This is a genomic window from Bradyrhizobium sp. RD5-C2 (assembly GCF_019972155.1).
Classification (GTDB): domain Bacteria; phylum Pseudomonadota; class Alphaproteobacteria; order Rhizobiales; family Xanthobacteraceae; genus Bradyrhizobium.
Map to the genome: position 1 here is coordinate 140,057 of NZ_BOVL01000011.1, position 53,118 is coordinate 193,174.

The 53,118-nt window shown below is 62.2% G+C and carries 63 protein-coding genes (2 of these 63 only partly in view); 39 read left to right on the forward strand and 24 right to left on the reverse strand.

The features are described from left to right. Positions 1 to 181: the final stretch of a glycoside hydrolase family 3 N-terminal domain-containing protein gene (locus BraRD5C2_RS13390; RefSeq protein WP_223969298.1), read on the forward strand. It extends 1,124 nt beyond the left edge of the window; the window shows 181 of its 1,305 coding nt (coding positions 1,125–1,305); the start codon falls outside the window, past its left edge; it ends in the stop codon at positions 179 to 181. Positions 182 to 191: 10 nt separating this feature from the next. Here the strand turns inward: BraRD5C2_RS13390 and BraRD5C2_RS13395 are convergent, their stop codons facing one another. From BraRD5C2_RS13395 to BraRD5C2_RS13405, 3 genes are all read right to left on the reverse strand, one after another. Beyond that, positions 192 to 1,346, reverse strand: coding sequence for an OpgC domain-containing protein (locus BraRD5C2_RS13395; protein WP_223969026.1), 1,155 nt, complete (start codon positions 1,344 to 1,346; stop codon positions 192 to 194). A gap of 164 nt (positions 1,347 to 1,510) precedes the next feature. Then, a complete protein-coding gene (locus tag BraRD5C2_RS13400) occupies positions 1,511 to 1,786 on the reverse strand; it encodes a hypothetical protein (protein WP_223969028.1) in 276 nt (91 codons plus the stop codon). Positions 1,787 to 1,946: 160 nt separating this feature from the next. Further along, positions 1,947 to 2,585, reverse strand: a complete 639-nt coding sequence (locus BraRD5C2_RS13405; protein WP_223969030.1) for a LexA family transcriptional regulator — start codon at positions 2,583 to 2,585, stop codon at positions 1,947 to 1,949. 127 nt (positions 2,586 to 2,712) lie between these two features. Between BraRD5C2_RS13405 and BraRD5C2_RS13410 the strand changes: the two genes are divergently transcribed. The 4 genes from BraRD5C2_RS13410 to BraRD5C2_RS13425 all read left to right on the forward strand — a co-directional run bounded on the left by BraRD5C2_RS13410 (position 2,713) and on the right by BraRD5C2_RS13425 (position 6,297). After that, the gene (locus tag BraRD5C2_RS13410; protein ID WP_223969032.1) at positions 2,713 to 3,273 is read left to right on the forward strand and encodes a GcrA family cell cycle regulator; all 561 of its coding nucleotides are present in this window, start codon (positions 2,713 to 2,715) and stop codon (positions 3,271 to 3,273) included. Between the two features lie 96 nt (positions 3,274 to 3,369). Continuing rightward, positions 3,370 to 3,945, forward strand: coding sequence for a DUF6456 domain-containing protein (locus BraRD5C2_RS13415; RefSeq protein ID WP_223969033.1), 576 nt, complete (start codon positions 3,370 to 3,372; stop codon positions 3,943 to 3,945). A gap of 362 nt (positions 3,946 to 4,307) precedes the next feature. After that, positions 4,308 to 4,730: a GFA family protein gene (locus BraRD5C2_RS13420; protein WP_223969035.1), complete on the forward strand. Its 423-nt coding sequence runs from the start codon at positions 4,308 to 4,310 to the stop codon at positions 4,728 to 4,730. Between the two features lie 304 nt (positions 4,731 to 5,034). Then, the gene (locus tag BraRD5C2_RS13425; protein WP_223969299.1) at positions 5,035 to 6,297 is read left to right on the forward strand and encodes a CaiB/BaiF CoA transferase family protein; all 1,263 of its coding nucleotides are present in this window, start codon (positions 5,035 to 5,037) and stop codon (positions 6,295 to 6,297) included. Between the two features lie 150 nt (positions 6,298 to 6,447). Here BraRD5C2_RS13425 and BraRD5C2_RS13430 read toward each other — a convergent pair whose 3' ends face one another. After that, positions 6,448 to 6,633, reverse strand: coding sequence for a hypothetical protein (locus BraRD5C2_RS13430; protein WP_016847356.1), 186 nt, complete (start codon positions 6,631 to 6,633; stop codon positions 6,448 to 6,450). A 25-nt stretch (positions 6,634 to 6,658) separates the two neighbouring features. Here BraRD5C2_RS13430 and BraRD5C2_RS13435 point away from each other — a divergent pair, with 25 nt between their 5' ends. After that, positions 6,659 to 6,841 (forward strand): hypothetical protein, encoded by a 183-nt coding sequence (locus BraRD5C2_RS13435; RefSeq protein ID WP_223969037.1) that lies wholly within the window; start codon positions 6,659 to 6,661, stop codon positions 6,839 to 6,841. 23 nt (positions 6,842 to 6,864) lie between these two features. Here BraRD5C2_RS13435 and BraRD5C2_RS13440 read toward each other — a convergent pair whose 3' ends face one another. The 4 genes from BraRD5C2_RS13440 to BraRD5C2_RS13455 form a co-directional block, all read right to left on the reverse strand. Then, complete coding sequence (locus BraRD5C2_RS13440; RefSeq protein ID WP_223969039.1) at positions 6,865 to 7,185, reverse strand: cupin domain-containing protein; 321 nt, start codon at positions 7,183 to 7,185, stop codon at positions 6,865 to 6,867. After that, entirely contained in the window at positions 7,182 to 7,844 is a 663-nt protein-coding gene (locus BraRD5C2_RS13445) for a YqcI/YcgG family protein (protein ID WP_249788334.1), read from the reverse strand. The genes BraRD5C2_RS13440 and BraRD5C2_RS13445 overlap by 4 nt, the downstream gene beginning before the upstream one ends. Before the next feature lie 118 nt (positions 7,845 to 7,962). Then, positions 7,963 to 9,255 (reverse strand): MFS transporter, encoded by a 1,293-nt coding sequence (locus BraRD5C2_RS13450; protein WP_223969044.1) that lies wholly within the window; start codon positions 9,253 to 9,255, stop codon positions 7,963 to 7,965. Next, positions 9,255 to 9,989, reverse strand: a complete 735-nt coding sequence (locus BraRD5C2_RS13455) for a hypothetical protein (RefSeq protein ID WP_223969045.1) — start codon at positions 9,987 to 9,989, stop codon at positions 9,255 to 9,257. Before BraRD5C2_RS13455 ends, BraRD5C2_RS13450 begins: the two co-directional genes overlap by 1 nt. 42 nt (positions 9,990 to 10,031) lie before the next feature. On the opposite strand from BraRD5C2_RS13455, the gene BraRD5C2_RS13460 reads away from it, so the two are divergent. The 3 genes from BraRD5C2_RS13460 to BraRD5C2_RS13470 all read left to right on the forward strand — a co-directional run bounded on the left by BraRD5C2_RS13460 (position 10,032) and on the right by BraRD5C2_RS13470 (position 12,685). Further along, complete coding sequence (locus BraRD5C2_RS13460) at positions 10,032 to 11,051, forward strand: GlxA family transcriptional regulator (protein WP_223969047.1); 1,020 nt, start codon at positions 10,032 to 10,034, stop codon at positions 11,049 to 11,051. A 154-nt stretch (positions 11,052 to 11,205) separates the two neighbouring features. Further along, positions 11,206 to 12,339, forward strand: a complete 1,134-nt coding sequence (locus tag BraRD5C2_RS13465) for an alpha-hydroxy acid oxidase (RefSeq protein WP_223969049.1) — start codon at positions 11,206 to 11,208, stop codon at positions 12,337 to 12,339. A 142-nt stretch (positions 12,340 to 12,481) separates the two neighbouring features. Then, positions 12,482 to 12,685: a hypothetical protein gene (locus BraRD5C2_RS13470; RefSeq protein ID WP_223969051.1), complete on the forward strand. Its 204-nt coding sequence runs from the start codon at positions 12,482 to 12,484 to the stop codon at positions 12,683 to 12,685. 13 nt (positions 12,686 to 12,698) lie between these two features. On the opposite strand, the gene BraRD5C2_RS13475 is transcribed toward BraRD5C2_RS13470, so the two are convergent. After that, positions 12,699 to 12,884 carry a hypothetical protein gene (locus BraRD5C2_RS13475; RefSeq protein WP_223969053.1) on the reverse strand — a complete coding sequence of 62 codons (186 nt, stop codon included), beginning with the start codon at positions 12,882 to 12,884 and terminating at the stop codon, positions 12,699 to 12,701. Between the two features lie 230 nt (positions 12,885 to 13,114). Here BraRD5C2_RS13475 and BraRD5C2_RS13480 point away from each other — a divergent pair, with 230 nt between their 5' ends. Beyond that, positions 13,115 to 13,468, forward strand: a complete 354-nt coding sequence (locus BraRD5C2_RS13480) for a phasin (protein WP_163158000.1) — start codon at positions 13,115 to 13,117, stop codon at positions 13,466 to 13,468. Between the two features lie 29 nt (positions 13,469 to 13,497). Here BraRD5C2_RS13480 and BraRD5C2_RS13485 read toward each other — a convergent pair whose 3' ends face one another. Next, complete coding sequence (locus BraRD5C2_RS13485; protein WP_176530039.1) at positions 13,498 to 13,758, reverse strand: hypothetical protein; 261 nt, start codon at positions 13,756 to 13,758, stop codon at positions 13,498 to 13,500. Between the two features lie 193 nt (positions 13,759 to 13,951). Here BraRD5C2_RS13485 and BraRD5C2_RS13490 point away from each other — a divergent pair, with 193 nt between their 5' ends. Next, on the forward strand, positions 13,952 to 14,254 hold the full coding sequence (locus BraRD5C2_RS13490) for a hypothetical protein (RefSeq protein WP_223969300.1): 303 nt from the start codon (positions 13,952 to 13,954) through the stop codon (positions 14,252 to 14,254). Between the two features lie 100 nt (positions 14,255 to 14,354). Here the strand turns inward: BraRD5C2_RS13490 and BraRD5C2_RS13495 are convergent, their stop codons facing one another. After that, positions 14,355 to 14,540, reverse strand: a complete 186-nt coding sequence (locus BraRD5C2_RS13495; protein ID WP_173637755.1) for a hypothetical protein — start codon at positions 14,538 to 14,540, stop codon at positions 14,355 to 14,357. A gap of 707 nt (positions 14,541 to 15,247) precedes the next feature. Between BraRD5C2_RS13495 and BraRD5C2_RS13500 the strand changes: the two genes are divergently transcribed. The 9 genes from BraRD5C2_RS13500 to BraRD5C2_RS13540 all read left to right on the forward strand — a co-directional run bounded on the left by BraRD5C2_RS13500 (position 15,248) and on the right by BraRD5C2_RS13540 (position 21,002). Then, positions 15,248 to 15,406 carry a hypothetical protein gene (locus BraRD5C2_RS13500; RefSeq protein ID WP_223969055.1) on the forward strand — a complete coding sequence of 53 codons (159 nt, stop codon included), beginning with the start codon at positions 15,248 to 15,250 and terminating at the stop codon, positions 15,404 to 15,406. After that, on the forward strand, positions 15,407 to 15,661 hold the full coding sequence (locus BraRD5C2_RS13505) for a hypothetical protein (RefSeq protein WP_223969056.1): 255 nt from the start codon (positions 15,407 to 15,409) through the stop codon (positions 15,659 to 15,661). It abuts the gene before it with no gap. A 677-nt stretch (positions 15,662 to 16,338) separates the two neighbouring features. Next, a complete protein-coding gene (locus BraRD5C2_RS13510; RefSeq protein ID WP_223969058.1) occupies positions 16,339 to 16,803 on the forward strand; it encodes a hypothetical protein in 465 nt (154 codons plus the stop codon). A 72-nt stretch (positions 16,804 to 16,875) separates the two neighbouring features. Next, positions 16,876 to 17,316 carry a phage terminase large subunit gene (locus tag BraRD5C2_RS13515; RefSeq protein WP_223969060.1) on the forward strand — a complete coding sequence of 147 codons (441 nt, stop codon included), beginning with the start codon at positions 16,876 to 16,878 and terminating at the stop codon, positions 17,314 to 17,316. A gap of 32 nt (positions 17,317 to 17,348) precedes the next feature. Further along, entirely contained in the window at positions 17,349 to 17,642 is a 294-nt protein-coding gene (locus BraRD5C2_RS13520; RefSeq protein WP_223969062.1) for a hypothetical protein, read from the forward strand. A gap of 88 nt (positions 17,643 to 17,730) precedes the next feature. Continuing rightward, positions 17,731 to 18,159 carry a GNAT family N-acetyltransferase gene (locus tag BraRD5C2_RS13525; RefSeq protein WP_223969064.1) on the forward strand — a complete coding sequence of 143 codons (429 nt, stop codon included), beginning with the start codon at positions 17,731 to 17,733 and terminating at the stop codon, positions 18,157 to 18,159. Between the two features lie 401 nt (positions 18,160 to 18,560). Then, positions 18,561 to 19,754: an acyl-CoA dehydrogenase family protein gene (locus BraRD5C2_RS13530; RefSeq protein ID WP_374707993.1), complete on the forward strand. Its 1,194-nt coding sequence runs from the start codon at positions 18,561 to 18,563 to the stop codon at positions 19,752 to 19,754. 10 nt (positions 19,755 to 19,764) lie between these two features. After that, positions 19,765 to 20,319: a flavin reductase family protein gene (locus BraRD5C2_RS13535; RefSeq protein ID WP_223969067.1), complete on the forward strand. Its 555-nt coding sequence runs from the start codon at positions 19,765 to 19,767 to the stop codon at positions 20,317 to 20,319. After that, positions 20,316 to 21,002 (forward strand): TetR/AcrR family transcriptional regulator, encoded by a 687-nt coding sequence (locus BraRD5C2_RS13540; RefSeq protein WP_223969069.1) that lies wholly within the window; start codon positions 20,316 to 20,318, stop codon positions 21,000 to 21,002. The genes BraRD5C2_RS13535 and BraRD5C2_RS13540 overlap by 4 nt, the downstream gene beginning before the upstream one ends. 6 nt (positions 21,003 to 21,008) lie before the next feature. On the opposite strand, the gene BraRD5C2_RS13545 is transcribed toward BraRD5C2_RS13540, so the two are convergent. Both BraRD5C2_RS13545 and BraRD5C2_RS13550 read right to left on the reverse strand, forming a co-directional pair. Then, positions 21,009 to 21,884, reverse strand: coding sequence for a polysaccharide deacetylase family protein (locus BraRD5C2_RS13545; RefSeq protein WP_223969071.1), 876 nt, complete (start codon positions 21,882 to 21,884; stop codon positions 21,009 to 21,011). 16 nt (positions 21,885 to 21,900) lie between these two features. Next, positions 21,901 to 22,995: an LLM class flavin-dependent oxidoreductase gene (locus BraRD5C2_RS13550; protein WP_223969073.1), complete on the reverse strand. Its 1,095-nt coding sequence runs from the start codon at positions 22,993 to 22,995 to the stop codon at positions 21,901 to 21,903. Between the two features lie 168 nt (positions 22,996 to 23,163). On the opposite strand from BraRD5C2_RS13550, the gene BraRD5C2_RS13555 reads away from it, so the two are divergent. From BraRD5C2_RS13555 to BraRD5C2_RS13590, 8 genes are all read left to right on the forward strand, one after another. Then, entirely contained in the window at positions 23,164 to 24,045 is an 882-nt protein-coding gene (locus tag BraRD5C2_RS13555) for an FAD binding domain-containing protein (protein WP_223969074.1), read from the forward strand. Continuing rightward, positions 24,042 to 24,527, forward strand: a complete 486-nt coding sequence (locus tag BraRD5C2_RS13560) for a (2Fe-2S)-binding protein (protein WP_223969076.1) — start codon at positions 24,042 to 24,044, stop codon at positions 24,525 to 24,527. Before BraRD5C2_RS13555 ends, BraRD5C2_RS13560 begins: the two co-directional genes overlap by 4 nt. Continuing rightward, positions 24,524 to 26,914, forward strand: coding sequence for a xanthine dehydrogenase family protein molybdopterin-binding subunit (locus BraRD5C2_RS13565; RefSeq protein ID WP_223969078.1), 2,391 nt, complete (start codon positions 24,524 to 24,526; stop codon positions 26,912 to 26,914). The genes BraRD5C2_RS13560 and BraRD5C2_RS13565 overlap by 4 nt, the downstream gene beginning before the upstream one ends. A gap of 68 nt (positions 26,915 to 26,982) precedes the next feature. Further along, positions 26,983 to 28,236 (forward strand): ABC transporter substrate-binding protein, encoded by a 1,254-nt coding sequence (locus BraRD5C2_RS13570; RefSeq protein ID WP_223969080.1) that lies wholly within the window; start codon positions 26,983 to 26,985, stop codon positions 28,234 to 28,236. Positions 28,237 to 28,286: 50 nt separating this feature from the next. Continuing rightward, positions 28,287 to 29,171 carry a branched-chain amino acid ABC transporter permease gene (locus BraRD5C2_RS13575; RefSeq protein ID WP_223969082.1) on the forward strand — a complete coding sequence of 295 codons (885 nt, stop codon included), beginning with the start codon at positions 28,287 to 28,289 and terminating at the stop codon, positions 29,169 to 29,171. Positions 29,172 to 29,178: 7 nt separating this feature from the next. After that, positions 29,179 to 30,165 (forward strand): branched-chain amino acid ABC transporter permease, encoded by a 987-nt coding sequence (locus BraRD5C2_RS13580; protein WP_223969083.1) that lies wholly within the window; start codon positions 29,179 to 29,181, stop codon positions 30,163 to 30,165. After that, positions 30,162 to 30,932, forward strand: coding sequence for an ABC transporter ATP-binding protein (locus BraRD5C2_RS13585; RefSeq protein ID WP_223969085.1), 771 nt, complete (start codon positions 30,162 to 30,164; stop codon positions 30,930 to 30,932). The genes BraRD5C2_RS13580 and BraRD5C2_RS13585 overlap by 4 nt, the downstream gene beginning before the upstream one ends. A 4-nt stretch (positions 30,933 to 30,936) precedes the next feature. Next, positions 30,937 to 31,641 carry an ABC transporter ATP-binding protein gene (locus BraRD5C2_RS13590; protein WP_223969087.1) on the forward strand — a complete coding sequence of 235 codons (705 nt, stop codon included), beginning with the start codon at positions 30,937 to 30,939 and terminating at the stop codon, positions 31,639 to 31,641. 44 nt (positions 31,642 to 31,685) lie between these two features. Here the strand turns inward: BraRD5C2_RS13590 and BraRD5C2_RS13595 are convergent, their stop codons facing one another. After that, positions 31,686 to 32,837: a zinc-dependent alcohol dehydrogenase gene (locus tag BraRD5C2_RS13595; RefSeq protein WP_223969089.1), complete on the reverse strand. Its 1,152-nt coding sequence runs from the start codon at positions 32,835 to 32,837 to the stop codon at positions 31,686 to 31,688. 193 nt (positions 32,838 to 33,030) lie between these two features. Here BraRD5C2_RS13595 and BraRD5C2_RS13600 point away from each other — a divergent pair, with 193 nt between their 5' ends. The 7 genes from BraRD5C2_RS13600 (at position 33,031) to BraRD5C2_RS13630 (ending at position 39,042) form a co-directional block, all read left to right on the forward strand. Then, on the forward strand, positions 33,031 to 34,035 hold the full coding sequence (locus tag BraRD5C2_RS13600; protein ID WP_223969091.1) for an ABC transporter substrate-binding protein: 1,005 nt from the start codon (positions 33,031 to 33,033) through the stop codon (positions 34,033 to 34,035). 37 nt (positions 34,036 to 34,072) lie between these two features. Beyond that, on the forward strand, positions 34,073 to 34,888 hold the full coding sequence (locus BraRD5C2_RS13605; protein ID WP_223969093.1) for an ABC transporter permease: 816 nt from the start codon (positions 34,073 to 34,075) through the stop codon (positions 34,886 to 34,888). 4 nt (positions 34,889 to 34,892) lie between these two features. Continuing rightward, positions 34,893 to 35,678 carry an ABC transporter permease gene (locus BraRD5C2_RS13610; protein ID WP_223969095.1) on the forward strand — a complete coding sequence of 262 codons (786 nt, stop codon included), beginning with the start codon at positions 34,893 to 34,895 and terminating at the stop codon, positions 35,676 to 35,678. After that, positions 35,675 to 36,733 (forward strand): ABC transporter ATP-binding protein, encoded by a 1,059-nt coding sequence (locus tag BraRD5C2_RS13615; protein ID WP_223969097.1) that lies wholly within the window; start codon positions 35,675 to 35,677, stop codon positions 36,731 to 36,733. Before BraRD5C2_RS13610 ends, BraRD5C2_RS13615 begins: the two co-directional genes overlap by 4 nt. Before the next feature lie 9 nt (positions 36,734 to 36,742). After that, positions 36,743 to 37,582 carry a phosphodiesterase gene (locus tag BraRD5C2_RS13620; protein ID WP_223969099.1) on the forward strand — a complete coding sequence of 280 codons (840 nt, stop codon included), beginning with the start codon at positions 36,743 to 36,745 and terminating at the stop codon, positions 37,580 to 37,582. 296 nt (positions 37,583 to 37,878) lie between these two features. Beyond that, entirely contained in the window at positions 37,879 to 38,616 is a 738-nt protein-coding gene (locus BraRD5C2_RS13625) for a Crp/Fnr family transcriptional regulator (RefSeq protein WP_223969101.1), read from the forward strand. A gap of 141 nt (positions 38,617 to 38,757) precedes the next feature. Then, entirely contained in the window at positions 38,758 to 39,042 is a 285-nt protein-coding gene (locus tag BraRD5C2_RS13630; protein ID WP_223969103.1) for a hypothetical protein, read from the forward strand. A 15-nt stretch (positions 39,043 to 39,057) separates the two neighbouring features. Here the strand turns inward: BraRD5C2_RS13630 and BraRD5C2_RS13635 are convergent, their stop codons facing one another. The 7 genes from BraRD5C2_RS13635 to BraRD5C2_RS13665 form a co-directional block, all read right to left on the reverse strand. Then, a complete protein-coding gene (locus BraRD5C2_RS13635; protein WP_223969105.1) occupies positions 39,058 to 40,152 on the reverse strand; it encodes an amidohydrolase family protein in 1,095 nt (364 codons plus the stop codon). Between the two features lie 105 nt (positions 40,153 to 40,257). Then, entirely contained in the window at positions 40,258 to 41,253 is a 996-nt protein-coding gene (locus tag BraRD5C2_RS13640) for a Bug family tripartite tricarboxylate transporter substrate binding protein (RefSeq protein ID WP_223969107.1), read from the reverse strand. A gap of 27 nt (positions 41,254 to 41,280) precedes the next feature. After that, on the reverse strand, positions 41,281 to 41,967 hold the full coding sequence (locus BraRD5C2_RS13645; RefSeq protein WP_223969109.1) for a cyclase family protein: 687 nt from the start codon (positions 41,965 to 41,967) through the stop codon (positions 41,281 to 41,283). 93 nt (positions 41,968 to 42,060) lie between these two features. Beyond that, positions 42,061 to 43,356, reverse strand: coding sequence for a TRAP transporter large permease (locus BraRD5C2_RS13650; protein WP_223969111.1), 1,296 nt, complete (start codon positions 43,354 to 43,356; stop codon positions 42,061 to 42,063). A 15-nt stretch (positions 43,357 to 43,371) separates the two neighbouring features. Continuing rightward, on the reverse strand, positions 43,372 to 43,884 hold the full coding sequence (locus BraRD5C2_RS13655) for a TRAP transporter small permease (RefSeq protein ID WP_223969112.1): 513 nt from the start codon (positions 43,882 to 43,884) through the stop codon (positions 43,372 to 43,374). Between the two features lie 42 nt (positions 43,885 to 43,926). Beyond that, on the reverse strand, positions 43,927 to 44,958 hold the full coding sequence (locus tag BraRD5C2_RS13660; protein WP_223969114.1) for a TRAP transporter substrate-binding protein: 1,032 nt from the start codon (positions 44,956 to 44,958) through the stop codon (positions 43,927 to 43,929). Positions 44,959 to 45,008: 50 nt separating this feature from the next. Next, positions 45,009 to 45,743: a GntR family transcriptional regulator gene (locus BraRD5C2_RS13665; RefSeq protein WP_223969116.1), complete on the reverse strand. Its 735-nt coding sequence runs from the start codon at positions 45,741 to 45,743 to the stop codon at positions 45,009 to 45,011. A 70-nt stretch (positions 45,744 to 45,813) separates the two neighbouring features. On the opposite strand from BraRD5C2_RS13665, the gene BraRD5C2_RS13670 reads away from it, so the two are divergent. Beyond that, complete coding sequence (locus tag BraRD5C2_RS13670) at positions 45,814 to 46,620, forward strand: SDR family NAD(P)-dependent oxidoreductase (protein WP_223969118.1); 807 nt, start codon at positions 45,814 to 45,816, stop codon at positions 46,618 to 46,620. Between the two features lie 43 nt (positions 46,621 to 46,663). Here BraRD5C2_RS13670 and BraRD5C2_RS13675 read toward each other — a convergent pair whose 3' ends face one another. The 3 genes from BraRD5C2_RS13675 to BraRD5C2_RS13685 form a co-directional block, all read right to left on the reverse strand. After that, complete coding sequence (locus tag BraRD5C2_RS13675; RefSeq protein ID WP_223969120.1) at positions 46,664 to 47,638, reverse strand: 2-dehydropantoate 2-reductase; 975 nt, start codon at positions 47,636 to 47,638, stop codon at positions 46,664 to 46,666. Positions 47,639 to 47,732: 94 nt separating this feature from the next. Then, positions 47,733 to 48,443: a molybdate ABC transporter substrate-binding protein gene (locus tag BraRD5C2_RS13680; protein WP_223969121.1), complete on the reverse strand. Its 711-nt coding sequence runs from the start codon at positions 48,441 to 48,443 to the stop codon at positions 47,733 to 47,735. A 40-nt stretch (positions 48,444 to 48,483) separates the two neighbouring features. Continuing rightward, positions 48,484 to 49,434, reverse strand: coding sequence for a Bug family tripartite tricarboxylate transporter substrate binding protein (locus BraRD5C2_RS13685; protein WP_223969302.1), 951 nt, complete (start codon positions 49,432 to 49,434; stop codon positions 48,484 to 48,486). 174 nt (positions 49,435 to 49,608) lie between these two features. Here BraRD5C2_RS13685 and BraRD5C2_RS13690 point away from each other — a divergent pair, with 174 nt between their 5' ends. From BraRD5C2_RS13690 to BraRD5C2_RS13700, 3 genes are all read left to right on the forward strand, one after another. Beyond that, entirely contained in the window at positions 49,609 to 50,679 is a 1,071-nt protein-coding gene (locus BraRD5C2_RS13690; RefSeq protein ID WP_223969122.1) for an ABC transporter substrate-binding protein, read from the forward strand. 123 nt (positions 50,680 to 50,802) lie between these two features. Next, entirely contained in the window at positions 50,803 to 52,902 is a 2,100-nt protein-coding gene (locus BraRD5C2_RS13695) for a molybdopterin oxidoreductase family protein (protein ID WP_223969124.1), read from the forward strand. Between the two features lie 77 nt (positions 52,903 to 52,979). Continuing rightward, positions 52,980 to 53,118: the start of an enoyl-CoA hydratase/isomerase family protein gene (locus tag BraRD5C2_RS13700; protein WP_223969125.1), read on the forward strand. It continues 641 nt past the right edge of the window; 139 of the gene's 780 nt are visible here — the first part of the coding sequence; the start codon lies at positions 52,980 to 52,982; its stop codon lies beyond the right edge, outside the window.

Here is a 53,118-nt window from a genome sequence, read left to right on the forward strand (position 1 = left end):
CTGCACCGCGGTCGTGGAGGCGTTGAACGCGGGTGTCGATCTGTTGCTGGTCGCCTATGACGGGTTGCAGTTCTACCGCCTGTTCGCTTGCGCTGCGGATGCAGCTGCGCGAGGGGGCCTCGACACCGCAATGTTGCATGACAGTGAGACACGGCTGAGGCGCGCGACGCTGGTCGACTAGACCGCCGAGTTCAGGAATGAGCACCGACGGTCGATTTGTTGTCCTGCTGCTTCGACCACGAGACGTAGTAGGCAACGGCGATCATCGCCGCGATGCCGACGATGCTGACCGCGACCTGCCTGACCGCCGAGTTCGGGCCTGTAATCAGGATCAGGTGCGCGGCAAAGGAGAGGAAAACGCCCGCACAGAATACGGCGAGCCATTCCTCGCCGCACTTGATGATCGGTTGCAAGGCGTAAGATCGCAAATGTTCCCAATTGCACGGCACCAGCAGGGTGAACAGGAATGTCAGGGCCAGGAAATGCAGGATGCGGTGCGGCGCGATGTCCTCCCGGTCGGTTGGCAAGAGCATATCGCTCAATCCGCTCGGTATCATCTGGGCAAGTGCCGGAATGTCGGTGCTGGAGACGATCGCGAGAGCGAACACCAGATACAACAGGGCCGCAGCGCGCAGCGCTGGCGTGGCCTGCAGCGCGCGAATCTCAGGCGCGAACCGCTTGCCGACGAGCGCAAGCCAGCCACCCATCACGAACAGCAATTGCCAGCAGAGCGGGTTAAGGTACCAGCGTCCATCCGGGTATGACGTCAGGTTCCAGTCGAGCATGCGAGCGGTCGCATAAAGGGCCGTCGAGCCTGCGAGCGTCGCGTTCGGAGCATAGAACAACCCGCACACGACAATGGGCTGGAACGCCATCAGAACGATAATGAGTTGCAGGACATCGAGATTGAGTGGCTTGGCCTGCAGAAACAGACCGTAGATCAGCGTGCGGATCCCGTGGTCGATGAACCCGGTGATGTTGAACTCGCTGATGATCTCGGGTGCCGCAGTCCGGGCCGCAACATAGCTGATCAATTCGACATAGATGACGAAAAGAACGATGTAGGCGGCGTAAAGTTGCCACACGCGCCTGAAGATGCGGGTGGCCGCCACCAGCATTCCACGCTCGACCGCCATCCTTGTGTAGATCAGCGTCGTCGCGTAACCGCCGACGAATACGAACAGGTCGGTCGCGCCGCTAAAGCCGAAATTGCGCATGGTCAGCGCGTTGACGACATTATGCGGAACGTGATCCAGGAACAGAAACCAGTTTGCGATGCCAAGCAGCAGCGCGACCCTGAGATCGCCATCGGCCTTCGCGATCTCGGCGTTTGTTGTCGAAGTCATCTGAAGCTGAAATCTGCCGGCCCGGGAAAACGATCGCTAATCTAGTGGGAACCCACGCCCGGTCCGAATAGACTCTGCGTGAACCCTATCTAGTCTGTTTCGGGTTCCGGCCAAGTGGCCGGCTCAAGAAAGATCACGTTTTCGCAATCACCGTGTGAGCGCCGTCAGACCGGCTCGTGTTTGCGCAGGTCGCGGGCGTGATCCAGTATATCGGCTTGCAGATTTGCGCCGGTCAGGGCGACTTCCGGCAGGGCAGCCTCCGCGAGGATATCGTCCGTGATATCCTCGACCGAGCACTCGGCAACCTCGTGGATGAAGCTGATGTTGGCGTATTCCCCTGACGCGACCCGCGAGACGACCTCGCGCCGCGTCATTTCGGGATCGACGATCGCCTCGCGGCCACGGCGGCCATAGTCGATCATCACAACAAAATACTGCATTGCCTGGCGGTTCGATGCGTTGACGTTCGTTGGCTATTATTTCCGATAATCGGAATTATGTCAAGGGAAATTGACGATAATCGGAACCCAGGCGCAGACGCTCCGACCGGTTCGGGCCGAAGGCACCCGAATCGGTCAAGCCGGCCCCGAAGCCACGCTGCTATTTCTCGGACGACCGTCCGCCCTGCGACCGGGCGGATTTGCGGCCCTTCGCCGCCGTCTTGCCGCGCAGCCTTTCGATCTGGCCGCGGGGCAGGGTGACGCAGATCTCGCCGATCCATTCGAGCTTGACGCCATTGATCGGCTTGGCATTGAAGCTCTTGAGGTTGACCGTGCCGGACGAGCTGCCGCGCTCGATCGTCTTCAGATAGCGCTCGCCGCTCTTCAGCCGGACCGCAGCTTCCTCTCCGTAGAAGCTCGACAGCGGATAGCGCTGCTCGCGATACACCACGATGACATCGCCGTTCTCGTATTTCGGCAGCATCGAATCGCCCGAAACCTCGAAAGCGACGGTTTCCTCCGTCATCGGGAAGGGGAGCTCGATCTCGCCGAGACCCTCCGGCGGGACCTGCTCAAGCTCCGGCTGGATCGAGGCGCCGGCGCCGACCCGGCCCACGATCGGCACCGAATTCAGCTCCAGGTATTCCATGATCGGGGCGATCTCCGATGCCTTGATCAAGCGGATCCCCGACAGGATTTCGGACACCGCTCCGGCCCGAACGCCCATTGCTCGGGCAAGCCCGCCCTTGCTCTTTCCCGTCTTTTCCAGTGCCCGTTCGATAAGTGCCGCGTCCAGCATGTTGCATCCTCTCCAAAGCTGGATGCATTATTAGCGTTACGATTATCAGAATTCAAGCTTGACTTTTTCTTCGGAATATCGGAAGGTGTGCGAGGCGCCGGCGGAATGAAAAAAATGGGAATTTGGAATGGATATGATGAACTGGCTGCCGGAGCATTCGGCTGCCTTGCAGGACCTGCGCGCCCGCGGCTTGTCCTATTCGGAAATCGCTGACACGATCAACGCAACCTTCAGCACGGCCTATACACGCAACGCGGCCCTCAGCCGGGCGCAACGCATGGGACTGGCGGGCCTCGATCGGCCCGAGCCGTCCCTGCCGGGGCAGCTCGATCCAGCCAAGCCGGCCTTGCCGGAGCCACCGAGGGTGGGGCGCCTGCGTGAAGGGCCGGCCGAGCTGAAGTTCGATCTGCTTCGTTGGCCGAAAGGCTTCACCGAAACGGTGGAGATGCCCCAACTTCGTTGCGCGGCGGTCGCGCCACGGCACCTTTCACTGTTCGACCTCAAGCGCGGAGACTGCCGGTATCCCTATGGCGGGGATGCCGACGGCGAAACCATGACCTTCTGTGGTCACCCGCGCCGGCCGGGCTCGAGCTATTGCACTCCGCATTTTCACCTGAGCCGCGATCCCGAGGCGTCGGCGAGGCCGGTACTGAACGACGCTTGGCTTCAGGCCATCGGGACCATCTGAGGTCCCTCATCTGCCGACCGATCGATGTCGATCCACACAACCGCGATCGCGCGGAGGACGCCGCGCGCATTCATGACACACTATCGGAGGTCTCCAATGCCGCGCGCAAAACGCCGGAAACCGTACGATCCCGCTGGAACACATGATCGGCGCTCCCAGGATCTGCCCTTCAACGCCGAGGTGGCGACCGTCGAGATCGACGATCCCCTCGCACTCGAACTGGGCGAGAAGATCGTTGCCTTTCGCTCGATACGCAACGACCCGCTCGGCCGGTTGCATGCACACCGGCAGATCGACAACACACAGTACCGAAGCGGTCGGGCCTTCCAGAACGATTGGGAGAAGGCCGAGCGCGGCCCTCGCGCGGTGGATACGACGCGTGAATACGTTGACGGCGGTCAGCAACGTGAGCCGATCACGGAGGGGCAGCGCCAGGCGACCTTGCGCCTGAATCGCGCCGAGCATGAGCTTGGTGCCGACGGTTCGGCGCTGGTTCACGACGTCCTGATCCTCGGTATGACCATGGAGCAGGTGGGGCAACGGCGCGGATTGCGTACGCAGCGCTGGCAGGACTATTTCGCGCGGCGCCTCAAGGAATGCCTCGACCGGCTGGCGCTGATGTACGGACTTGCCACGCTGAACAAGGTTCCGGTGAAGGACCGTCAATGCTGACTTGAGGTGATGTGCTATTGTGCCGGTTGCCGCGCAGGCATCCGGCGCGGCAGCGATTCATCACCTTGCGGCACTGTGCTTGGCCTCACACTGAGCTCATCCTGATCTGCGTCGAAGACGGTCGACAGCAGCGCGGACTCTCATGTAACTTCGCTCGCGTCGACGACCTGCCCGCATTGGAGCGCAGTGTGATTGCTTCTTGTGCGAGGAATGGTCCGGTACGTCCACAAGGGAGTTCGCGGCGGTGACACCCGCCTTGATCTTATTCTGCATCGCGAACACCACGAGTAACGTGGGTCGATGCCGGCGCGGAGTCCGATTTATTCACCCTCCGATCAATTCACCCACGGGAGAACCGAGCGATGAATCACACTGGAAACTGCTTTTGCGGCGCCGTCGAGCTCAAGGTCACTGGGGAGCCGGAGGCGATGGGTTACTGCCACTGCCGTTCATGCCGCTCTTGGTCCGGCGGCCCGGTGAATGCGTTCAGTCTCTGGAAGCCCGAGGCGGTCGAAGTCACCAAGGGCGCCGATCATCTCGGGACGTTCGAGAAGACCGGGATGAGCCAGCGCAAATACTGCACCAGGTGCGGTGGTCACCTGATGACGAACCACCCGACGCTTGGTCTGGTCGACGTGTTCACGGCAACGATCCCGACTCTGAAGTTCAGCCCCGGCGTTCACGTCAACTATTCCGAGGCGGTGCTGCCGATACGCGATGGCCTGCCGAAGCTGAAGGACTTTCCGGCCGAGTTCGGCGGCTCCGGCGAAATGATCGCCGAATAGCGCGACATTTTTTGAGCGGGTGGCGACGGCGCGTCGCTACCCGCCAATGTCCATTCTTCCGCTGGCCGGACGCGCTGACAGATCCGGTATCCGGTGGGCTTGTTCGATATTTGAATCGTTTGACTGTGTCGGCGATGCCGGCACTGCGGGCCCCCCTTTGCCGGTGACAGCCATGTCAGGCGAAGGTCCCGCCCTGCAAAATCCGGGTTTGGTCTTGGTGACGCCCTTCCGCTAAAAGCAGGCAGTGCCGGTCCTGGCAGGGACAGTCGTATTTCGCCTGACAAAATAACAGAGGAAGCGTCAGATCATGACCAAACCAGAATTGCCAGGGCGCGCGCCGCGCGGGGAGGGGATTCCGACGGCGCTCGATGGTCTGCTGGTGGTCGACTTCACCCGCGTCGTTGCCGGCCCGGCCTGTACGCAAACGCTGGCCGACTTTGGGGCCGAGGTCATCAAGATCGAGAATCCGGACGGTGGGGACGATACGCGCGCCTATGAGCACGCCGAAATTGGCGGGGAAAGCGCAGCGTATCTGAGCCTCAACCGCAACAAGCGCGGCATTGCGCTCGATTTCAACAATCCGGCCGCGCTTGAAGTCGCGCGCGCATTGATTGCCAAGGCAGACGTCGTGGTGGAGAATTTCTCCGGCGGCGTGATGAAGAAATTTGGCCTCGACTATGCGTCGGTGGCGCCGACCAATCCGCGGCTGATCTATTGCTCGATCTCCGCCTATGGCCGCAAGGGCGATTTCGCGCTGCGCCCGGGCTTCGACCCGATCACGCAGGCCGAAAGCGGCTTCATGTCGCTCAACGGCTTTCCGGATGGCGAACCGGTGCGCACCGGGCCGCCGATCGTGGACATGGCAACGGGCATGTCGGCCTGCAATGCTATCCTGCTGGCTTTGATTGCACGCGATCGGCTCGGTCGCGGGCAGCAGGTCGAGGTCGCGTTGATCGACACCGCAGTGTCGATGACCGGCTTTTACGGTATGGCCTATCTCATCAACGGCAACAACCCCGGCCGTTTCGGCAACTCGCCGAACGGTTCGCCGACCGTCGGCGTCTACCGGGCGTCGGATGGGCCGCTCTATATGGCCTGCGCCAACGACCGGCTCTATCGTCGGCTCGTGACCGACGTGCTCGAGCGCCCGGATCTCGTCACCGACCCCGAGTTTGCTCACCGCAAGGCACGGACCGCCAACAAGGAGAAGCTGCGCGCCATCATCGCCAGCGTGTTTGCAAGCGACACGCTCGAGCACTGGATGGCAAAGATGAAGAAGGCCAATATTCCGGTTGGCTATCTGCGTACGGTCGAGGAAGGGTTCAACGCACCCGAGGTGCGCGATCGTCATCGCCTGAGCAAGATCGCGCATCCGACCGCCGGCTCGGTTCCGAACATCGAGTCGCCGGTCCATATGAGCCTGACGCCGACGGTCGATCCCGTTGCGGCTCCACTGCTCGGTCAGCACACCCGGGATGTGTTGAGCAAGACGCTTGGCTACGACGACCGGCGCATCGCCGCGCTGGCCGAGGCAGGCGCATTCGGCAAGCCAGGCAACACCGGCTAGCCGTTCGGCCTGAACCAATGATCAGATACGCGCTGGCCACCTGACCTGAGGCGAGAGGGAAGCCTCTCGCCTCGCAAGATGTCGTTCAGACGTCACGGGCCCGCACCGCGTGCCGGCGGCCTTCCACCCGGAACTGGCCCGTTCAGGACCTCAGTTCGGCTTGCTGCGCAAGTTGTTCCTTGGCATACTTTCAACTTCCTCGGGTTCCGCCCGGTCGATCTCGAGACGGGCCATCCGGAGTATGAGGGTTGCCGTGGTCAGGCCGAGGCGTTCGGCCTCTTGCGCTGCGGTGTCGACCTTCTGGGCCAAGCCTTCACGTTTACCTGGGTATGCCATTCGTAATCCTCACTTAAGGTGCGAGATGAAAAATCCCACATACGTTACGGAGCTGCAGAACAAGCTCGGAGCTCCATCGAGCGAAACACTGGAAAGCCTGCGACTGTTGAAGGCCTTCCTTCGACTTGCGCCCGACCAGCGTTCCGAGGTCATCGAGCTGCTCGAACGTTTGGCGGTTGAGCCGCCGCGCGGTCCCTCACTGTCCTGAGGTGCTCGCGTTTCTCCTGGATGTCAGTTGTTCATTGGCTTAGCGGGCGGCTGGGTCGCGATCACGTAGATTGCACCACCCTCGAGCGCTTCGGATTGATGGCGGGTGCCCGCAGGCAGCATGATGGTGTCGCCAGCGCCGACCACCCGCTCACCGCCGTCCCAGATGAAGTTCAACCGGCCGCTGATGATCATCAGGATTTCATCGGCCGGATGGGTATGGAAGTGATGCACCTTGCCGGCCGCATCATGCTGCAGCTCGACGGAGCCCTGGGCCGGGAGCAGGCTCAGGATCTCCGGATCGATGGCAAATTCGGTCTTCGTGCCCGCGATGATCTGGGTCATGCTGCCTGTTCCTTGTTCGCGATAGCGGCCGTCTTGTTCTGCGCGAGCTTGGCAAAAGGGCAGCCTCCGCTCGCATTGTTGTCGTCGTGCAGGAAGTACTGCAGATATTCGCGGCCATCAGTCGCGCCGTAGCGTCCAAGCAGCGGAGACGGGCTCGCGCTGTCGTACGGGATCAGGCGCTTGCGTACCTCGGCGAACGCAGCGGTCGCGGCCTTTTCCGTCCCGAGGATTTTGTCGAACACCCAGCGCGGCTGGAACGTGAGCATGAAGGCGCTGGATCGGCGGCTCTGGCGCATCACATGGGCTGGCGTCGTGCACACGACGAAGATCGGCTCGCCCGCGAACGAGAACTCCCACATCGGATGGTCGATCTGTTCCGGAATCTCTGATGGCCACGGGTTCTTGTCCAGCCGCGCGAGCTGGTCGAGCGTCAACCACATCTTGCGATAATAGGCGTCGAGTGTTTGCACTGGGCGGGGCCGTGTGAACACGATCAACGAGGTGTTGGGACCGAACGAGCGCGCCTCCGAAACATATTGTGCGAGTTGCTCGCCGAGCACCGCGACGTCATACGGATCGAGGAACAGATAGCGGAGCTGATCCTGGCGATGTCCGGTCACCCCGAACACGCAAGGGAACGGCCTTGCCTCGCTGCTCATCTGTGCTTCAAACTCGGAGAACATCACGCTTTGCCAGCTGCTGACCGGAAAGTTTGACGCGACTTCGCCTTTTCTCAAGAACAAGCGCTCCATAACACCCCCTACACTCATAACGACACTAACGAGCTATCAACTTGCTTCTCATCAATAGCGGCCCGGCTACACCCGGCAGCGACATGAGAAGCAGAATGACGATCAAGGCGCTGTAGCCGCCGTCACCGATCGCGGCCGCGTTGTGCACGGCATCGGTTCCGGAGGCGCTGCTGGCGGCAAGCATCGCAAAGCCGATGATCGGCTGCGCGACGCCGGCGAAGATTCCGGCAGCAGTGGTATTCACGGAAGCGCCGACACCGATCAGGTCGGAGGTGTAGAGCTTCTTCACGCATTTCAGCACCAGCGGAACGGTGCCGCCGGCGACGAGCCCCAAGGCCGTGAACACGACAGTGACGTAGGCGAGACCAAATGTCCGGGCGACCGGCGGCAGCAGCATCGCGATCAGCAGCATGCGCAATACGCAAATGCCGATCAATGCGCGGTCGAGCGCCGCTGCGGCACGATCGGCGGCATGACCGAGGAAGATCGAGCCGAGCGCATTTCCGATCATGAAGGCGAGCAGCGGCGTGCCGGCAGCCGTCGGGGAGATATGGAAGAAGTGGGCGACCATCGGAATGCCCCAGACGCCCGACAGCGTCGTCACGACCGCGAAGTGCGACGCGAACGTCATTGCGCAACCCCAGTTCGCAATATGGGCCAGTGATTGGCGTGCAGCGATCGCGACGCCCTTCAACGTCTTGTTGCTGTGCGACGCCGGATCGGGCTTGAGCGCGAGCTTGGCGAAGGCGAGGTTAGCAAGACCGATGCAGGCGATGAACAGGAAGCAGGCTCGCCAGCCAAACCCCGAGACGGCGGCCGCGAGCGGCGTGGTCGCAATCACGCCGCCGACATAGCCGGAGACCTGCGAGATGCCAGACATCATGCCGAACCGCTCGTCGGCAAAGCTTTGTGCCACGAGCTTCAGGAGTGCCGTGAAGACCAGCGCATCGCCGCAGGCGACAATCAGGCGCGCAGCAAAAACGTCGAGCAGGTTCGGTGCCAGCGCGAACGCTGCGCTGCCGAGCGACGAGGCGATCATGCTGACGAGTACGACACGCTTGACGCCGTAACGATCGACCAGCAGGCCGGCCGGAATCTGCATCAAGGTGTAGCCCCAGAAATAGCTCGAGGCGAGCATCGCAACACCGGCCGCATCGGTGTTGAAATCGTGCATGAAACTGAGGCTGACCGATTGCGGTGACACGCGCTGCAGGAAGGCAATGGCGTAGGCGATGGCCACTGCCGTCCAAGCGAGATAGGCGCGGTCGGTGACGCGCGACGTCGGGGCGTAAACGGCTTGTTGTCCGAGCATCGACATCACACCCTCGCGTAACCTACCGAGAACAGGGCATCAGCTGAATTCGGAATCTTCCGCGACATTGCGGCATCGACCAGTGATGCGGTGCCACGATAGGCCTGCCGATGGTGCTTAATATGGCCGTAGGCGCCCCGCATGATCATGTCGGGCAGTTCGAGCGGCTTGCCCGGATAGAGCGAGGTGCACATCTCGACACAGGCTGCCTGCAACGCCGGGTCCTGCGCATCATCGAGCAATGACGGAGAAACTTTCTCGCAAATTTTAGCGTTCGCCGCCCAGACGATCGGATTGCGGGTCCGCCAGCCGTAGAGCACGTTGCCGTCGGCTCTCTCGGCGGCGCCCGAGCACTTCAGAACTTCCGCAGTAAAGAAGCCGTAGAGGCCGCGGCCTTGATGCGCGGGAAGCACTTCTGTGCCGCTTCGATAGATTCCAAGTCCGGCGGACATCTGCAGGATGCGATAGACCGAGAAGGCCACGAGGCCGGAGCCGTCATAGACAAGGATCAGGCTGTACTTCTGGTCGAAGGGCGAGGAGGTTGCCGTCCAGTGCGGCTCGGCGGCCTGCCAGTTGACGGCAATGATGCCGTTCATGGCGTCCATCAGCGGCTGACGGTCGCAGGCTTCGATCCGGGAGGCATCGGGTAGACTGTAGATCGCGTAATCCGCCCAAGGCGATTTGATCGCCTCGTATCCGCTGCCCAGATTTCGCGACATGGCAGAACTCCAGAATTCCATTGCAAGCTATACAGGGCAGCCTCGAATGGCTTAAAGGACAATATGCCCTCGAAAACTGCCAAGCCGCCCCGGCCCGAGCCGCGCGACAAGAAAGCGATGCGGCGGATCGCGATCGTTGCCTTTCCGGGCGTGACCTTGCTCGACATCTCGGGGCCGGCTCAGGTATTCGCGGAGCTGGAGGCAATCGAACTGCCCGGGCCGGACTATTCGCTATCCTACCTGTCGACTTCAGGTGGCCTGGTGCCGACCGATGTCGGTATGATGATCGACACGGCGCCGATCGCCAGTGTTGCGCCCACAGAGGTCGATACGCTGGTGATCCCCGGCGGGCCCGGCATCTGGAAGATCCGCAACGACGCCGAGTTGATGAACTGGATCGCGGAGGCGCTGCCGAAGGCGCGGCGTATCGCATCAGTCTGCCTCGGCGCATTTGCGTTGGCGTGGACCGGCATTCTGGACGGCAAGCGTGCTGCAACGCACTGGCGCTATTGTCCGCGTTTGCAGGACGGCTTTCCCAACATACGCGTCGAGCCCAACGCGATTTTCGTCAAGGACGGACATGTCTGGTCGTCGGCGGGTGTCAGCGCCGGCATCGATCTGGCGCTCGCAATGATCGAGGAGGATTTCGGCCACACCATCGCGCTCGATGTTGCGCGCAGACTTGTGGTGTTTCTGAAGCGGCCGGGCGGTCAGAGCCAGTTCTCGACCGTCCTTGCGGCCCAGGCCTCGGACGTCGAGGGACGTTTCAGCGCGCTGCACGCCTGGATCATCGAGAACATCACGAGCGACCTCAAGGTCGAGACCCTCGCGGAAAAGGCCGGGATGACGCCGCGCACCTTTGCCCGGACCTATGTCAGCCGCACCGGCATGACACCCGCTAGCGGTGTCGAGGCACTGCGCGTTGAGACTGCGCGCTTGCTGCTCGAAAGCCGCCAGGTCGGCGGCGTGGTCGAGGTCGCCAAGCGCGCGGGATTTGGCGACGACGAACGAATGCGGCGGGCCTTCCTCCGCCACCTCGGCGTGTCGCCGACCGAGTACCGAAACCGGTTTTCGGGCAGTTAGCGCGTGTCGGACAGCTCAGTTCGGCGGGGTCGAAACCCGATCTACCTCACAAGCGAATAGCTGGCCTTCGCTCGCTGGTTTCGTAGGTCAAGGTAGTAGCTTTTCCGGTTTGTCTGCGGCTAATGTGCCGGCCAAATCGGGAGAAGAAACGACCATGAATGACGGGACCCCCATTCAGCAGGCGCGCAATGTCGAACTCGGTGCCAGCGGCGAGGAATTCCAGAACCTGCACGAATTCGCGCAAAAGGCCCGCGCCAGGCTGAACCAGAACGCCTGGGACTACATCGTCGGAGCCTCGGAAACCGAGACCACGATGCGCCGCAACAGAATGGCGCTCGACGAGATCGCGTTCCGGCCCCGCGTGCTGCGCAACGTCATCAATGTGGATCCATCCACCGAGGTCTTCGGCCTCAAGCTCCGGCTTCCGGTGATGATCGCCCCGGTCGGCGCGCTCGAGATCTTCGATCCGGATGCAGGCGCAGCCGTCGCGCGCGGAGCGGGGACGTTCGGCGCGGCGCATATGCTGAGCTCGGTGTCGGAGCCAGGGCTGGAGAATACCGCCAAGGCGGCGCCTGACGCCTTGCGCATCTTCCAGCTCTATGTGCGCGGCGACGATGCGTTCGTCGAGGATACGGTCAGCCGCAGCATCGACAACGGTTACGCCGCGTTCTGCCTCACCGTGGACACCGCCCATTACAGCCGGCGTGAGCGCGACATCGCCAAGCGCTACGTCCGTGAAAGCCGCATCCGCGCCACTGGCGGCGATTTCCAGAAGGGGCTGGAATGGCGGACGGTGAAGTTGATCAAGGACAAGTTCAAGATCCCGCTCATCCTGAAGGGGATCGCCACCGCCGAAGACGCCAGGATCGCCCTCGATCACGGCGTCGACTGGATCTACGTCTCAAATCACGGCGGACGGCAGCTCGACCACGGCCGCGGGTCCATGCATGTTCTTCCCGAGATCGTTCAGGCCGTCGCCGGCCGCGCCAAGATCATGGTCGATGGCTCGATCTGCCGTGGCACCGATATCGTGAAGGCCATCGTCTCGGGGGCCGATCTCGTCGGAATCGGCCGTCTGCAATGCTGGGCACTCGCCGCGGCCGGCGAGGCAGGCATCGTCCGGATGCTTGAATTGCTGGAGGACGAGGTGATCCGCTGCCTCGGTCTGCTCGGCGTCACGAGCTTTGCCGAACTGGACAAGTCCTATCTGCATCCGGCGACGCCGACCAATCCGCCGAGCGCGTTCAGCGCATTCCCGCTGCTCGATATCGACCCGTACCGCTACTGAGCCGCGCCGCCGCGAGAGACTAGGGAGCGATCACGCGATCAGGGATACCTCGATCGCGCCGGCTCGCCGTCAATCTGTGGTGTTCATGAAGCCGCCGCGGCAAAGACAAAGTCTGATCCAAATGCCGCACTAGTCGAGGCGAATGGCAAACAATCCATTCGCTGAATTTTCACTTGAGCGCGCGATCGCCCTGCGCTGGACCCTCCGCGATATCCAGGCGGGCAGGCTCAAACTGTCACCGGTCAGTGACGAGGATCTGCGCGTGCTCACGGAGCTCGGTCTGGTCGAACTGTATGACGGCGCGCCCGAGCTGACGGAGGCGGGCGCCGCGGTGCTGAACGACTGAACGGGCCGGTAGCCTAGCGCGCGTTCAGGAAGCTTTCGCCGGAATTGCAGGGCGCACACTGATAGGTCAGCACGTCGTAGACTTGGTCGCGTGGCTCGATCAAGGCAAGCCGCATCTGCGTGCCGCACTTCATGCACGGCATCTCTATGCTGGTCTTGAAGCGGGTGCAGGTCGGCGTTGGACGAATGGCGCGCAGCATCGGATCCCCTTATTCCCCACAAGAGACGCGAACGCGACCAACGACGAGGCCGAATCACTATGCCACAGTGCTGACATGATTGGAATCGGCCTGCGTGCAGTCCGGTCGCTGCTAGGTAAATTTTCCTTGGGCGCAGGAGCGAGTGGGCCTCATGGTTTTGGCGATACGGCGCTGACGCCGTCACAATCTATGCTAACCTCGGCAGACGCTTTTTTTCAGGGGGCGCGATCATGATTGAGCCGAAGCTTGAAGTTCCCGCCGAGTTGCGCGATCTGGCGGAAAAGACCATCGACCAGGCCGAGCAGGCGTTCAGCCTGTTCTTTGATGCCGCGAGCAAGTCGATGACGGCGATGCCGGGCACCGGGACCGAGATTTCCAAACAGGCGCTGTCGTTCACCGAGCAGAACATGAAGGCGGCGTTCGAGCACGCGCGCAAGCTCGTGCACGCGACCGATCTGCAGGAGGCGATGCGGATCCAGTCGGAATTTCTGCGCAGCCAGTTCACCAATGCCGGCGAACATATGCGGCAGATCAGCGGAAGCGTGATGTCCGCCACCAAGGACGCCGCGAAGGGCAAGTTCTAGGGCAGGCAGCCTTCACGGCGCGTCGGCGTCTAGCGCCGGCGCGCTGCAGCAACGCCGAGCAGAAACGCGACGAACAGGCTTGCCAGTGGCGCTTCGCGTGTGACCGCGCTTACGGTGGCGAGGACGCCGCCCGGCCGGCGTGAGGTTGCGATCGCGTCGCTGAGGCGATCGGCCGCCGCTCGAAGTCCGTCCGACACCTCTGTGATGGTCCGCGACACGTCCGTCGCGGTATCGATCGCCCGCTCACCGAGTGTGGGCTGAAGCGGAGACTCGGGTGTTTCGGAGCTCATGCGTCGTCCCGCGAGATCACTGAAAGTGGGGTGGCCGTTATCCTGGCTATCTGCACGCGCGTGTCGACGGCCACATATCGGGAAATTCAGCAACTGCGGATTGGTTCCAGCAACGTGCCTCGCTTTCACATGGCGGAACCGGAAACTTATGCGCCGGTCGCGGCTTGTTTCCCTGGAGGAGACGACGATGACAATGCAGGCGCATGGCATATCGGATGGCCGTTCGGTCAAGGATCGAACTCGGCACGGTGGCACGCCGCTGCTGGTGGCGGCGCTGGTTGCGATCATCGGCGTGCTGGGCATGCTGATGGTCGACCACGGTCCGTGGAGCAAGCCCAAGGTGCAGCCGGCCGCTTCCGCCAACTACTCAACGACGGGCGAGGCGGCACGCGCGGCCGGCGCAAAGGTGATGCAGACCGAGCCCAAGACACCGATTGAGCCAGCTCCGCCCGGTCCAAAGCCCGCTCAGCCGGCAAATCCGAGCACACCGCAATAGAAGCGGGGCGTTCTTGAGATTGCATCCGACGCAAAGTGCAGCAATTGACTCGTCGGGCAAATCAGCGGCACAAAGCTATAGTCGAAATACCGCGGGCCGATCAGCGCACGCTGACGAGCATGCCCCACGCCGCGGCGAACCCGGCACCGACGAGAACCAGCACCGGACTGTCGCAGAAGATACCGCCATACTGGCACATGGTGGCACCGATCGAGCCGATCTCATGATGGCCCGCTGCATAGAACAGGCCGGACAGGACCGCGAGCACGGCAGCAACGAAATACATCGACGCTTCCTCCTTGCAATCAAACTGCGGCGCGGGTCGACCCGAGCCAAAACTGTCCTGATGTCGATCCAAATGTTGTGAGCCGCTTGTCCGCTTGACGCGTCGGGCAACTCAGCGGCACACTGACATCATCGCAACCAGCATAAGGCGATCGGCGCCGGCTCGTGTTGCGATTCCGGATCATGCGCAGAGTTTCGGTTAAAGCGGTTTCCCGCCGTCGAAGCCGACGCTTCACATTTTACCGATCGCATTCAGTTCGCAAAAACGTTTGACACGTCGGGCAACTCAGGGGCATAATCCGAAAATCAGAAATTGTTGAGCCCGCGCGGAGCAATCCGCGGCGGGCTTTTTGTTTGCCGTTTCACCAATCGGACGGCGGCCGCAACGTCACGACGCCACATCCTCCCAGCCCGTCGCCTGAGCGTCGCAAGCGAGCCGCCGTCCGAACCCATCGAAACGAGCACGAGATTGGCCGGTGCGCGCGAACGCGCCGGTCCTGCGGCGCGGCGCAAGCCGGCGCCGCCAGCGGCCCCACTCGTCAGGGATAAGGTTCGCGCCCCAAAGATCGCCGCCCGCTGCGCGATCTGCCGCACATTCATTCGATGGCCGCATCACGCGCGGACGGCCGATCAACGAGGTTGCATGACCGCCTATCTGATATTGCTCGCGCTCGCGGGCCTGATCGCCATTGCATTGTCGGAGTTCGCATGAGCGCAGAGATCATACAGTTCATCCCCCGTCCGCGTCACGAAGGCGAGCGAACGGATTTTCCCACGATCGCATTTCGCTCGGCGGTGCCTCCTGATACGCATGATGTCGATACGGCTCCGAGCGAATATCTCCCGTCCGATTGGGAGGAGAAGTGAGTGGCGAGGACGATTACGCAGATCCGCTCACTTGCGCGGAGCCATACGAGAAGCGCTCTCAACGCGCTGGTCGGCGTGATGCGATCGACCAGCGCAACGCCGGCCGCCCGCGTCTCCGCAGCCAATGCCATCCTCGATCGCGGCTGGGGCAAAGCGCCGCAGGCGATCGAGAACGGCGACGGAGCGCTCGAACTTGTGCACCGCATCGAGCGGGTCATCGTCGAGCCCGAGGAGGTTGAGGGCGAAGATACCTGAGAGCAGCGGCCGCGGCCCGATAACCCGCGCCGCAAAGAGGCTTATGTTGATCGCATATAGAGAGAGTTTCTCGGTCTTCTCGACCACGTGCAAGCACAGGCCATACTGCACAAAAAATCCTGATCCATGCGCAACAAATGCTGAGCCGATGGCCCCGCTCGTTGCTCTTTGTCGATATGGTTCAACAATGAGCAGTAAAGGGACTACGGCTTACATAGATCATTTCCGCAGAGCGTACCATGGATGCTGATCAGATTTTCGACGCGTTGCCCGCGATCAATCACGTCTCTACCCTCGCAGCAATTGGATGCGTGCTTCCAACGTATTTTCTTCACCTTCGTCCTGCGACCTATAGAGTGTGTCTGTCCTTGGGAATCGCTTTCTCTCTTGCAAGACTGGGCGCAGAGATCACGGTAATAGTCTTCGTTACTCCGCATCTCCTGGCGTTTATCTTTCCACTATTCACTGTTGCCTTGATCGGAATACTGGCCCGGATAACACGGATCACTCGTGTAGGTTTGTGGAGCACAGTGGTGCTGATATGCGTCATTGTAGATTGGGCGCACCTTGCCGGTCTGTTCTGGGCACTTTCGTGAATATTCGTAGCCTCACACGAGCGTGCCATTCATGAATTCCCTTCCTTATACAGCAAGAAGATCCTGACTGAAATTCAATCGATGGCGCCTCAGATCAATACTGCAGCGGCAAAGTATGGAGTGCCCGCCGAAGCGATTGCCGGAAGTCTGGCCCAAGAGCTACTCGACCGAACTGCCAGCTATTGGAATGAGGCGAGAGCTGTCGGTTCATCCTTCTACGCATATAAATCTCTCGCAGACGCGTACGCGGCGGGTGTGGCAATGGACCCACTCAACCCCGAGCGCGGTGCTTCGGACTATATCCTTAACCGGTACAACGTCGCCCCAAACGCGATAACGGTAGGACCGGATATTCGGAAGAAAATCCGAAATCCTCTGCTTATTGACTTTGGTCCGGCGGGAGTGAAATTCCACAACGCCATTCAGGCGATTCAGCCGATGCGATATTTGCCGCCGTCGACGTTTGGTCTTCCGGACGCCTCAAGTGCGAACAGCAATCTGACCGACTGGCTTGCCGACTTGCTCGGGGCGCGCCCTCGTCAATGACCGTTCAAGCGAGATGATCACCGCTCGGCACCAGGCGGGCGTCCGATCCGATTTGCCTTACCGAGAGCAGCCTTGTCGATCCTGAAAATTCCAACCGCAAAAGTCTTTGAGCCGCTGCTTCGGCCGGCGCGATACAAGGGCGCATTCGGCGGCCGGGGCTCGGGAAAATCTCATTTCTTCGGTGAGCTTCTGGTCGAGATGTGTCAGGCCGAGCGCGGCACGCTGGCGGTCTGCATCCGCGAGGCGCAGCGGACGCTGGCGCAATCATCGAAGCGATTGATCGAAAGCAAGATTGCGTCGCTTGGTGTCGGTCAAGGGTTCAAGAACTATTCGGACAGGATCGCGACCCCCGGTGACGGCGTGATGATCTTCCGGGGCATGCGAGGTGTTTTACGCCAAATGCGTGATCTGGGACAAGGTTCTCGGCTTGGGGACGACGCCGCAACTCGCGGGAGACGTGAGCACCTGGGCCGGCATGATCATGGGCTTTTACTTCGGAAAGCGTACGTTTGAAAATGTCGCCCGCATCATACGAAGGTGATCCGATGCACGAAGCCGACGTCAAAGCAATCGTGATGGAAACGCTGATCGAACAGGATCGGGTGCGCCGAAGCGACATCGACGCCGTCGTGGTCAAGACCATTGCGACGGTCTTGACTTCATTTGGATTTGAGGAGGGTGACCGACGAGAACTGCGCGCGGACTTTCAGCACCTCCGGCGATGGCGACGGAGCGTGGAGCAGGCGCAAAGCTATACTTTCAAGGCAGTGATCACCGTGATCGCTACCGGATTTTTCGGCGCCGTCTGGCTGGGTATCAAGGCCACGCTTGGAAAGTAATCCGTGTTGCAGCTGGAGTGGCTGGAACTCTCTCCAGACTGGAGAGCCAAGTACGCTTGGCGGACGATAGAATCTCGAGGTGCTAAGAATGTACAGGATACGCGAGGTTGATCCGCAGGACGAAGAGGTCACGGATGCGCTCGTCGAGCTTCATCAGTTGACTTTCTGCGATGGGACGCGCGTGCCTGACTTCGAACAGGGGTATTGGTGGCTCGCCTTTCGTGGACTCAAGCCGATTGCATTCGCGGGCGTCGTTCCGTCAACCCATGTTGCCAACGCCGGATATCTGTGCCGTGTTGGGGTGGTGATGCCGCACTGCGGCCACGGCCTGCAAGTGCGGCTTACTCGCGCGCTGGAAGCGCGAGCGAGGCGGTCCGGCTGGAATGCGATCGTCTCGGACACGACCGACAATCATTTCTCGGCCAACAACTTCATCCGGCAGGGGTATCGGCTCTTCCAACCTGCCTCGCCCTGGTCATGGCAGCACACGCTGTATTGGCGGAAGGAGCTCGTCTAGTTCCTGCGAGGTGGAATTGACCGTTGCCGACAGTTTGACGACGTAGGACGCCCGGTGGTCGATTGGCCGCCGGGCCTCCTGGCGTTTCTGGTTCGTAGGTCGCCCCCTCGGTAAGCTGCGGTCGTTAGCCGGAGCTTGGTCGCGCATCGAATTTTGGGTGGGAGAATGCTAGAGTGCCGCGTCCCGCGCGGACGAAACATGGCTGAGAGCGTCCCCGTCACTCAACGCCCGATGGCGGCAGTTGAGAGTTCTGTGCCTTGAATCGCCGGACGGAGGCTTGCGCGTCTTGATCTCTGGTGATCGCTCGATAAACTGAACCGAACGACCCGTCACGCGAATGTTTCGGAGATCGAACGAAGGAAGAGACCATGGTTGAGGTTGGCCGCGGGCTCGACACCAAGATGCCGCCAGGGTCAGATCGGGATCAATATTCGCTCATGGTCGCGCGAGCCCGAGTGCTGGCACCGGCTCTGCGTGAACGGGCAGCGCGGACCGAAGAATTGCGCCGTTTGCCGCCCGAGACCGAGCGGGATCTACACGACAGTGGGCTTTTCCGAATCCTGCAGCCCAAGCGCGTCGGGGGCAGCGAGCTCGACTATGTTGCGCTGGTCGATTGTGCCGACGCCCTGGGGCAGGGCGACGCCTCGGTCTCCTGGAATTTTGCCAATCTTGCGAGCCACCACTGGATGCTGGGTATGTTCGCGCCCGAGGCGCAGAGCGCTGTGTGGGGCGAGAATCCCGATACGCTGATCGCGTCTTCCTTTGTTTTCCCGGCAGGACGGGCCAGGAAGACAAGTGGCGGTTATTTGCTGAGCGGTCATTGGCCGTTCTCGTCTGGGGTGGAAGCGTGCGGGTGGAACATGCTCGGGAGCGTAGTTGCCTCGGATGATGAGGCCGACGGCGTCGAGTATCGGCTGTTCCTGTTGAACCGACGGGACTACAACATCGACGACACCTGGAACGCGGCGGGTCTGCGCGGAACAGGATCGAACGATGTGCGAGCAACTGACGCATTCGTTCCCGAGCACATGACGGTTGCCGTCGGCGATCTTGCGGGTGGCGCAACGCCAGGCAGTGTCGTCAATCCGAACGCACTCTACATGCTTCCCGCTTTCTCTTTGTTTCCCTATGTGCTGTCCGGGGTCGGTCTGGGAAATGCCCAGGCTTGCCTCGATGACTACGTCGAGATCGCGCGACACCGTGCCTCGACATATAATCGGGCCAAGCTCGGCGACCTGCAAAGTACACAGATCAAGATCGCCGAGGCTTCTGCGAAGATAGATGCCGCACGACTGATCATGCGCACGAATTGCATTCAGGTGCTTGCAGCGATTCGGCGCGGTGACATCCCCAGCATTGCGGCGAAGACGAGGCTCCGGCGCGATGGCGCGTTCGCGGTCAATTTGTGCACCGAAGCGGTTTCTCTTCTGTTTGCAGCGAGCGGGGCGCGCAGCCTGTTCACCTCGGGAGCGTTGCAGCGCCAATTTCGCGATGCGCATGCAGTGAATTCGCATCTCGCCTTCAATTTCGACGCGGCCGGCACCAACTATGGGCGAGTAGCTCTTGGGCTGCCGTCTGAAAACCTGACACTTTGAGGCTGGCCGGATGTCTGACGCACCCAAACGTCCGCCGGACCCGGCCAGCGAGCTCGCAAGCGACAGCTCGACAATCGATCCCCGTGACTTCCGCAATGCACTCGGTATGTTTGCGACCGGTGTGACGATCGTCACCGCGATGTCGACCGAAGGACGACCGTACGGAATTACTTGCAATTCGTTTGCGTCGGTGTCGCTTAACCCCCCACTCGTGTTGTGGAGCCTGGGGATGTTTTCGCAGGGATTGCCGATCTTCCAGAATGCCAGCCATTTTACGATCAACGTTCTTGACGCGTCGCAGCAGACGCTGGCGATAAAGTTTGCCAGATCATCGGGTGACAAATTCGCTGGTGTGAGTTGGTCACCAGGTCTCGGGAACGCTCCCGTGCTTGCCGACGTAGTCGCAAATTTCCAATGCCGGGCTGCCAACCGCTACTACGGCGGCGATCACGTCATTTTCCTTGGAGCGGTGGAGGCCTACGCCTACAACCGGAACAATCCGCTGCTGTTCGCGCAGGGAGGTTTTGGCCGGTTCCTGGCTGACGATAAGGGCAACGCATCATGAATCGAAAGATGCCCATCAAGCGAACTCGTTCCAAGCAGAGGCGGCTGTCGGCCGACGATCGTCGCAGTGAATTCGTCACCAAGGCGACAGAGCTTTTTGCGGAGGAAGGATTTGGCGGCGGCACGCGTGCTCTTGCTCGCAGGCTCGGTGTGACGCAACCGTTGCTTTATCGCTACTTTCCGAGCAAGGACGATCTCATCAAGGAGGTCTACCGCAAGGTTTATCTCGAGCCCCTTGAAATCGGCTGGGAGAAATTGCTCTCGGACCGGTCGCGTCCGCTCCGCATGCGGCTGCAGGAATTTTACGAGGTCTATACGGGCGCGATCTTCAACCGAAGATGGTTGCGGATCTATCTCTACTCAGGACTGAAGGGCCTCGATATCAATCGTTGGTATGTTGGCATGGTCAAGGACAAGATCCTGACACGTATTCTCAGGGAGTGCCGCCACGATGCCGGCCTCGCGACGCAGACCAGGCCCAGCGCGGCCGAACTGGAGCTGGCCTGGGTGTTCCACGGCGGCATCTTCTATTATGGTGTACGCAAGTACATCTACGATGCGCCCGTCCTGGAGGACAAGGCGCAGATGATCAGTGATGCGTTGGATATCTTTTTGGCCGGATTTGTGAGAATGGGGGAGAGCGCGACCGATCGTCGGGCGGCGTCGATCAAGGTCGTCGGCTGAGCATGATTACTTTGCCGCCATCTGATCCCGATACCAATCTCCAATCTCGCTCGCCGTCATGAGCGCGACGCCGTCATGGCCAATCACGTAATCGAGCAACGCCTCTAGGTACTTGATTCGATGTGGGACCCCCGTGATGTAAGGATGCACGGAAATTGCCATGATCCGCGCGTTCTCTGCGCCCTCGAGATACAGCCGATCGAATTGGTCGGTACAGCGCGTCAGGAACTGTTCCGAGGGCAGGTGCTGTAGCGCGTGAATGACAATATCGTTGGTCTCGACGGAATAGGGAATCGTCGTCACAGTTCCGTGCGGCGTAGCGATGTCCTGAGGAAGATCGTCGATCACCCAATCGGCCACATATTCGATCCCGTTGAGGCGCAGGAGATCGAGTGTTTCTTCGGTCTCGGTCAGGCCGGGACTTTCCCACGATCGCGGCGGCTTGCCGGCAAATGCGGCGATCGTATCGACAGCACGCTTGATCGCATCCGCCTGGTTCTCGACCTTGTGCATAGGGCCCTGCACGAACCCATGCCCCATGAATTCGAAGCCTGCCTCGCGCGCCGCTGATGCCACGCGCGGATAGCTGTTGCAGACGTTGGCATTCGTGGCCAGCGTCACCGGTATCTTCCGGTCCGTGAGGGCCTTGAACTGCCGCCAGAAGCCGGCGCGCATGCCGTATTCATGCCACGACCAGTTTGGCACGTCAGGCAGCAGCGGTTGGCCCATCGGTGGACTCAGCACGGTGCGTGGCATCGGATTTTCGATACGCCATTCCTCGACGTTGAGGATGACCCAGACAGCAAGCTTCTTGCCATCAGGCAACGTCAGTTTCGGTCGGTCGATCTGAGCCTGGTACGGAATGCGATCAGTGAAAGCCACGTCGAAACTCCCTTCGTCACGCGGATGATCCGGTGGCGGCGTTGATCCGCGGTAAGACCTTCTCGGCCATCAGGATCATCGATTGACGGCCGAGCTCGCGATCCTTCCAATCCTTGCCGGCATAGAGCAAGGTTCCGAAGGTGCCGATCTCTTCCTGGAACGCCAGCAGTTGATCAGCCACGCTTTCGGGCGTGCCGTAGATGATCAGCCTGTCGTAGATCGACTCGAGGGTGACCTCCGCGTCGGGTTGATCCCGCCGCGTCTTGAACAGTTCGAGCCGGCCGCCGCGCTTCAGCTTCGTGAACAGCTGGTGATAATAATACACGTAGGGGCTATCGGGCGACGTGGCATAGGCCTTCGCCGTTGCTGCGTCCTTTGCCACAAACACGCTCTTGGCGACGCGCCAGTTGGCGGGGTCCGCTGCCCGGTTCACACGCGCGCAACCCTCGACATATTTGGGCCAGTGGCTCTTCACCCAGGCAGGCATCAGGAAGTTCGCCGAGATCGGATCCCAGCCGCGCGCGGCGGCTTCCGTGACGCCTTTTGAGAACGGCGCGACCGCGGTCACCACGATCGGCGGGTGAGGGGTTTGCAATGGGCGAGCTATCAATCCCTGGCCGATGTCCTCGATCAGGGTTCGCTCGACCAAGACATTCCAATATTTGCCCCGCAAATCATAGGGCGGCTTGCCAGCCCAAATCCCCAGAACCTGATTGATCGCCTCGAGGAACATCGCATTGCGGTCGGCATCGAGATTGCCGAAAACTTCTGCATCGGACAGCAATCCGCCGGGGCTTATTCCAAATATGAAGCGGCCATCCAGCATGTGATCGAGCATGGCGACGGATGCGGCGACCGCTGCCGGATGCGTGTTCGGCATGTTGATGGTGCCGGTTCCAAGCTTGATCTGCTTGGTCGCGGCTGCGAGCCAGGCAATGAACGCAATGCTGGAGGTGATGTTCTCGGCTTTGTCGGTGACGTGCTCGCCGACATACGCCTCCGTGTACCCGAGCTCATCCGCGAGCAGGAAGGCCTCCCGATCCTCCTGGAGCGATTGCCGCCAATCCTTTTCGAGAGGATGGATCGGCATCGTAAAGAATCCGATCTTCATGATCCGCCTCCCTCCGCGTTGAACTTTAGTTGGCAAGGAACCTGCGGCCTTCCCAGGGCGAAGACAAGCCCTGCCGCACAAATAATCACTCGATAAACAAACTTGACCTTTGAAGGGGCCGGCCCTCTAATCGGGCAAACCAAAATTGGGCCGGGAGGCCACGCCCACATGAAAGCTGCGGCTTTCGCCTACGCCCGCGCGACCAGCGTCGTGAATGCGCTGGAGTTGCTTGCCGCGCACGGCGACAAGGCGAAGGTTCTGTCGGGTGGCCAGAGCTTGATGCCGGCCATGAACCTGCGGCTCATCTCGCCGGACATTCTGGTCGATATCGGTGGCCTCGCCGAGCTGCGTGGCATCGCCGTGAGGGCAGGCGTGCTGATCGTTGGCGCGCTGACGCGGCATGTCGACCTGCTTAGGTCGCCGGAGATTGCGCTGTACGCGCCGCTGTTGCGGGATGCCGTTGCCCACGTTGCTCATCCTGCAATTCGCAATCGCGGAACGATAGGCGGCAGCCTTGCGCATGCCGATCCGGCATCGGAGCTGCCGGCCTGTGTTGTGGCACTTGACGCCATGATTGTCGTTCGCGGTCCCTCCGGCGAACGACGGATTGCCGCGACCGAGTTTTTCAAGGGCATCTACGAAACGGCGCTGTCGCCAGACGAATTGCTTGTCGCGATCGAGGTGCCAGTCGCGGGCCAGGGCTCGACATTTTTCTTTCAGGAGTATGCCCGGCGACATGGTGACTACGCCGTCGTCGGACTTGCTGCACGTGCTGTTGTTGCAGCCGGCAGGTTCACTGATCTCCGGCTCGGCTTCTTTGCGATTGGCGATCGGCCTATGCTAGCCGCGGCCGCAGGCAGGTTGATCAATGCCTCAGTGACCTCTGCCTTGCTTGCAGAAGCCGCGACAGCGTTGGCCGATGAACTCGATCCACAGGAGGATCAGCAGGCGACCGCGGCAATGCGGCGACATCTTGCTACGGTCTTGCTCCGGCGCTGCGTGGCCGCATTGCTGGCGCGGCCCGACCTGGAAGCGGGAGTTGCCAGGTGAGTGCCCCAGTGTCGGTTTCGCTTCTGGTCAACGGCGAGCCCATCGATGCCTTTGTCCTGCCGCGGCTCAATCTCGCTGACTTCCTCCGGGAGAACCTGAGGCTGACCGGCACCCATGTCGGTTGCGAGCACGGCGTTTGTGGTGCCTGTACGGTCCGGCTCGATGGCGAGATCGTCCGCTCTTGTCTGATGCTGGCCGTCCAGGCGCAGGGGGCGTCGGTCGAGACCATCGAGGGGCTGTCCGACAGTGGTGAAATCGCCGACCTTCAGGCGGCATTTCGCGAACGCAATGCCTTGCAGTGCGGCTATTGCACACCTGGAATGCTGATGACGGCACAAGACTTGCTGAAGCAAATGCCCGTGCCTGATCGCCAGGCGATCCGCGAGCATCTTTCCGGCAATTATTGCCGCTGCACCGGCTATCAAGCCATCGTGGATGCGGTGGAGGCAACAGCCAAGACGCGCGCGGGGCGGCCGGCATGACGGTGACGCGTGCTCCAGCAGAGACACTTTCGGTGCTCGATCGCTCGAATTCCTATATCGGCAAGACGGTGCCACGGCCGAACCTCGACAGGTTGCTGCAAGGGCGTGGACAATACGTCAGCGACCTGGAATTGCCGCGGATGGCGCATGTGGTCTTCCTGCGATCGCCCTATGCCCACGCCAGGATCGTGGCGATCGATGCCGACGCGGCACGGCGCATGTCAGGCGTTATTGCCATTGTCACAGGTCGCGAGCTCGAGGCTGTCATCACGCCATGGGTCGGGGTGCTCTCGCATCTGAAGGGACTGAAATCGGCGCCGCAGCACGCGATCGCGGTCGATCGGGCCTGCTGGCAGGGTGAGGCGGTCGCGGCGATTGTCGCAACCAGCCGTGCGGCAGCCGAAGATGCGATGGAGCATGTTGTCGTCGACTACGAGGAGCTCGAGACGGTCACGGACATGCGTACCGCGCTCGATCCGGCGACGCCGGTCATTCACAGCGCGCTCGGTGATAACCTCGCCTTTGAACGGACCCTCAACGCCGGCGATGTCGACCAGGCATTGTCGGATTCCGAGGTGGTCGAGGCCGACTTTGTATTCGGGCGTCACACCGGCGTGACGCTTGAACCGCGGGCGGTGGTTGCCGACTGGAATGCGGCCGAGGCACGGCTGACGATCTATCAGGGCACGCAGGCCCCCCACATGGTGCAGAACATCGCAGCCCTGCATCTCGGACTACGTGAGGCGCAGGTGCGGGTGGTCTGCAAGGATGTCGGCGGCTCGTTCGGCATCAAGGTCCACATCTACGCCGACGAAATGGCGACCTATGCGCTGTCCAAACTGCTACGGCGGCCGATCAAGTTCGTGGCCGACCGTGTCGAGAGCTTCAACACGGACATTCACGCCCGCGATCATCGATGCCGGGGCCGGATCGGCGTCAAGCCGGACGGCACCATCACGGCCTTCGAGATCGACGACCTGACGGGGATCGGTCCCTATTCGATGTATCCGCGCACCAGCGCCATCGAGGCCAATCAGGTGGTCAACCTGGTCGGTGGGCCGTATGTCACGGCGAACTATCGGGCGCGAGCGCGGGTCGTCTTCCAGAACAAGAACGTGATGTGTCAGTACCGGGCAGTCGGACACCCGATTGCCTGTTCGGTCACCGAGGGGCTGGTCGACCTTGCCGCAGCGAAGATCGGCATGGACCCTGTCGAGATCCGCCGGCGCAATCTGATCCCCGACGATGCCTATCCCTGTGCATCCCCCTCCGGCATGAAATTCGAGCAGCTTTCGCATCATGCCTCGCTGGCCAAGCTGCTGCAGATGATGGATTACGACGCCTTGCGTGCCGAGCAAGCGGCATTGCGCGCCAGAAACATTCACCGGGGTATCGGAATTGCCAGCTTCATCGAGGTGACCAATCCCAGTGCCGCCTTTTACGGCGTCGGCGGCGCGAAAATCTCGTCGCAGGATGGCGTTGCGGTTCGGCTCGACGCGCAAGGCTCGGTGATCTGCCAGACCAGCATCACGGAGCAGGGGCAAGGGTCGGAATCGCTGACTGCCCAGATCGTGGGCAGCGTGCTGGGCGTCTCGATGGACCGGGTCCGCGTTACCCTGGGCGACACCGACAACACGCCCTATGGCGGCGGCACCTGGGCCTCGCGCGGTGCCGGCATCGGCGGCGAAGCCGCGTTGCAGGCCGCCAAGGCCCTACGCCAGAATATCCTGGACGTCGCCGCGGCCATCCTGCAATCGACGCCGGCCGGACTCGATATCGTCAACAACAGCATCGTCAATGCCGTCGACGGTGCGCCGCGCATCGAGCTGAACGAGCTGGCGCGGATCGTCTATTTTCGACCGGATACCCTCCCGCCGGGCGTCCAGCCCGAGCTGATGGCGACGCGGCATTTCGTGCCACGGCAGTATCCCTTTGCGTTCACCAACGGGGTCCAGGCCTCTTGGCTTGAGGTCGATACCGAGACCGGGTTCGTGACGCTGCTGAAGCATTGGGTCGTCGAAGACTGTGGCACCATCATCAACCCGCAACTGGTCGACGAGCAGATCCGGGGCGGGGTCGTGCAGGGGCTCGGCGCTGCGCTGTTCGAGAAATGCATCTATGACGAACGCGGTCAGCTGACCAACGCCAATATGGCGGACTACCTGGTCCCGATGTCCGGCGAGATGCCCGATATCGAGATTGGCCATGTGGTGTCTCCGACGCAGGAAACGGAGCTCGGAGCCAAAGGGGCGGGTGAGGCAGGTACGGCCGGCGCAGCAGCTGCGGTTGCCAACGCGGTCAATGACGCGCTGCGGCCGTTCGGCGCAACAATTACCGAGATTCCGCTCACGCCTCAGGTTATCCTGACGGCCTTGGGACGGATCTGAGTGGAGACGTTCCGGGCAACGATAATACGCTAAGCAAAACACAGACAGTTCTTGGGGAGGAATAGGTCATGACGAACAAGGTCACCAAAGCTGGATCGATATCGCGGCGTCGTCTGCTGACGACGGCAAGCGCCGGCGCCGCACTCGCCGTCTCACCCTTTCGCATCAATCTGCTCCAGGCTGAGGAAGCCCCCATCAAGATCGGCTTCCCGGTTCCCTTGACCGGTCCGTATGGCACCGAGGCCCAGGATCAGGTGCGGGCGGGTCAGCTTGCGGTTGCCCAGTTCAATGATGCGGGTGGCCTCAATGGCCGTAAGGCCGAGCTCGTCGTGCGCGACGACAAGCTCAATCCCGGTGAGGCGGCAACGCGGACACTGGAACTGGTCGAGAAGGAGAAGGTGAATTTCGTCGTCGGCAGTCTGTCGGCCGCGGTTCAGCTTGCGATCAACAACGTCACCAAAGAGCGCGGCGTCATCTTCAATTCGATCAGCCAGTCCGACGCCATCAACGAGGCAGCCGACTTCAGCAAATATACATTCCACGAAGCGCTGAACCCGCACATGACGTCAGGCGCGGTCGGCCGCTATGCCTTCGCCAAATTCGGCAAGAAGGTTGCGTTTCTCACGGCGGACTACGCTTACGGTCACGAGATGGTTCGCGGTTTCCTCGAGGTCGGCAAGGAGTTCAACGTCGAGAACCTCGGCGACATCCGCCATCCGCTGGGAACGACCGACTTCTCCACCCTGCTGCCGCGTCTCCAGGCGCTGAAGCCCGATATTCTGTGCATCAGCAATTTCGGTCGCGACCAGCAGATCGCGCTGAAGCAGGCGACCGACTTCGGCATCAAGAAGTCGATCCAGATCATCGCTCCGCTGCTCTCGCATGCCAGCCGCGTCGCGGCCGGCCCCCAGGCATTCGAGGGCGTCGTCGGCGGCTGCTCGTTCTACTGGGGTATCGAGGACAAGTTCGCCTCGACCAAGGCGTTCAACGATGCGTTCCGCAAGATGTACGACGGCAAGCTGCCCACCGATTACGGTGCGCTCGGCTATGGCGGTGTTCGGACCGTGCTGGAGGCGGTCAAGGGCGCCGGCAGCGTGGAGACCGACAAGGTCGTCGCGGCATTGGAAGCGCTGAAGTACGACTACTACAAGGGGCCGCAGTATTATCGCAAGTGCGACCACCAGTCGGTGCAATCGGTGCTCGTGATCAAGTCGAAGTCCAAGGACCTGAGGAACGAGTCCGACGTGTTCGAGGTCCTGTCGACCGAAGAACCCAACGAGAAGTACTTGCGCACCTGCGAGGCGCTCGGTCACAAGAGCTGAGCTCGTGCGACGGCGCGCGCCGCGGGTGCGCGCCGTGCGGAGGGGGACAAATGGCGGGCCTGAGCTTTGACCTGATCGCGCTGCAACTGTTCGCCGGGCTGGCGCTCGGCGCCATCTACGTGCTGTTTGCGATCGGCCTCTCGCTGATCTTCGGGATGTTGACGGTTGTCAACTTTGCCCATGGCGCGTTCTACATGGTCGGCGCTTATGTCGGGCTCTATCTGATCTCGATCGGGGGCAATTTCTGGATCTGCCTCGTGGCGGTGCCGATCGCCGTTGGCCTGTTCGGCATTGCCGTCGAGCGCGTGCTGATCCGGCCGCTTTACGGCCGCGGCATCGACTATCCGCTGCTACTGACCTTTGGGCTCAGCTACGTGATGGTCGAATGCGTGCGCATTGCCTTTGGCAAGACTGGCTATCCTTTCGATACGCCCGAGGTTCTGCAGGGCGCCGTCGACATTGGTGTCGGCTATTTCCCGCTCTACCGCCTGTTCGTGATTGGGGCGACAGCCGTCGTGCTGCTGGCGCTCTGGCTGTTTCTGGAGAAGACCAGCTTCGGGCTGATTATCCGCGCCGGGGCGCGCGATCCGCAGATCGTGCGTGTTCTTGGGGTCGATGTTTCCAAGGTCTGGTTGATCGTGTTCGGGATAGGTACCGCGATCGCGGGCTTTGCCGGCCTGTTGGCCGCGCCGCTTCAAGGTGTCATTCCAGAGATGGGTGGCACGATCCTCGCCGAAGCCTTCGTTGTGACCGTCGTAGGAGGGATGGGGTCGATCGGCGGCGCCGTCCTGGCAGGCCTTCTGGTCGGTGTGGTGGTCAGCATGACCTCGCTGTTCGCACCCGAGATGGCCAAGGTTTCGATCTTCGCCTTGATGGCGGTCGTTCTGATTGTTCGTCCCCAGGGCTTCTTCGGCCGCGCCGGATTGATGAGCTGAGCCCGGCATGACCGAAACCACTCATTCGATCAAACAGCCCGGTACCGCGACGGGCAGTTGGTATAAGTTTGCAACGCGGCACCGTGCCAGCATTGCGGCGGCGGTTATCCTGGTTTTCCCGTTGGTGATGCCGTTCACAGCTCTGGCGGTGAATATCCTGATCTACGGACTGTATGCTCTCGGCTTCAACCTCGTGTTTGGATATCTGGGCCTCCTGTCGTTCGGTCATGCGGCACTGTTCGGGACCGGTGCCTACCTCTGTGGTATCGCCATCGTGCACTTCGGCTGGCCGTGGTATGCGGCGATCGCCGCCGGGGTCGCCGGTGGATTGTTGATGGCGCTGTTGATCGGCGTGCTCGCGATCAGGACCCGCGGCATCTACTTCGCCATGGTCACAATGGCGCTGTCGCAATGTGTCTACTACCTTTTCTACCAGGCGGTTGACTTGACCGGCGGAGAGAACGGCCTTCGCGGCATCAACGTCCGCACCATCGATCTGTTCGGCCTGCGGATCGATTTCATCAATCCGATGACCCGTTACTACGTCATCGCGGCTTTTGTGATCGCCGCGTTCTTCGTGATGTCACGCATTCTGGCGTCGCCCTTTGGTGCCGTCATCGAAGCGGTGCGCGAGAACGAAGGGCGTGCCCGCGCGTCCGGCTACGACGTGACCCTGACGCGACTGCTGACCTTCGTCCTGTCAGGCGGTTTCTGCGGCCTAGCGGGTGCGTTGCAGGCGTTGCACCTGTCGATCGTTCCGATCGAAATCCTGCACTACGAGACCTCGGGCCTGGTCGTGATGATCGCTCTCCTCGGCGGCATGGGGACGTTCTTCGGGCCGATGATCGGCGCAGCTGTCTTCCTTGTCCTGGAGAATGTGGTTTCGGTGTGGACCGTTCACTGGCAACTGATCGTTGGAGCCATCTTCATCGCATGCGTGCTGTTCTTCCCGGCGGGCATCTGGGGCACTCTGATCACGCGGGGCAGACGATGAGCGCCGCAGAACGCCCGGCAGGCGAAATCATTCTGCGCACCAGCGGCGTCGGCAAGACGTTCGGGAAGTTCGTCGCCCTCAACAATATCTCGGCCGAGTTTTCCAGGGGAGCGATCACTTCCATCATTGGTCCGAACGGAGCTGGAAAGAGCACCTACTTCAACCTGCTGTGCGGTGCCCTTCCGCCGACGAAGGGAAGTGTCGAGTTCGAGGGCAGGGATGTCACCGGTCTGCCGCAACACCGCTTTGCGCATATGGGGATCGCGAAATCCTTCCAGATCACCAGCGTGTTTCCGCAGCTTACGACACGGGAGAACATCCGCGTCGGCCTGCAGGCCCTGGTGTCACGATACGATATCTGGCGTCCCCGTGCGCGCCTGACCGAACTGATCGAGCGGGCGGACGAACTGCTGGCTCTCGTCGGGCTGTGGGAATCCCGAGAGCGTGCGGCCAAGACATTGGCCCATGGCGAGCAGCGGGCACTGGAGATCGGCATGGCGCTTGCCAGCCAGCCCCGTTTGCTGCTGCTGGACGAGCCGACGGCCGGCATGAGCCCGGAAGAAACCCGGACCATGATGGATCTGATCGTGAAACTCGCCAAGGAGCGCACGGTCATCCTCGTCGAGCACAAGATGAAGCTGGTGCTCGGGATCAGCGATCGTATCCTCGTGCTGCACCACGGAGAATTGCTTGCCGAGGGAACGCCACAGGAGGTCCGGCAAAACGAGGCAGTGAAGCGTGTCTATCTCGGTCAGCGGGAGCACTGACGCGATGCTGCAGGTCAGCAAGCTCAATGCCTGGTATGGCGCAAGCCACGCGTTGCAAGACATCAGCCTCGAGGTGAACAAAGGCGAAATCGTTTGCCTGATCGGGCGCAACGGGGCCGGCAAGACGACGACGCTCAAATCGATCATGGGGTTGATGGGGCGCACGCGTGGCTCGGTCACCTTCAAGGGTGAAGAACTGCTGCGCCAGCCGGCGCATGTGCGCTTCGCGTTGGGGCTGGCCTACGTTCCAGAGGAGCGGCGGATTGTGCAGGGGCTGACCGTGCGGGAGAATTTGCGGCTCGGGCTGGTCGCCTCGAAGGAGAAGAAGCGGGAAGCCGAGCTGATCGACGAGATCGCAAAGATATTCCCCCGACTGGCCGAGCGCATGGATCAAGAGGCGGTCACGATGTCCGGCGGCGAGCAGCAGATGCTGGCGATCGCGCGGGCGATGATCGCAAAGCCTGACCTGATCATGCTGGACGAGCCTTCCGAGGGCATCATGCCGGTCCTGGTCGACGAGATGTTCGAGTTGTTCCGCAGCATGAAGGCGCAGGGAACGACGGTTCTGCTGGTCGAGCAGAACGTCGAGCTCGCACTCGGCATTGCCGATCGTGCCTATGTGCTGGACCAGGGGGCGGTGGTGCACCAGGCCTCCGCGCGGGCGCTGCTTGCCGACGACGAGATCAAGGAGCGCTACTGCTCGGTGTGAGCAGGCTCTCGGGTTGGTGCTTCCGCGATCGGGCCGAAGGGACCTTATTCCGCGGCGCTCGTGATCGAGTCGGCTTTCCGATTGGTGACGACAACCTTGATCGCGTCATCCACGCGGTCCCGCGCATATCTTAGCGCCGTCGGCAGGTCGGCCAGCGGAAACGTGTGGGTGTGGATCTTGGTCGCGTCGAACCGCTTCGCGGCCATCAATTCCATCGCGCGGTGCGTGGCGCTCTTGCCTTCGCCGCGGATACCGTAAGCGTAGATGTTGTTCCGCACGAGATGCGCGATGTCCAGCGTCGCGGCCTCGTGCGGGAAGGCGGCCAGACAGATCTTGCCGCCGCGATTGGTCATGTGAATGGCCTGGTTGAGTGTCGCTTCGGTGCCGGCACATTCGACGACGTAGTCCGCGCCGATCCCCCCTGTTAGTTGCTTCACGACCTCAACGACGTCTTCGTCGTTGATGTTGATGACGCGGTCGGCCCCCAATTCCCCGCCGATCGCCAGCCGCTTGTTTCGCGTTCCCGTCAGGATCACCGGGCTTGCACCAAGCGCCTTGGCCACGGCAACTGCGAGAAGTCCGATCGGCCCCGGGCCGATTACCACGACGCTCTCGCCGGCCACCAATCCCCCCAATTCCGTCAAGCCGTACATCGATGTCCCGGCAGTGACCACGAGCGTCGCTTCCGCGTCGCTCATGGTATCCGGAACGCGCGCCAGCGTGTTGATGTGATTGACCGCGTATTCGGCGAATCCGCCGTCGGTCGCAAAGCCGTTGGCGCGGTGACCTTTCTCCGGTTTTCCATAGTTGAGGCACGATGTGTACATGCCCTGGCGGCAGCGTTTGCATTGACCGCAGCCGGCATGGATCTCGACGCTGACCCGCTCACCGATCCTGAACTCGTCGACGTTTGGGCCAAGCGCAGCAACCGTGCCCATATATTCGTGACCCGGCGTAAAGTTCTTGTTGAAGGGCGCGCCGCCCTGAATGCTTGCCGGCGACCCCGCATGGATGATTTCGAGATCGGTGGCGCAGATCGCAACCGCGTCGATGCGCACCAGCACTTCGGCACGCGACGGGACCGGCGTCGGCTTGTCGCGAAGCAGGAGCTGGTCGGGGTCGCCAAGGACCCAGGCCTTCATCAGATCGGGGACGGGAAGGTCGGGCGATGTCTTGACGCCGGGCGGTTGGTACATGGGCGCTTCCTGTTTTGGCTCTCAGCCTAGCGCGAAACGGCGGTTTGCCGCGAGCATCCGATCGTTGGCATCCGGGCTGTTGCATTTGCTGCACGGCAGCAAGCGCGTCGCAAAACCTTCATGCGCGGCCTATACTTGGTCCCCCGTTGATGTTGAAATCCGCATTGCATCCTCTCCCAGACCGGAGCCTCCCATGAAGATCCGCCTTGTCCTTGCGTTGCTGGCGCTGACGCTGATCGCGCCGTGGCAATCCGCCAAGGCGGCCGACGTGATCTGCTACAATTGCCCGCCGGAATGGGCGGATTGGGCCTCGATGCTGAAGGCGATCAAAACGGATCTCAACTACGACATCCCGCATGACAACAAGAATTCCGGCCAGGCGCTGGCTCAGATACTGGCCGAGAAGGCCAATCCGGTCGGCGATATCGGCTATTTCGGCGTCACTTTCGGCATGAAGGCCAAGGCCCAGGACGCGCTCGAGCCCTACAAGCCCGCGCATTGGGATCAGGTCCCGGCCGGTCTCAAGGATCCGGACGGCTACTGGACCACAATCCACTCCGGCACGCTCGGCCTGTTCGTGAACAAGGACGCGCTCGGCGGCAAGCCGGTGCCGGCCTGCTGGAAGGACCTCCTGAAGCCGGACTACAAGGGCATGGTCGGCTATCTCGACCCGTCATCCGCGGCGGTCGGTTATGTCGGCGCGGTCGCCGTCAATCTGGCGCTGGGCGGTTCGCCCACCAACTTCGATCCGGCGATCACCTTCTTCAAGGAACTGCGCAAGAACGATCCGATCGTGCCCAAGCAGACGTCCTATGCCCGCGTCGTGTCGGGTGAGATGCCGATCCTGTTCGACTACGACTTCAACGCCTATCGCGCGAAGTATTCAGAGAAGGGCAACTTCGAGTTTGTCATTCCCTGCGAGGGGTCAGTGGTGTTTCCCTACGTCGTTGGTCTCGTGAAGAACGCGCCCGACAAGGAGAAGGCCAAGAAGGTGATGGACTATCTCCTGTCCGACAAGGGTCAGGCGATCTGGACCAATGCCTATCTGCGTCCGGCCCGCCCGATCGAGCTGCCGGCTTCCGTGAAGGGCAAATTCCTCCCCGACAGCGACTATGCCCGCGCCAAGAGCGTCGACTGGGGCGAGATGGAAAACGTGCAAAAAGCCTTCGTCGACCGCTATCTCGCCGAGGTTCGCTGAGGCAATATGGTGCCCTTCGACGGGCACCATTCTTCCGATGTCGCAAAAATCCTTCGTCTGGCTCTGCCTGCTGCCGCTCGTGCTGGTCACCGCGGCGTTCTTCCTGTTGCCGATGGCACGGCTGGTGGTGGCAGGCGCCGAGGGGCCGCACGGCCTTGCCGGATATCTCGCCATCCTGACCGAAGGCCGCTATCGCGCGACGCTGATCAACACCGTGCTGCTGGCGGCGGCAACCACGGTCGTCACGCTGATCGTGGCGACGATCGCCGGAATGTTTCTGCAGCGGCACCGCTTTCCCGGGCGGGCCGTGCTGATTGCGATGCTGACCTTTCCGTTGGCGTTTCCCGGCGTCGTGGTCGGCTTCATGATCATCCTGCTGGCAGGCCGGCAAGGGTTGATCGGCGACCTCTCGAACCGGATCTTCGGCGAGAAGTTCGTGTTCGCCTATTCGATCTATGGGCTCTTCCTCGGCTATCTCTATTTCTCGATCCCGCGCGTGATCCTCACCATCATGGCGGCCGTGCAAAAGCTCGACGTCGGGCTGGAGGAGGCCGCGCGTTCGCTCGGCGCAAGCCCATGGGCCGTGCAGCGTGACGTCGTGCTGCCGGCGCTGGCACCGGCCTTCGTCGCGTCCGGTGCGATTGCATTTGCGACCGCGATGGGCGCCTTCGGCACTGCCTTCACGCTGGCGACCAATATCGACGTGCTGCCGATGCTGATCTACACCGAGTTCACGCTGGCCGCCAATTTCGCGACATCGGCAGCCTTGTCGGTCGGGCTTGGCCTGATCACCTGGCTCATCCTTGCGCTGGCCCGCACGTTCAGCGGCAGCGCGGTCGCGGCGGCTGGGTGAAAGCATGCGCGATCGCCTGATCTTCACCGGCCAGTTCATCTTCACGCTGCTCGTTGCGGCATTCCTGGTGGTGCCCGCAGCGCTCTCGATCTCCGCCGGCGTCACCGTCAATTACTTTCGGGGCATTCAGTCGGGCGTGACCCTGCAATGGGTCGCCCAGGTCTGGGAGCTCTATGCCGGGACCATCCTGCTGTCGTTCGTGATCGCCTTCGCGACACTTGCCGTCACGTTGCTCGCGGGCGTCCCCGCGGCCTATGCCCTGCATACGCGAGGCGGCCGGCTTGCCCGCATCGTCGAGGAGGTCATCACCTTGCCGCTGGCGATCCCCGGGCTTGCGATCGCGCTTGCACTGCTGCTCACCTATGAGAGCTTTGGCGGCTTTCGCCGGTCCTGGCTGTTCATCCTGGTCGGCCACGTGATCTTCACCATGCCGTTCATGGTGCGGTCGGTCATGGCGGTGTTTGCGACCGTGGACATCAAGACGCTCGATGAGGGGGCTGCCTCGCTCGGGGCATCGCCATGGCGGCGATTCTGCGATGTCATCGTGCCGAACGCGCTGCCGGGAATTCTGGCTGGCGCACTGATGGTGGTCACGCTGTCGCTCGGTGAATTCAACCTGACCTGGATGCTGCATACGCCGTTGACGAAGACGCTGCCGATCGGGCTCGCCGACAGCTACGCCTCGATGCGGCTCGAAGTGGCCTCGGCCTACACGCTGATCTTCTTCGTGATGATCATTCCGCTGCTGGTCGCGATGCAGCTGCTGGCCGACAAGGACCACAAGCGATGAGTACGGCGGGGCATGGCGCGGCGGTGCGGATCGAGGCATGCGGCAAGACCTTTGCCGATGGGACGAGTGCGCTCGATCCTGCGACCCTCGACATCGCGCGCGGCGAGACGCTGGTGCTGCTCGGCCCATCCGGCTGCGGCAAGACCACGATGCTGCGCATCATCGCGGGCCTCGAGTTGCCCGATGCGGGCGGCAAGGTCCTGTTCGACGGCAAGGATATGACCTCGGTCCCGATCGAGTGCCGCAATGTCGGCATGGTGTTTCAGTCCTACGCCCTGTTTCCCAACATGACGGTGGCGGACAATATCGCCTACGGCTTGAAGATCCGTGGCGTTGCCAGGGGCGAGCGTGCCGCACGCGTCGCCGAGTTGGTTGCTCTGACGAACATCACGGGGCTGGAGAACCGCCGCATCGAGCAGCTTTCGGGCGGCCAGCGTCAGCGCGTCGCACTGGCGCGTGCCGTTGCGATCCGGCCCGGCATTTTGCTGCTCGACGAGCCCTTGACCGCGCTTGATGCCGCTTTGCGGGACCGGCTGCGAGGCGAGCTCAACCGGTTGCTGCGCGCGCTCGGAATCACGACGATCTATGTCACCCACGATCAGGCCGAAGCCATGGAATTGGGCGACCGCATTGTCGTGATGCGGAAAGGTGCGATCGCCCAGATCGGCACGCCGCGCGAGGTCTACTTCGCACCGAAGGACCGCTTCGTGGCGGAGTTCATCGGAGCGGCGAATATCGTGGAAGCTCCGATCGAGAACGGCGCATTGATCCTGCCCGGCGGACGATTGCCGATCGAGGGTGGCGCGACGGCTGCGAACGCGACCGTCATGATCCGTCCCGAAACCATTCGCGTGATGGATGCCGGGGCGGGGGCGCTCTCGGGAATAGTCGATTCCGTGAGCTTCATCGGCGACCGGCAGCGGCTCGTTGTGAGCGGTGCATCGAGCAAGCCGCTCAATGTCGACGCGCCCAACACAATCCTGGCCAAGGTCGGCGATCGAATCGGGCTATCGATTGCGCCCAACGCGCTTCGTCTTCTGCCGTCCGAATCTTAAGAGTCATCGATGCCTTCAAAACCGGTCCTCATAGCGCAGATATCCGACCTCCACATCAAGCTGCCGGGAGCGCTGGCCTATGGCCGGGTCGATACCGCGAAGGCGCTTGAGCGCTGTGTGGCGGCGCTCAGCGCATTCGAGCCGGCGCCCGATTTCGTCGTCATCTCGGGCGACCTCGTCGATACGCCGTCGGTCGAGGAATACGACTATCTGAAAAGATTGCTCTCGCCGCTGCGTCTGCCGTTTGCCGGTATTCCCGGCAATCACGACTCGCGTCAGTGGATGCGTGATGCGTTTCCAGCCGCGCCGTATGCTCACCCAACCGGTCCCCTCGACCAGAAGATCGAGGTGAATGGCCTTGATCTCCTGCTGCTGGATTCAAGCGTAGCCGGTAAGCCGCACGGCATGCTCGAACCATCCACGCTGCATTGGCTGGACGCGGCGCTGGCGACGGCCGTCGACCGGCCGGCGCTGCTTTTCCTGCATCACCCGCCATTCAAGGGCGGCATCTGGCATATGGACCGGCAAGACCTCTTCAATGCCGATGCATTGGCGGAGATCGTCAGGCGTCATCCGCGTGTGCGGTTGATCGCGTGCGGGCACGTCCATCGTGCGATGCTGACCACCTTCGCCGGGATTCCCGTGACACTATGCCCCGCTCCGAACCATGCGGTCGACCTGGACCTCGGACAACTGCGCGAACCATCGTTCAAGGTGGAACCGCCCGCATTTCATTTGCACACATGGTTTCCCGGGCAGGACTTTGGACAGCTGGTCACACACCAGGTCCCGATCGGTCAGTTCGACGGGCCGCATCCGTTCTTTGGGCCGGACGGTAAGCTGCTGTGAGTGGGGCGTGTCGAACCCTCACACGGACGTGTTTCGCCAGGCGGGATTGCCAGTGACGGGCGGGTTTTCAAGACCAAGGGCGGCCGTTGCCTACAATTGAGCGTTGCAACTAGGCACAAATTTATTCCAAATTGTACTTTCGATGCCTTCTAGCCCGATCTCACCGGCCTGGACCTTTTGTTGCTGTAGGTCTCCGGTAGGGCTATAGTCCTCTCCGCTTTCATTGATCGATGGCTTGTCGGTGTGTCGCGCTGCTGGCGCGCCGATTGAACGCAACACAATCAGTCTGGATCACAATGACCGGTGCGCTGCCCATAGAACGAACTACCGGCGCGCCGTTGTTTTCGAACAACAAGCTATCGGTGCTGCGCAAGCATCCTTACTTTGCCGATCTCGAGCCCGAGGCGTTCGATCAGCTCTGCCGCTATGCCAAGCACACCACGCTGAAGCGCGGAACGACGATTTTCTCCAAGGGCGATCCGGGCACCAGCCTGATCGCGGTGATCTCGGGCACGGTGAAGATCAGCATCTCTTCGCCGGATGGTCGCAACGCGATCCTGAACCTGATCGAGGCAGGAGAGATATTCGGAGAAATCGCGCTGCTCGACGGCTTGTCGCGGACGGCCGATGCCACCGCCAACTCCAATTGCGAGCTGTTCGTCATCGACCGGCGCGAGTTCATTCCGTTCGTGCGCAGCCAGCCGACGCTTGCGATGAAGTTCATCGAGCTGCTGTGCGCAAGGTTGCGTTGGACCAGCGACCAGGTCGAACAGGTGATCCTGCAGGACTTGCCTGGCCGTCTGGCGAGCGCGCTGCTGCGCCTGAGCGACAAGCACAAGCCGCAGGGGCGCACCATCTCGATCACCCAGCAGGAGATCAGCGAGATGGTCGGGATGACCCGCGAGAGCATCAACAAGCAGCTCCGCGCGTGGGCGACACGCGGTTGGGTCAGGCTCGAACATGGCGCGATCGTCGTGCTGAAGCCCGAGTCGCTGCAGGCGCTGGTCGACGCCGGGGCTGATGACGGCGAGTAGTCGCTCTCCGGTCGGCGCGGTCGCTCCAACGTTTCACGAAATGGTGAACCGGACAAAGCCTGTGAAACCATTCACATCGGCCTTGCGTGCCGTGCGGTAAGTGACGCTTCGGTGGAGCACACTCGCACTGTGGAGGAATCCATGCAGGGCTCTTTGGACAACCGGCAGCAGGCCGCGCGGCGGCGGGATCCGGAAAGCAACTACCGGAGCTTCAGCATCAAGCTGATCGCTTTGCCGGTGCTCGTGATCGTTGCATTGGTCGGGATGCTGGTCAGCCACCCCGCCGCGGTCAAATGGATATCGGACGCGGCGCAAGCGGAGTTCGCGGGAACTGATGCCGTCGACGCCGATCCGTTGACCAAGATCGCGCAGCCGGCGCCCACGGCGCTGCCGCGCAATGAGACGCGGACGGTGAAGACCAACTGATCGTTGGCATCCTCGTTACGCCGCAACGCCGAGCAGCTTCGCCGCGGTCCGGCCGAGAATGTTGGCCTTGTCGTCGTCGCTCAGCGATGAGCAGGCGAAGATGTGGTCGGCCGGTGCCAGTTGCCATGGATAGGGATAGTCGCTTCCCAGCACGATCTGGCCGGCGCCAACCTGGGCGGCGAGATGCCGGATCGCCTCGGGCGTGAAGATCAGCGAGTCGAAGTAGATCTGCTTGAGATATTCGGTCGGCGCCTTCTGCAGCTTGGTCTCCGGATTGCACCCTTTGGGTCCGACCAGGCAGGGGTGGTCCGAACGGTCGGCATAGGAGGGGAGATAGCCGCCGCCATGTGCGGCGATGATCTTCAATCCCGGGAAGCGATCGAGCGTGCCCTCGAAGATCAAATGGGACAGCGCGATCGTGGTCTCGAGCGGATTGCCGATGGTGTTGCCGAGCCAGCCATTGCCGGAGAGCCGCTTGTTGAGCTCGGGCACGCCCTGCGGATGGATGAACAGGGGGACGCCGAGCTCCTCGGCCTTGGCCCACACGGGATGAAACCTGGGGTCGGAGAATTCGACGCCATCGACCACACCGCCGATCGCCGCGCCCTTTAGCCCCTGTTTCTTCACCGCCGTCTCCAGCTCCTGCACCGCGAGGTCCGGCGCCTGCAGCGTCAGCGAGGCGAAGGCTGCGAACCGGTCGGGCTTCGAGGCGCACAGCTCGGCGAGCTTTTCATTCTGGATCTTCACGATCTTGCCAGCGAGATCGCGATCGCGGTCGTACCAGAACGGATTGATCGACAGCACCTCCATATCGACGGCCTGCGCGTCCATCGCAGCAAGGCGCTTGTCGATCTCGATGAACGCTTCCGCAGCGCCGTTGACCGGCGGCAGTTGATATTTTCCGGAATCTGCCCCGAGCAGCGCGCCGGCCTCGCGGAAGTGGCAATGCGCGTGAATGTCGATCGTCTTGATGCGCTTGCCGTCGACGGTGACCGGCAATTTCTGGCTTGATGCTTGCGCATTCGCGTTGTGGACAAGCCCGCAGCCGCGGAACACGATGCCTACCGCCGCCGTCGCTCCCGCTTTCAGGAAATCCCGCCTTGTGGTCATGACGATCGCCTCCCTGGTCTTGTCTTGTTATGGGCAGGGAGCCTAGGGACGTGGGCTAGCGGTCGCAAGACCACACGCTGTGCGTGTCGCGCAATGTTGATCTGCTCAGACCGGCTTGATCCCCGCCTTGGCGATGATGTCGCGCCATTTCGGAACTTCGTCCGCGATCCGCTTGCGCATGCCGTCGGGGCCGTTCGCAAGCACCTCGAAGCCGTCATTGCGGAGTTGTTCGGCGATCTTCGGCGTCGTCAGGATTCCGATCGATTTCGCCGACAGCAACGCGACAATGGAGGCGGGCGTGTTCGCGGGCGCGAGAAAACCCTGAAAGGTGTCGGAGACGAAATCCTGGTAGCTGAGTTCGATCATGGTCGGCACATCGGGCAAATCGAACCATCGATGGGTTCCGGTGACCGCCAGCGCCTTGAGCGCTCCCGACGTGATATGCGGATGGGCAGGCGGCAGCGCCGCGAACGCGACCTGGGTCGTCCCGCTCAGGATCGCCTGGATCGCTGGGCCTGCGCCCGAGAACGGCACATGCGTCATCTGGATTCGGCCGATGATCTTGAACAGCTCGCCGGCGAGATGCGGCGTCGTGCCGAGGCCCGGGCTCGCATAGTTCAGCTCGTCCGGGTTGGCTCTGGCGCGCGCGATCAGGTCGGCGACCGAATTGATGCCGAGCTTCGGATTGACGAGGATCACGTTCGGCGACGTGCCCAGTTCGGCGATGGGCGCGAAGTCCTTGACGGGGTCGTACGGGATCCTGGCGTAGAGGCCCGGGTTGACGACATAGGCGCTGGACGTGATCAGGAGCGTGTAGCCGTCCGGCTCGGCGTGTGCCGCAATGCCGATCCCGATATTGCCACCGCCGCCGGGACGGTTCTCGACCACGATGGTGCCGCCGAGCGCCTCGCCGAGATGGGCGCCGAGGATGCGAGCCATGATGTCGGTCGGCCCGCCCGGCGCGAACGGCACGATGACCTTGATCGGACGTTCGGGATAACCGGCGGCCTTGGCCCGCCCGGTGAGGCCAGCGATCGCGAGCGCGCCAACAGTCTTCAGGATCGCGCGACGCGAGGGAGGGGCCGATCCGTTTGCTGTCATCGGATATCCCTCATCTGCATCACGCCTCTAAAAATCGAACACCGCCACCGCGCGGATCGGCGACGCCGTGCCGTCGCGCCATTTCATCGGCAGGCCGATGAAGGTGAACGGCCCCTGGCCGAGCAGGGCCTCGAGATTGCAAAGGCTTTCGATGTGGGTGATGTCGAGATCGAGGCAGGCCTTGTGAACGAGCAGGTTCTCGTCGCTGTCGGGACCCGGTCGCATCGAGTCGATGCCGAAATGAACGATGTCTTGTTTGGCCAGCCACTCGGTGGCGGCGACATTCACCCCGGCATTGTCGGTCGAATATTCCTTGCGCGGAAAGGTCCGCGCATGATGACCGGTGCAGAGCAGGACGGTGCCACCCTTCGGGATCGGCCGCCCGGCCGCCTTCACGGCCGTATCGAGGTCGGACGGGGTGATCTCGGCACGCGGCGCAATGTGGCGCAGGTCGAGACAGATGCCGGGCACAATGCACTTCGCCAGCGGATATTCATTGATCGGGATGCCGCTGGGACCGAAATGCCGGGGTGCATCGATGTGGGTTCCACCGTGGTCGGGCATCGAGATGAACATCGATGCCAGGCCGTAGACATTCCTCGATTCGGCCAGCGCCTCCTCGTGATTTTTCCACATCCCGTGAATGATCGGCGGGTGGCCGGGGTAGCTCGGCGTGCGGTGATAGAGCTCGCGGCTCAGGTCGACGATCCTCACGACGTGTGCCCTTTCTTGGCGGAGCCGGCGCAGGCGCGCTTCTGCCCGTGATGCTGACGGGTTTGCCGCGGTTGTGCAAGGTGCCGGTTGCGCTCAGTGCAGCACCTGCAGTTGCCGGGGCAGCCAGAGCGAGATTTCCGGAAGATAAGTCACGCACATCAGGACAAAGAACATCACCGCATAGAACGGCCAGATCTTGCGCATGACCTGCTCGATCGTGACCTTGCCGACCGCGCAGCCGACAAAAAGGATTGCCCCGACCGGCGGATGGCACAGGCCGATGCCGAGATTGAGCAGCATGATCATGCCGAAATGCACCGGATCGACGCCGAAGTTCTTCATGACAGGCAACAGGATCGGCGTTGCGATCAGGATCGACGGCGCCATGTCGACCAGTGTTCCCAGCACCAGCAGCAGGACGTTGATCAGGAGCAGGATGACGTACTTGTTGTCGGAGATCGACAGGAAGAAGGCGGTCATCTTGGCCGGCATCTGCGTCAGGGCCATGATGTAGCCGACGCTCGAAGCGCAGGCGATCAGCGTCATCACGATCGCGACGGTGCGCAGTGTGCGATGGAGCAGCACCGGCAGGTCGCGCCAGCGATAGTCGCGATAGATGAACATGGTGACGAAGAAGGCCCAGATGCAGGCGACGGCACCGGCTTCGATTGCGGTGAAGATGCCGCCGAGAATGCCGCCTAGGATGATGACGAGGGTGATCAGACCCCAGGAGGCATCGATGGCGATCCGGATCGCGTCCTTGGCCGGCACGGTCTGGCCGTGCGGGTGCTTCTCGCGATAGGCTACGGCCAGGCACAGGATGATCAGTGAGAAGCCGAGCAACAGCCCGGGGAACACGCCGGCCATGAAAAGGGCGCTGATCGAGATCGTCCCGCCCGTTGCAAGCGAGTAGAGCACTGCATTGTGACTCGGCGGCACGAGAAGGGCCTGGACCGACGAGGTGATCGTCAGGTTGGTCGCGAACACGCGCGGGTAGCCGTTCTTCTCCATCTGCGGGATCATCACCGAGCCGATGGCGGACGTGTCGGCGACGGCCGAGCCGGAAATGCCGCTCAAAAATGTCGTCGCCAGCACGTTGACGATCGAGAGGCCGCCACGCAGCCGGGTCAGTCCAACCAGCACGTCGGCAAACGCGACCAGGCGGCGGGCCATGCCGCCCTCCGCCATGATCGCGCCGGCCAGCACGAAGAACGGGATCGTCAGCATCGCGACCTTGCTGACACCGTCGGAGATCTTCAGCATCACCGCTTCCAGGGGAATGCCGATCCACAAGGCACCGACGATCGCCGCCATCGCCAGCGAGTAGGCGATCGGCATGCCGATCAGGAAGCACAGCAGCATGGTCGCGAGCAGAATGAGGATGTCCATCGTGGCCTCTCGCGATCAGTCGACGGAAAAGTCGCGGTGTGGTGCGATCGGATCGGGTGGCGCACCCAGGAAAATCCGCTCGATGATGAACAGCAGCAGACAGGCGCCGCCGATCGGAATCGGAAGATAGGTGACGCCGACCGAAAGCGACGGGAAGTCGGCGATCGTGTTGTACCAGGTCACCTCGACGAGCCGCGCGCCCCAGATGATCATGAACAGCGCGATCAGGCCCATCAGCAACTGGACGACAAGGTCGGTCAGGTTGCGGAGCGGGGCAGGCAGCTTGTTGGCAAAGTAGGCGACGTTCATATGCAGATTGAGCCGATATCCGGCGGCCGCACCGATGAACGTCACGACGATGGTGAGCAGCACCGCGAGAGGTTCGGGCCAGGATGCGGCGCTGTTCAGGACATAGCGCGTGAACACTGCCCAGGGGATCACGGCTGAAATCAGGATCAGCGCGACAGAGCCCGTGATGACGCAGGCAAGATACAAATAGTCCATCGCGCGGCGATATGATCCGGCCATGTCCATTTCCTGTAAGAGGACGATTTCCCGTATGGCGTGGTGTCAGGCAGACTGGATACGTCCGATCATGTCCTGGTATTTCGGGCCGTATTTGTCCCAGACCGGCTTGACCGCGTTCTGGAACGGCGCCTTGTCGGCGATCTCGATGATCTCGCACCCGGCAGCCTTCGCTTTTTCCATCGCCTGCTTCTCGTAGGCGTTCCAGAGCTCGCGTTCTTCCATCTGCGCCTCGCGGGCGAGTTTTTTGATCAGCGTCTGGTCATCGGCTGCCAGCGCCGACCAGGCGCGTTTCGAGAACACCAGTATCTCGGGAACGATCAGGTGTTCGGTGAGCGAAAAGTGTTTCGCTGCGGTGTAGTGGTTGCTGAAGACGTAGCTCGGGGGATTGTTCTCGGCGCCGTCGATAACGCCGGTCTGCAGCGCGCTGAACACCTGGTCGTAGCCCATCGCCACGCCGTTGCCGCCAAGTGCGTTCATCATGTCGATGAAGATCGGATTGCCGATGACGCGGAACTTGAGGCCCTTGATGTCGGCGATCGTCTTGATCGCGTGCTTGGTGTTGTAGAGGCTGCGTGCTCCGGAATTCATCCAGCACAGCGCGACCAGTCCGGCATTCGGGCTCGCCGTGATCTTGTCCAGCAGCTCCTGGCCGATCGGCCTATCCATCATCCGCTCGGCATGCGCCATGTTCTTGAACAGGAACGGCATGTTGACGACGTTGATGTCATCGACGATCGGGCCGATCGAGCCGGCGCTGACGCGCAGCATCTGGATCGCACCGATCTGGGTCTGCTCGATGGTTTCTTTCTCGCCGCCGAGCTGCATCGAGGGGAACATCTGTAGCGACAGCCGGCCGTTGGTCGCCGCCGCCAGCTTCTTGCCGAGGTTTTCCGTCGCGACCACAGTCGGGTAGCCCGGCGGCTGTACGTCCGACGCCTTGAAGACGGCTTTCGACTGGGCGAGGGCGGTCTGCGTCGAGGTCGCAACGACTGCGCCAAGGCCGGCGCCAAACTTGATGACGTCGCGACGGTTGAGCCCGGTGCCGCGATGCTGCGATCGATCTGTACGATTCATGTCATATCCTCCCAGAGTGCCTGGCCGGAGTCCGGCCGCGGTCATGCCGGCTAGCTCTGCGCGTCGAAGAACTCCGGATTGTTGTGCTGGGTGGCCGAGATGTCGGCCAGAAGGCGTTCGAGATGTCTGGCCATCGCGGCTCCGGCCGATGCCGGGTCGCGCGCCTCGATCGCGGCCATCACGGCCTCATGCTCGGCGATGACTTCGGCCATCCGCCCACGCTGCGGCAGCGTGAGCCACCGGAAGCGATCCACGTGAACCTTGACCTGCAGGATCAGCTTCCAGATGCCGGGATATCCGGCAATTTCGGCGATGGCGGCGTGAAAGGCCTCGTCGGCCTGATGGAATGCCTCGCGATCGCCGGCCATCTCGGCCTCGCGCTGGCGTTGGAGGATCGCGTGCAGGCTGAGGATCTGGCTGGCACTGGCGCGCTCGGTTGCCATGCGGGTCGTGGTTTCCTCCAGCGATCTGCGGATGATGATCGCCTCCGGAAGGGCGGCGAGCGGGATGCGAGATACGAAGATGCCCGATTGCGGGAAGATCTCGACCAGGCCTTCGTCCGACAGGCGCAGGATAGCTTCCCGCACCGGTGTCCGGCTGACGCCATATGCGCGCGCGATCTCGGTCTCGATGATCGGATCGCCGGGCTTGCGCTGCAGCGAGACGAGCTCGGCACGCAGTTCGGCATAGATCCGCGCCGCCGCAGTTGCGGTCCGCGGACGACCGGTGCGCCGCTGGCCGACGGGGTTGCGGAGCTCCGACTTTTTCGGCGCGCGGGCGGGCATTCGTGCTCCAATAACTAATATATTAGTATATGAACGCGTCATAGAAGGCAAACGAACACCGGGAGGTCACATGACCGACTATCGCAAGCTATTCGATCTCACCGGCAAGACCGCCGTGGTGCTGGGCGCAGCCTCGGGCATCGGCAAATCGTCGGCTGAAGCGCTGGCGTCACTTGGAGCACGCGTGCTGTGTGCCGATCGCACGCTCGAGGGCGCGGATACGACCGCCGCGGCAATCCGTGAGCAGGGCGGATCGGCAACGGCCGCCGGCTGCGATGCCGCCGACCGTGCGGACGTCGAGGCGCTGGCAGCGAAGGCGCTCGCGGAATTTCAGCACGTCGACATCGCCGTCACCACGCCGGGGTTGAACATCCGCAAGACCATCCTCGACTACACCGACGAGGATCTCGACCGCGTCATCAACCTCAATATCAAGGGCACCGTGTGGTTTTTCCAGGCGTTCGGCCGCATCATGGTCCAGCAGCAGGGTGGCAGCCTGATTGCCTGCTCCTCGGTGCGCGCGGTGACCATCGAGCCGGGGCTTGCGATCTATGGTTCGACGAAGGCCGCGATCGGTCTCTTGGTGAAGGGCTTTGCGTCCGAGGTCGGGCGCTCCGGCGTCCGCGTCAACGCCATCGCGCCCAGCATTGCAGAGACCGCGTTGACCGGTGCGTTCAAGCAGCGGCCGGACATCTACAATCTCTATGCCGGTCACACCGTGTTCAATCGCTGGAGCAGTGCCGACGAGGTCGCCACCGCCGTCGCTTACCTGGCATCTGACGCGGCGAGCTATATCAGCGGCAGCACGCTGTTCGTCGACGGCGGCTGGACGGCGGTCGATGGGCCGCCGACGGGTCTCACGCAACTGGCACGGTAGAATAGGATGAGTTTATCTCGATCGAGCCACGATTGCTTTCGAATCATGCTTTGCGGCCGTTGGCATCGATCGACAGCGCCTGGGCAATGAATTTGTGCGTCGGGGTCGGTACGCCGAGCTTCTCACCCATGCGTACCAGGGCGCCCGAGAAATAGTCGATCTCGAGCGGTTTGCCGGCTCGCCGGTCGAGCAGCATGGACGTGATCATCTCGCGGGGATTGGCGTCGGCGGCCTTCATGATCGTCGCAAAGTCGGTGGGCTTGAACGGTACGCCGGCGGCGAGGCCGACGGCGATCACCTCGCGTACGGCATCCTCAAACAGGGCGCGGGTGCCGGGCGTCTCGCGCATCGGTCCATACGACGCATTGGTCAGCGTCATCATGCCCGAACTCGGTGCGAGTGATGCGAACTTTAGCCAGACATTGTAGCGGATCTCTGGTGTGAGCACGGCATCGAGGTTGGCCTCCTTGCATACGTGTTGGAAGGCCTCGAGCTGCGGATTCGCTCGCCCATCCGGCTCGCCGAACTCGATGCGGCCGGGTTGCGCCTTGTGCTCGATCACGCCAGGCCGCGCGATGTGGCTCGAGATGCGCACCACGCCCGGCACCACGTGCGCACGCGGCAGGTGCGCCCTGATGAGGTCCGGCCCTTCGATGCCGTTCTGCAGCGAGATGATCGTGGTGCCGTCCCGAACCGCGGCCTGCAACGCTTTCGCCCCGCGCTCGGTATCGCCGAGTTTGGTTGCAAAAAGCACCATCTCCGGCGGCTCAGCCCCGGCGGGATCGCCGACGGCCTTCACCGGCTTCACAGTGCGATCGCCGCTGATACCAATGATCTGCAGCCCATCCCGGCGCATTGCGTCGAGATGCGCTCCGCGCGCGACGAACGTGACGTCCTGCCCTGCGGCCGCCAAACGCCCACCGTAGTAGCCGCCAATGCCGCCAGCACCCATGACCAGAATTTTCATGGTCTCTCCTCGCCAAGCCGCGAACGGCAGAGAAGTGCCGATCGGCAACATTCCTGCCAATCCTGGCTTCAAACTAGCACATTGGAACCGGCCGGATAACGACGGACCGGGTTGATTTTCGCCCTTGAGCCTGACTGCCTGGTGTCTACGGCGTTGGACCGGAAACGAATCCAGCTTGGCGGCGCAACTCCGATGTGTCCGGCGACGTCAGCAGCGCGATCAGGCGTTGCGCCTGCGACGCAGCCGAGGCCTGCGTCGCAACGGCGGCCGTGTACATGGTTGCGAGCCTGCATCCCGGCGGCAGCGTGCCCGATAGCACGACACCCGGCGTGCTGATGATCTCTGTGGATTGCGTGCAACCGATCGGCCGCCGGTCACTGGACTCGGCCAGATGCCGCATGGCCGTCGCGCCGTTCGGAAAGACCTTCAGCCGCTCGGCGACGACATCGGCGATGTCGAGTTGCGCCAGCACCTTGGCGACATGAATTCCGGCGGTTGATGCCTTGGTGTCGGGCACGAAGATCGCATCTGCATCGAGCAGCACTGCGCGCAGGCCGGCGGCGTCCTCAGCGCTTGCCGGCGGATCGCCGGCGCGGACCGCAAGCGCCGTTTCAACGCGGCCGATGTTGGTCATCGAGCTGCGCAGAACCAGCCCTTCGTCGGCAAGCTTCGCGATCAGCGCGGCGGTCAGGATGACGATGTCGGTCGGAATGCCGGCACGCAATCTGTCGGCCATGGCGCCGACTGCGCCGAAATCACCGGCAATGCCGAGGCCGGTTTCGGCCTCGAACGCAGGCTCCAGGCGGCGCACCAAGCCTTGCGCCGCGCCGCCGCTCAGGACGTTCAACGTCTTCATTTGCACCTGTTCCGTCACCACGGTCTTGGCCGCTACGTGTCTATTCGTTCTTGTCCAGCCTTCTGACGACGTCTGCCCACTTCACGATATCGGCGCGCAGAAATTTGTCGAAGGCTTCCGGCGTCATGGTCATCGGCACCGCGCCCTGTTCGGCCCAGAGCTTCTCGACTTCCGGCCGCCTCACCGCTGAATTCACGGCCGCATTGAGTTTGTCGATGATCGGCTTCGGTGTACCCATTGGGGCCATCAGGCCGAGCCAGATCGTCGCTACATAACCGGAAACGCCCGCCTCGACGACCGTCGGAATATTGGGCAACACCGCGGAACGGGTCTTGCCGGTTGTCGCAAGCGCGCGGACCTGGTTCTCGGCAACATTCGGTGCCATCGCCGGAACGGCATCGACCATCATCTGAACCTGGCCGCCGATGACGCCGCTGCGGGCCTCGCCGCTGTTGCGGTAGGGCACATGCACGATATTGATCCCGGCCATGGCTTTGAACAGCTCGCCCGCCATGTGATACGGCGTGCCCTGACCCGACGACGCGTAGTTCAGCTTTCCAGGCTCTGCCTTTGCAAGCGCGATGAATTCCTGCAGGGTCTTGGCCGGCACGGCGGGGTGGACCACGATCACCAGATCCGAAGTGTTCAGGGATGCGACCGGCGTCAGGTCGCGCATCAGCTCATATTTGCGCTGAGGCACCAGCGATTCATTGGCGGTCTGGGTGTTCGACATCACCAGGAGGGTGTAGCCATCGGGCAGCGCCTTCGCGACCTCGAGCGTGCCGATCACGCCGCCGGCGCCGGTGCGGTTCTCCACGACGAAGGGCTGGCCGAGGCTTTCCTGCAGGATGATGCCGATCTGGCGCGCCACGACGTCGGCCGGGCCGCCGGGACCAAAGGGAACGATGATCCTGACCGGCCGCGCAGGGTAATCGTCGGCGTCCGCATGTCCGCCTGACATCGACACGGTCAGCAATGCCGCGACACACATCAAGGCGTACCGAAAGCCCGCCATTGATCGTCTCCCCCAACTTTAGTCTTCTTTCTTGACCAGAAGTCTAGCTGCAACCTGAAGCATCTGTCGACGACAGACATCGTCTTCACGCATCGGAATAAGGGCGGGAAGACGGTGTACTCAAACTTCGCCATCGCGTGCGGGGATCAAATGAGGAAACATTCTGGGCTGTCGCGCCGCGATCTGCTGAAGGGCACCGGTGCCGTGCTGGCAGGGACTGCCTTTTCAACACGCGTGATGGCCGCCGCGCCGCCCGCGGAACCGGTTACGCCGGCGCTGATCGAGGCAGCGAAGAAAGAGGGACAGGTCGTCTATTACACCTCGACCGATCTGCCGGTCGCCGAGAAACTGGCGAAGGCATTCGAGGCGAAATACGCGGGGATTACCGTGCGCGTCGAACGCACCGGCGCGGAGCGCGTGTTCCAGCGGGTCGGCCAGGAATATGCCAGCAATATTCACGCCGTCGACGTCGTCAATTCCTCCGACGCCGCACATTTCATCGTGTGGAAGCGCGACGGCATTCTGGCGCCCTATGTTCCGGAGGAGGTCGCGAAATACTATCCGGACGAGCATCGCGATCCGGATGGTCAGTTCGCAAGCTTCCGGGTGTGGCTGTCGATCATCGCCTACAACACCAATCTCGTGAAGGCCGAGGATGCGCCGAAGAGCTTTGCCGATCTGCTCGATCCGAAATGGAAGGGCAAGATCGTGAAGGGGCACCCCGGCTATAGCGGCACCATCATGACCGCGACCTATCAGATGCAGCGCGATCTCGGCTGGAGCTTCTTCGAGCAGCTCGCAAAGCAGAACATCATGCAGGTGCAGTCCTCAACCGATCCGCCGAAGAAGCTCGACCTCGGCGAGCGCGCGGTGATGGCCGACGGCAACGAGTACAACATCTTTCAGTTGAAGGAGATGGGCCGCCCGGTCGAGCCGGTCTACGCCACCGAAGGCTCGCCGATCATTGTCGGCCCCAATGGAATCTTCAAGGACTGTCCGCATCCGAATGCGGCAAGGCTGTTTCAATCGTTCGCGCTCGGACGCGAGGGGCAGCAGCTCAACGTCGAGATCGGTGGCCTCAGGTCGGTCCACGCGCAGGCCCAGGAGAAGGCCGGGCGCAAGCCGTTGAAGGACATCAAGACGATGAAGGATGACCCGGCCGCGGTGGAGCGGGAAGGGGAATCGATCAAGGCGCACTACACCCGCATCTTCCGTGTTTGACGGACGGAGTGGGCTGGTAGCCGGGCAATTGGGCGTTTGCCGCATGGCTTATGCGCGGTTTTCGCCCGGACTGGGTCAATAATGCCCCTCGGCGGAGCGGATTTTTGATGTTACCAATTTGGCATGAACCAGCATGCCAAGATCGACATCCGCCATTCCACCTGTCCGCACGACTGCCCTTCGGCATGTGCGCTCGACGTCGAGGTGATCGAAGGACGTTCGATCGGCAGGGTGCGTGGCTCGAAACGGCAGACCTATACGGCCGGCGTGGTCTGCGCCAAGGTCGCGCGTTATGCCGAGCGGATTCATCATGCCGAACGGCTGATGCATCCGCTGCGCAGGACCGGCCCGAAGGGCTCCGGCCAATTCGCGCGGATTTCCTGGGACGAGGCGCTGGACGAGATCGCGGCGCGTTTCGACGCCGCCGAGCGGGAGTTCGGCGCCGAGTCGGTCTGGCCCTATTACTACGCCGGCACCATGGGGCTGGTAATGCGCGACGGCCTCAACCGGCTGTCGCATGTGAAGAAGTATTCGCGCTTCTATGGCACGATCTGTTCGACCATCGCGCGCATCGGCTTCGCCGCCGGAACCGGCAAGATCGCCGGCGTCGATCCGCGCGAGATGGGCGTCTCCGACCTCGTCGTGATCTGGGGCACCAATCCGGTGAACACCCAAGTCAACGTGATGACGCATGCATCGCGCGCGCGGAAGGAGCGCGGCGCCAAGATTGCGGCGGTCGATGTCTACAACAACGAGACCATGAGGCAGGCCGACATCAAGATCCTGCTGCGGCCGGGAACCGATGGCGCCTTCGCTTGCGCCGTGATGCACGTGCTGTTCCGCGAGGGATTTGCCGATCGCGATTATCTCGCGCGCTATACCGATTGCCCGGACGAACTGGAAGCGCATCTGAAGACCCGCACGCCGGAATGGGCCTCGGCGATCTCGGGCGTGCCGGTCGAGGAGATCGAGGCGTTCGCGCGGCTGGTCGGGACGACCCAGCGCTCGTTCTTCCGCCTTGGTTATGGGTTCACCCGCAGCCGCAACGGCGCCGCGCAGATGCATGCCGCGCTGTGCATTCCTGCGGTGACCGGCGCCTGGCAATATGAGGGCGGCGGCGCATTCTTCAACAATGCCGGCATCTGGCGCTTCGACGAGTCGATCATCGAAGGCCACGACGCGATCGATCCCACCACCCGGGTGCTCGACCAGTCGAAGATCGGCCGCATCCTGACCGGCGATGCCGAGGCGCTGAAGGGCGGCGGGCCGGTCAAGGCGATGCTGATCCAGAACACCAATCCGATGACGGTGGCGCCCGAGCAGGCGCTGGTGCGGCAGGGCTTTGCCCGCGAGGATCTGTTCGTCGCGGTGCACGAGCAGTTCATGACCGAGACGGCGCAGATGGCCGACATCGTGCTGCCGGCGACGATGTTCATGGAGCACGACGACCTCTATTACGGCGGCGGTCATCAGCATATCTCGGTCGGCCCGAAGCTGATCGATCCGCCCGGCGAGTGCCGCTCCAACCACGAGGTGCTGCAGGGGCTCGGCCGCCGCCTCAACGCGGTGCATCCGGGTTTCGACATGACGCCGCGGCAGCTGATAGACGCAACTTTGAAGAAAAGCGGGCACGGCGATATCGAGACGTTGGAAGCCGATATTTGGCGCGACCTGCAACCGGATTTCCGCACCTCGCACTATCTCGACGGCTTTGCCCATGCCGACAAGAAGTTCCACTTCAAGGTCGATTGGGGCAAGGTGCCGGTCGGCGCGGGCGGGCTGATGGGCGCGTGGGACAAGATGCCCTCGCTGCCCGACCACTGGACCATCATCGAGGAGGCGGACGCGCAGCATCCGTTCCGGCTCGCGACGTCGCCGTCGCGCAGCTTCCTCAACACCAGCTTCAACGAAACGCCGTCGTCGCAGGCCCGCGAGGGCGCGCCGACCGTGATGATCCACCCCGATGATGCGGCCGCACTGTCGATCGCCGACGGGGAGGCCGTGACGCTCGGCAATATGCGCGGCGAAACCACGCTGACCGCAAAACTGTTCGATGGCGTTCGTCGCGGCGTGCTGATCGCCGAGTCGATCCATCCGAACAAGTCCCATATCGGCGGCCGCGGCATTAACATGCTGACCGGGGCGGAGGCCGTCGCGCCGCTCGGCGGCGCCGCGTTCCACGACAACAAGGTCTGGATCAGGAAGGCGTCCGCCGCCGCTTAATTCCTGCTTGCAGTCGGCGCCGATCCTGCCGCAAATGTGCGCTAGCAATAGCGCACAGGCAAAAACAGGCAGGAAACATGACCGACAACAGCGTTCTTCTCGAGAAGCGCGGGCAGGCGTTCTGGATCACGATCAACCGCCCGGACAAGCGTAACGCGCTCAATGCCGGTGTAATCGCGGGCATCGCCAGGGGCTATCGCGAGGCGCATGACGACA

Excerpts from the sequence above, each read along its gene's own strand:
- BraRD5C2_RS13395 (WP_223969026.1), bottom strand. The coding sequence starts at position 1,346 with ATGACTTCGACAACAAACGCCGAGATCGCGAAGGCCGATGGCGATCTC.
- BraRD5C2_RS13400 (WP_223969028.1), bottom strand. The coding sequence starts at position 1,786 with ATGCAGTATTTTGTTGTGATGATCGACTATGGCCGCCGTGGCCGCGAG.
- BraRD5C2_RS13405 (WP_223969030.1), bottom strand. The coding sequence starts at position 2,585 with ATGCTGGACGCGGCACTTATCGAACGGGCACTGGAAAAGACGGGAAAG.
- BraRD5C2_RS13410 (WP_223969032.1), top strand. The coding sequence starts at position 2,713 with ATGGATATGATGAACTGGCTGCCGGAGCATTCGGCTGCCTTGCAGGAC.
- BraRD5C2_RS13415 (WP_223969033.1), top strand. The coding sequence starts at position 3,370 with ATGCCGCGCGCAAAACGCCGGAAACCGTACGATCCCGCTGGAACACAT.
- BraRD5C2_RS13420 (WP_223969035.1), top strand. The coding sequence starts at position 4,308 with ATGAATCACACTGGAAACTGCTTTTGCGGCGCCGTCGAGCTCAAGGTC.
- BraRD5C2_RS13430 (WP_016847356.1), bottom strand. The coding sequence starts at position 6,633 with ATGGCATACCCAGGTAAACGTGAAGGCTTGGCCCAGAAGGTCGACACC.
- BraRD5C2_RS13435 (WP_223969037.1), top strand. The coding sequence starts at position 6,659 with ATGAAAAATCCCACATACGTTACGGAGCTGCAGAACAAGCTCGGAGCT.
- BraRD5C2_RS13440 (WP_223969039.1), bottom strand. The coding sequence starts at position 7,185 with ATGACCCAGATCATCGCGGGCACGAAGACCGAATTTGCCATCGATCCG.
- BraRD5C2_RS13445 (WP_249788334.1), bottom strand. The coding sequence starts at position 7,844 with ATGAGCAGCGAGGCAAGGCCGTTCCCTTGCGTGTTCGGGGTGACCGGA.
- BraRD5C2_RS13450 (WP_223969044.1), bottom strand. The coding sequence starts at position 9,255 with ATGTCGATGCTCGGACAACAAGCCGTTTACGCCCCGACGTCGCGCGTC.
- BraRD5C2_RS13455 (WP_223969045.1), bottom strand. The coding sequence starts at position 9,989 with ATGGAATTCTGGAGTTCTGCCATGTCGCGAAATCTGGGCAGCGGATAC.
- BraRD5C2_RS13460 (WP_223969047.1), top strand. The coding sequence starts at position 10,032 with ATGCCCTCGAAAACTGCCAAGCCGCCCCGGCCCGAGCCGCGCGACAAG.
- BraRD5C2_RS13465 (WP_223969049.1), top strand. The coding sequence starts at position 11,206 with ATGAATGACGGGACCCCCATTCAGCAGGCGCGCAATGTCGAACTCGGT.
- BraRD5C2_RS13470 (WP_223969051.1), top strand. The coding sequence starts at position 12,482 with ATGGCAAACAATCCATTCGCTGAATTTTCACTTGAGCGCGCGATCGCC.
- BraRD5C2_RS13475 (WP_223969053.1), bottom strand. The coding sequence starts at position 12,884 with ATGCTGCGCGCCATTCGTCCAACGCCGACCTGCACCCGCTTCAAGACC.
- BraRD5C2_RS13480 (WP_163158000.1), top strand. The coding sequence starts at position 13,115 with ATGATTGAGCCGAAGCTTGAAGTTCCCGCCGAGTTGCGCGATCTGGCG.
- BraRD5C2_RS13485 (WP_176530039.1), bottom strand. The coding sequence starts at position 13,758 with ATGAGCTCCGAAACACCCGAGTCTCCGCTTCAGCCCACACTCGGTGAG.
- BraRD5C2_RS13490 (WP_223969300.1), top strand. The coding sequence starts at position 13,952 with ATGCAGGCGCATGGCATATCGGATGGCCGTTCGGTCAAGGATCGAACT.
- BraRD5C2_RS13495 (WP_173637755.1), bottom strand. The coding sequence starts at position 14,540 with ATGTATTTCGTTGCTGCCGTGCTCGCGGTCCTGTCCGGCCTGTTCTAT.
- BraRD5C2_RS13500 (WP_223969055.1), top strand. The coding sequence starts at position 15,248 with ATGAGCGCAGAGATCATACAGTTCATCCCCCGTCCGCGTCACGAAGGC.
- BraRD5C2_RS13510 (WP_223969058.1), top strand. The coding sequence starts at position 16,339 with ATGGCGCCTCAGATCAATACTGCAGCGGCAAAGTATGGAGTGCCCGCC.
- BraRD5C2_RS13520 (WP_223969062.1), top strand. The coding sequence starts at position 17,349 with ATGCACGAAGCCGACGTCAAAGCAATCGTGATGGAAACGCTGATCGAA.
- BraRD5C2_RS13525 (WP_223969064.1), top strand. The coding sequence starts at position 17,731 with ATGTACAGGATACGCGAGGTTGATCCGCAGGACGAAGAGGTCACGGAT.
- BraRD5C2_RS13530 (WP_374707993.1), top strand. The coding sequence starts at position 18,561 with ATGCCGCCAGGGTCAGATCGGGATCAATATTCGCTCATGGTCGCGCGA.
- BraRD5C2_RS13535 (WP_223969067.1), top strand. The coding sequence starts at position 19,765 with ATGTCTGACGCACCCAAACGTCCGCCGGACCCGGCCAGCGAGCTCGCA.
- BraRD5C2_RS13540 (WP_223969069.1), top strand. The coding sequence starts at position 20,316 with ATGAATCGAAAGATGCCCATCAAGCGAACTCGTTCCAAGCAGAGGCGG.
- BraRD5C2_RS13550 (WP_223969073.1), bottom strand. The coding sequence starts at position 22,995 with ATGAAGATCGGATTCTTTACGATGCCGATCCATCCTCTCGAAAAGGAT.
- BraRD5C2_RS13555 (WP_223969074.1), top strand. The coding sequence starts at position 23,164 with ATGAAAGCTGCGGCTTTCGCCTACGCCCGCGCGACCAGCGTCGTGAAT.
- BraRD5C2_RS13565 (WP_223969078.1), top strand. The coding sequence starts at position 24,524 with ATGACGGTGACGCGTGCTCCAGCAGAGACACTTTCGGTGCTCGATCGC.
- BraRD5C2_RS13570 (WP_223969080.1), top strand. The coding sequence starts at position 26,983 with ATGACGAACAAGGTCACCAAAGCTGGATCGATATCGCGGCGTCGTCTG.
- BraRD5C2_RS13575 (WP_223969082.1), top strand. The coding sequence starts at position 28,287 with ATGGCGGGCCTGAGCTTTGACCTGATCGCGCTGCAACTGTTCGCCGGG.
- BraRD5C2_RS13580 (WP_223969083.1), top strand. The coding sequence starts at position 29,179 with ATGACCGAAACCACTCATTCGATCAAACAGCCCGGTACCGCGACGGGC.
- BraRD5C2_RS13585 (WP_223969085.1), top strand. The coding sequence starts at position 30,162 with ATGAGCGCCGCAGAACGCCCGGCAGGCGAAATCATTCTGCGCACCAGC.
- BraRD5C2_RS13590 (WP_223969087.1), top strand. The coding sequence starts at position 30,937 with ATGCTGCAGGTCAGCAAGCTCAATGCCTGGTATGGCGCAAGCCACGCG.
- BraRD5C2_RS13595 (WP_223969089.1), bottom strand. The coding sequence starts at position 32,837 with ATGTACCAACCGCCCGGCGTCAAGACATCGCCCGACCTTCCCGTCCCC.
- BraRD5C2_RS13600 (WP_223969091.1), top strand. The coding sequence starts at position 33,031 with ATGAAGATCCGCCTTGTCCTTGCGTTGCTGGCGCTGACGCTGATCGCG.
- BraRD5C2_RS13605 (WP_223969093.1), top strand. The coding sequence starts at position 34,073 with ATGTCGCAAAAATCCTTCGTCTGGCTCTGCCTGCTGCCGCTCGTGCTG.
- BraRD5C2_RS13610 (WP_223969095.1), top strand. The coding sequence starts at position 34,893 with ATGCGCGATCGCCTGATCTTCACCGGCCAGTTCATCTTCACGCTGCTC.
- BraRD5C2_RS13615 (WP_223969097.1), top strand. The coding sequence starts at position 35,675 with ATGAGTACGGCGGGGCATGGCGCGGCGGTGCGGATCGAGGCATGCGGC.
- BraRD5C2_RS13620 (WP_223969099.1), top strand. The coding sequence starts at position 36,743 with ATGCCTTCAAAACCGGTCCTCATAGCGCAGATATCCGACCTCCACATC.
- BraRD5C2_RS13625 (WP_223969101.1), top strand. The coding sequence starts at position 37,879 with ATGACCGGTGCGCTGCCCATAGAACGAACTACCGGCGCGCCGTTGTTT.
- BraRD5C2_RS13630 (WP_223969103.1), top strand. The coding sequence starts at position 38,758 with ATGCAGGGCTCTTTGGACAACCGGCAGCAGGCCGCGCGGCGGCGGGAT.
- BraRD5C2_RS13635 (WP_223969105.1), bottom strand. The coding sequence starts at position 40,152 with ATGACCACAAGGCGGGATTTCCTGAAAGCGGGAGCGACGGCGGCGGTA.
- BraRD5C2_RS13640 (WP_223969107.1), bottom strand. The coding sequence starts at position 41,253 with ATGACAGCAAACGGATCGGCCCCTCCCTCGCGTCGCGCGATCCTGAAG.
- BraRD5C2_RS13650 (WP_223969111.1), bottom strand. The coding sequence starts at position 43,356 with ATGGACATCCTCATTCTGCTCGCGACCATGCTGCTGTGCTTCCTGATC.
- BraRD5C2_RS13655 (WP_223969112.1), bottom strand. The coding sequence starts at position 43,884 with ATGGCCGGATCATATCGCCGCGCGATGGACTATTTGTATCTTGCCTGC.
- BraRD5C2_RS13660 (WP_223969114.1), bottom strand. The coding sequence starts at position 44,958 with ATGAATCGTACAGATCGATCGCAGCATCGCGGCACCGGGCTCAACCGT.
- BraRD5C2_RS13665 (WP_223969116.1), bottom strand. The coding sequence starts at position 45,743 with ATGCCCGCCCGCGCGCCGAAAAAGTCGGAGCTCCGCAACCCCGTCGGC.
- BraRD5C2_RS13670 (WP_223969118.1), top strand. The coding sequence starts at position 45,814 with ATGACCGACTATCGCAAGCTATTCGATCTCACCGGCAAGACCGCCGTG.
- BraRD5C2_RS13675 (WP_223969120.1), bottom strand. The coding sequence starts at position 47,638 with ATGTTGCCGATCGGCACTTCTCTGCCGTTCGCGGCTTGGCGAGGAGAG.
- BraRD5C2_RS13680 (WP_223969121.1), bottom strand. The coding sequence starts at position 48,443 with ATGAAGACGTTGAACGTCCTGAGCGGCGGCGCGGCGCAAGGCTTGGTG.
- BraRD5C2_RS13685 (WP_223969302.1), bottom strand. The coding sequence starts at position 49,434 with ATGTGTGTCGCGGCATTGCTGACCGTGTCGATGTCAGGCGGACATGCG.
- BraRD5C2_RS13690 (WP_223969122.1), top strand. The coding sequence starts at position 49,609 with ATGAGGAAACATTCTGGGCTGTCGCGCCGCGATCTGCTGAAGGGCACC.
- BraRD5C2_RS13695 (WP_223969124.1), top strand. The coding sequence starts at position 50,803 with ATGAACCAGCATGCCAAGATCGACATCCGCCATTCCACCTGTCCGCAC.